The sequence below is a fragment of the Streptomyces sp. NPDC050997 genome (assembly GCF_040660135.1).
Lineage (GTDB): Bacteria > Actinomycetota > Actinomycetes > Streptomycetales > Streptomycetaceae > Streptomyces.
Genome location: NZ_JBFAGK010000018.1, coordinates 114,462 through 171,270, shown reverse-complemented (window position 1 = coordinate 171,270; position 56,809 = coordinate 114,462). Strand labels below are relative to the sequence as shown.

Below are 56,809 nucleotides of genomic sequence, written 5' to 3'. Positions count from 1 at the left end.
GCCGCCGGCATCGCGATCGAGAACGTCCGCTTGTTCGAACGGATTCGCCTCGGAGCCGAGCAGTTCCAGCGACTCCTGTTGCCGACACTGCCCGACCTGCGGCCTTTCACCGCCGCCGCCATCTACCGGCCCGCTGCCGAGCCCGCGCAACTCGGCGGGGACTGGTACGACGCCGTCCCGCTGCCGGACAACGTCGTGGCGGTCGTCATCGGTGATGTGGTCGGCCATGATCTGCATGCCGCGGCCTCCATGGCCGCCATCCGCAACATGCTGCGAGCCCTGCTGTTCGACCAGAGCAATCCGCCCGGAGCGGTCCTCGCCCAGCTCGACCGCGCCCTTACGGCCCTCACGGACAATCCCGTCACCACCACCACGCTCGCGCGCATCGAACCGGAGGGACCGGCTTGGCGACTCCACTGGAGCACCGCGGGCCACGTCCCGCCACTGCTGATCACCCCTGATCACCGAGCGGAATACCTGTTCGCCGAGCCCGGACTACCGCTGGGGGTCGACCCCGAACAGCCCCGTCCCGACCACACCCACTCCCTGCCCCCGGACAGCACCGTGGTCTTCTTCACGGACGGTCTTGTCGAACATCCTCACCACCCCATCGACGAGAGTCTCGACGAGCTCGCCGAGCTCGCCACCGAATACGCCGCCCTGCCGCTGCAGGAGTTTGTTCAGGCATTGGCCGATCACCACCCCAGCGACGGCCACGACGACATGGCCATCCTCGCCCTGCGCACCCCGCACGTCTGACCCCGGAGACTCCACGCTCGGTGATACGGAGCCGAGCATTCATTCAGACGGTGCCGTGGAGTATCCGAGCTACCCGACGGATGATGGGACCGGGGCCGATGTCGATGCGGAGGTCGCTCGATGACTGTCGCGCGGGACGAGCGGCTCCGTCGCGGTGGCTCGGCTGCCCTGGAGTTCTGCGTCGTTGCCGCGCTCTATTACGGCTCGGCCAGGCTCGGGCTGCTTCAGCAACTGGTGCGCGGCCAGGTCACCCCGCTGTGGCCACCGACCGGCATCGCCCTGGCGAGCCTGCTCCTGCGCGGCCCGCGGGTCTGGCCCGGGATCGCGCTGGGCGCTTTCCTGGTCAACGTCTCGCTCGGGCCATCGATCCCGGCCGTGCTCGCGATCGTGTTGGGAAACACCCTCGCGCCCGTCTGCTCGTACCTGCTGCTTCGCCGTACGGGGTTCCACAAGCAATTGGACCGCTTGCCGGACGCGCTCACACTGATCTTTCTCGGTGCGTTCACCGGGATGCTGGTCAGCGCGACGATAGGCAGCGGGACCCTCGCCCTCGCCGGTGTGCTGAGCGCGGACGAGTTCTGGCCGACGTGGTCGGTCTGGTGGACCGGCGACGCGATGGGCGTATTGCTGGTGACGCCGGTTCTGCTCGTTCTCCACTCCGCACGCTGGCCGAAGGGCGCTCCGCCATCCCGTTGGTTGGAGGCACTGCTGCTTGTGGTGGCAACGATCGGCGTCGGTATCCTCGAGACCGGCAGCACGCCGCTCATTTTCCTCGGCTTCCCACTGATCATCTGGGCAGCCTTCCGCTTCCAGTTGGCCGGCGCCGCCCCTTGCGCCCTGTCCGTGTCTACCTTCGCCATCATCGCCGCTGCCGAGCGCTCAGGCCCGTTCGCCGGTCACGACCTGCTCAGCACCATGATCACTTTGCAGGCGTTCAACGGTTCTTCCTCACTCACCGCGCTCCTGGTCGGGGCAGCCGTCAGCGAGCGCAACCAGGCCCAGAAGGAGATCGTGCGAGCCGTCGGGCTGCTCGCCGACATGGTGGCCAAGATCACCGCAGGTGAGCCCTATCCGCCGCTCACCACCGGTGTGGACGCGCAGGAGAGCAAAGACCACGGCAAGCGCACCGGGAGACCGGCGTGATCAGTCTTCGAGGGCGAGCCGGTGAAGCAGTGCCTGACCAACACCTGGCCCTGCCGGAGCGATGAGCGGGGCTGCGGTGATGTGCCGCACCGGGCAGCAACCCGACCCGTATGACCCCGGCGACAAGAAGACGTCATCCTCGACGGCACCCTGATCGCCACCGGCTGCGGCAGATCGACCGCGGCCACCTTGACCGCGGCCCCGTCGAGAGCCGGCGTACCCGGTGCGGCGTCAGTGCTCCTTGTCCGACAGCCGGTCTGTCCGCGCAGATGACCGCTGGTGGGCGAAGGTTGCCATGGCCCGGATTCGAACCGGGGTTTCCGCGTCGGGGCGAACCCGATACCGGTGTCCTGGGCCGCTGAACGACGCATGGCGAGGCACACGCTATCCGCTCGCTGATCGGCGCCGCCTGCCATTTTCGGCGGCAGCATCGTCGAGACCGGCACAGACTCCTGACGACTCGCCACCACCGTGGCCCGAGCTGCCGGCTCCCGGCGTGCATTCGCCCACCCACTCCGCGGGCACCCGGCCCTCACGGCTCAGCATCTGTGTCGCCAGCGCCCGCAGGGCCGCCGCGAAGAGCGGCGGATTGCGCAGGTACTCCATGTGGATACCGGGGAACTCCACCCACGGCACGCCGATCCGGCGGGCGATCTCGACGGAGGGCCGCGCATAGTACGCACCCCGGTCGGCGGCGCCCGCGCCGAGCACGATCGGGAAGGGCGCGCTCTTCAACGCGGCCCGGTCGGGACGGAAGCCGGCGAAACCGGACCACTCGGTGCCGAACAGGTGGTCCTGGTTCCCCAGGAACCGCTTCCAGAGGTCGTCGGGCCACCTGTACGTCCCCTCGCCGCGTGTCGTCTCCGCGAACCGGCGTCCCGCCGCCGGGGCGCCACCCTCGGCGTACAGCGCGGACATGGCGTCGAAGAAACCGCGGTCGGGGTCGCCGTCGGGCAGGACGTTCACGGCAGGCGGCTCGTGCGCCACCAGCCCGGTCAGCACCTGCGGGTGCAGCGCGGCCAGCGTGAGCCCGATGATCGCGCCTCCGCTGTTGCCGAACACGAGAGCAGGTCCGCCCGCCACCGACTCGATCAGTCGACGAGCGTCGGCCGCCTGCTGAGCGAGGTCCATCGGTTCGGCGGAGCGGCCGGTGCTGCGGGAGTTGCCCCGCCGGTCGTAGGTGATCACGGTGAAGGCGTCGGCCAGCTCCTCGGCGACACCCGAGTAGTACCCGGCGTCCCCTCCGGCCCCGCTGATCATCAGCAGGGCGGGCCCGATGCCGCGCACTTCGTGGTACAGGCGCGCTCCGTCGGCCTCGAACACGTCACTGCGCATGGCGGGGCTCCGTTCCATGGTGAAGCGTCGATCGCGTTCCCGGAGGCGGCCGGCTCGTCGCGCTCCCCGGACCTCACGCAGCATCACGGATTCGCCGGAGCCGTGTGACCGCCCCGCGGTGTCAGGACCGGGCCAGCCGGGGGATGAGGAGTTCGGCGTTGCCACGGTTGACGGCGTGGAGCTGCTCGGGTTCCCAGTGCGGGTACTCGTCCAGCCCGATATCGAAGTCGGTGGCCCACTCCTCGGGGAGCATGGGGAAGTCGCTGCCGTACAGGACGTGTCCGGGTGCGGCGAAGGCGAGCAATGAGGGCAGGGCGGCCGGGCCGGCGGAGATGGCGGTGTCGAAGTAGAAGCGCCGAAGGTCGCTCAGCAGGCCCTCGGGGGTGGAGTCGAGGTGGAGCCGGGCGGCGACCGCGAAGCGGTGGGCGGCATAGGGCAGGAAGCCGCCGGCGTGGGGAAGAATCATCTTGATCCGGGGGTACCGCCCCGGCACGCCGTTCAGAGCCAGGTGAAGGGCCGTGCGGGCCGTGTCGTACGGGAAGTCCACCAGAGGGCTGGGCAGGCCGGGGGCCGGCGCGACCGGGGGCGCGGTGGGGTGGACGAGGACGACGGCGGCACGGGCGTCCAGCTCGGCCCAGAGCGGCTCGAAATCCGGGTCGCCGAGGTAACGGCCGCCCACGTTGGACAGGACCATCAGTCCGTCGGCGTTCAGCTCGTCCAGTGCGTGGGCGGCCTCGGCGAGCGCGGCGTCCACGTCGGGCAGGGGGAGGACGGCGAAGTGGCCGAAGCGATCGGGCCGGTCCTTGACGACTTCGGCGGTGTAGTCGTTCACGCTCCGGGCGCCGGCGCGGGCTCCGGCGGGGTCGTCCGGGGCCGCGACCGGGGCGGGAAACGACAGGAGGCCAGTGGCGATCGACCTGCGGTCCATCATCGCGATCGCGCTCTGAACGTCCCAAGCGGGAGCGGGCCAGCCGAGGGCCACGGCTCGCTCGGCCATCGCACGGCCGCGGTCCGGTGGGACCAGGTGTTGGTGTACGTCGATGCGCGCGGGGTCCGTCATGCCTGCCAGAGCCTCCTCGGGTACGCGGGTACGCGGCGGGTACGGAGCACGGGGTGCGGGGAGCGAGGCCGCGGCGGGACAGCCCTGTCCATGCGATACCCCCTGGAAAAGGGTGGCGGGGGTGGACGGACTGGTCTGGCCCCGGACAGCGGGTGTGACCGAACGGGAAACCACCCGACCGGGCGAGCCCGGGTCCGCCGTAGAAGCTCGTTCGATCACGGAATCAACCGCCGACGGGGGCGGGAGACGGCGACCGGGCCGTCTGGGATAGCGTCCTCTCACGCCGGACAAGTGAGAGGGACGTCGTGCGGTTTCAGGTACGTGGGTGGGGCGCCCGCCGGTGGATCACGTTCGGGGCGATCGCGTTCGGGACGCTGTTCATGGCCGTCGGGTTGCTCCTGGCGGGCATATCGGTCTCGTTCCTGACCGATGCGGAGCGTGCCCAGGGCACCGTGGTGTCGCTGGAGTGGCGGAACGACCACAGCGGTGCGTCTCGCAAGACGCGGAAGAGCGACAAGCCCGTGGCATACCCGGTGGTCGAGTTCACGTCGGCGGACGGCACGCAGCGGACGTTCCGGAGCTCCACGGGTTCCAATCCACCGTCGTACGACGAGGGCGAGCTTGTCGAGGTGCTGTACCACGCCGATTCTCCCGAGGACGCGCGGATCAAGGGGTTCGCCTCGCTGTGGCTGCTGCCGCTGATCTTCGGTGGGATCGGGCTGCTGATCGCGGGGATCGGGACGGCCGTTGCGAGGATGGGGCGGTGGCGTTCCTAGTCCGCGCGTTCCTAGTCCGCCGGCGTGGAACGCGGCCGTCCGACCGCTTCCGCGATCCGCAGGGCGGCCTGGGCGGGCGTGAGGTGCGTGGTGTCGACGACCTCGGCCTCGCTGTGCAGCCAGGTGCGGGCCGCCTCGGCGTAAGGCTCGAGGTACTTGAGACGGAACGGTGAGGGGCCAAGAACGGTGTCCCCCTCGATGCGCCCGCGGAGGGTGTCCTGGTCGGCGTGGAGGACGAAGTGCCTTACCGGGATAGCGTGTTGGGCAAGGCCGATGCTGATCTCGCGCCAGTACTCCTCGACCGGGACGGTCATGGGCATCACCAGGGTGCCGCCGGTGTAGTCGAGTACGCGGCGGGCGGTCTCGACGACGAGCGGCCGCCACGGCGGCCAGTGCTGGAAGTTGTCCGTCCGAGGCAGCCCCGGCGTGATGTCCATGAGCGTCTCGCCGACCTTCTCGGCGTCGAACACCCGTGAATCCGGGATCAGTTGCTGCACTAACGCACTGGTCGTCGTCTTACCCGCGCCGTGGGTGCCGTTGAGCCATACGATCATGGGGCCCGACGCTAGCGGTGTCCGGGCCGCGGTCGGGCGCCCTTCGTGTCACACAACGGGCACACACGAATAGGTTCCTCCCGGCGGGCTGATCCGACCACGCGGCCGCTCCCCGGACACCGCGAGACGGCTCACTCAGGCTCATCTGAAAAAAGCCGAGAAAAATCTGACGGCGATGTCGAGAACCCGTGTCCGGCTCCGTCCCCGCAGTGAACGCGACCACAATGGGCTCGCACCAGCACCGAGGAGAACCACAATGGCCAAGTACCTGCTGCTGAAGCACTACCGCGGCGCCCCGGCTGCCGTCAACGACGTGCCCATGGACCAGTGGACGCAGGAGGAGATCTCCGCGCACGTGCAGTACATGCAGGACTTCGCGGACCGGCTCGAAAAGACAGGCGAGTTCGTCGACGGCCAGGCGCTCGCCCCCGAGGGAGCGTGGGTCCGCTACGACGGCGAGGGTCGCCCGCCGGTCACCGACGGACCGTTCGCCGAGACCAAGGACGTCATCGCCGGCTGGATGATCATCGACGTCGACAACTACGAGCGCGCCGTCGAGCTGGCCGGGGAACTGTCGGCCGCCCCCGGCGCGGGCGGAAAGCCGATCCACGAGTGGCTGGAGCTGCGCCCGTTCCTGACCGCGCCGCCCACCATCACCGAGTGACCTCATTGATGAACGAGGCCCTGCTCAGGAGCCTCACGCCGAGCGTGCTCGCCATCCTCGTCCGCCGCGGAGCCGACTTCGCGGCGGCCGAGGACGCGGTGCAGGAAGCGCTGGTCGAAGCGGTCCGCGTGTGGCCGGCCGACCCGCCGCGGGACGCCAAGGGCTGGCTGGTCACCACGGCCTGGCGCAAGTTCCTCGACGCGACCCGCGCGGACACAGCCCGCCGCCGCCGTGAGGACCTCGTCGACGAGGCGCCGGCGCCCGGGCCCGCGCCCGCGGTGGACGACACACTCCAGCTCTACTTCCTGTGCGCCCACCCTTCGCTGACGCCGTCGTCGGCGGTCGCGCTCACGCTGCGCGCCGTCGGCGGGCTCACCACCCGCCAGATCGCCCAGGCGTACCTGGTGCCCGAGGCGACCATGGCGCAGCGCATCAGCCGGGCCAAGCGCACCGTCTCCGGTGTGCGGTTCGACCAGCCCGGCGACGTCGCCACCGTGCTGCGCGTCCTCTACCTGGTCTTCAACGAGGGCTACTCCGGCGACATCGACCTCGCCGCCGAAGCCATCCGGCTCACCCGGCAGCTCGCGGCCGCGATCGACCACCCCGAGGTGGCGGGTCTGCTCGCCCTCATGCTGCTCCACCACGCCCGGCGCGCCGCCCGGACCGCGCCCGACGGCAGCCTGGTGCCGCTCGCCGAGCAGGACCGCGGACAGTGGGACACCGCCTCGATCGCCGAGGGCGTCGGGATCCTGCAGGCGGCCCTCGCCCGCGACCGGCTGGGCGAGTTCCAGGCCCAGGCCGCCATCGCGGCACTCCACGCCGACGCGCCCACCGCCGAGGAGACCGACTGGGTGCAGATCGTCGAGTGGTACGACGAACTCGCGCGCCTGACCGACAGCCCGGTCGTCCGGCTCAACCGCGCGGTGGCCGTCGGCGAGGCCGACGGACCGCGCGCCGGCCTGGCGGCGCTCGCGGCGCTGGACGACTCGCTGCCCCGCCACACCGCGGTGGCGGCGTACCTCCACGAGCGCGACGGCGACCTGGCGACGGCGGCACGGCTCTATTCCGAGGCGGCCCGAAAGGCACCCAACCTCGCCGAGCGCGACCACCTGACGCGCCAGGCCGCCCGGCTCAACGCCCGCGGGCGTGACTGACGGGCCACGCTCGGATTTCCGCAGCACTCGGTACGTCGGCAGGTCGGGAGTCGTCCTCATGGCCGGCGTGTGGAGTGCGGGGCGTGGTCAGGCGGTGAGAAGGGAGTCGTCTTCGGTGCGGGCTCCTGGCAGCCGGTGGCGGGCGGCGATGAGGGCGGCGTCGACGTCGCCGGTGCCGGTCGACACGCACAGGGTGTAGCCGATGTCATCCATGCGCCGGCGGACCTCCTCGCTGCCGTCCTCGGCGTGCAGAATGCGCAGCGTCTCGTACTGCTCGATCAGGTTTTTCAGCACGGCCGGGTGTGCCATGAGCATCAGAAGCCTCTTCCCTCGCTCTATTCCCATAGGTCATACGGCGACCCGTGTGCCCCGCTCCCCGGTCGTCATTCCGGCCCCTGACGCGCACGGCAGCCGCGAGGGCATCCGCGAGGGCATCCGCGGGCAGAAGGTTGGCCGTGCACCTCGCGGGTACTCCGACGATCTTCCGAAGTCAGCCGTGGAAAGCTTGAGGTGCAGGTGCCCCAGACGAACGTGCATGAGAAGAACATCTTTGTTATCGGCCTCGACGAGGCCAATCTGCCGACACTCAATGCGGTGCCGGGTGCGAAGTCACTGCGTTTTCACCCCTTGATGACGACCGACGAACTGCAGGGCGGCGAGGTGTCGGTGCCAGAGCTCCTCGACAAGGCCCAGCGGACGCTGGACGCCTTCGACGGAAGCATCGACGCGATCGTCGGCTACTGGGACTTCCCGGTCAGCACCCTCGTCCCCATCCTCAGCGAGCGCTACGGAACCCGCAGCACCAGCCTGGAGTCGGTGGTCAAGTGCGAGCACAAGTACTGGAGCCGGCTGGAGCAGCAGAAGGCCACTGACCGTATTCCGCGGTTCGGCAAGGTCGATCTTGAGTCCGACGACCCGCGTCCTCCCGAGGGCGTGCGGTTCCCCATGTGGCTCAAACCGGCGCTCTCGTACTCCTCCGAACTCGCCTTCGGCGTCAAGGACATGGACGAGTTCCGTGCCGCCGTCGACGAGATCCGCGAGGGCATAGCGCGGGTCGGCAGGCCCTTCGAATACATCCTCGACCGCATCGAGCTGCCGCCCGAGATGGACGGCGTAGGCGGCCAGGTCTGCCTCGCCGAAGAAGCGATGTCAGGTATCCAGGTCGCCGTCGAAGGCTACGTCCATCAGGGCGAAGTGACCGTCTACGGTGTGCTGGACTCCATCAGCTATCCCGATTCCTCGTGCTTCCTGCGCCACCAGTACCCCTCGACGCTGCCGCCGGAGGTGATCCAGCAGCTCCACGACGTCACCGAGCGGGTGATGCGCCAGATCGGTTTCGACTCGGCCACCTTCAGCGTGGAGTACTTCTACGACCCGCACACCTGCGAGATCAACCTGCTGGAGATCAATCCCCGGCACTCCCAGTCCCATGCCGAGCTGTTCCAGTACGTCGACGGCGTACCCAACCACCACTGCATGTTCAGCCTCGCCCTCGGCGACGACCCGCACATGCCGCACCGCGAGGGCCCGTACGCGATGTCCGCGAAGTGGTACTACCGCTGGTTCACCGACGGTGTGGTGCGCCATGTGCCCTCGCCGGACGACATCGCCCGCATCGAGCGTGAGATCGACGGGGTGCGCGTCGACGTCACGCCCGAGGCGGGGCAACGACTGTCGGAACTGTCCCAACAGGACAGCTACAGCTTCGAGTTGGCCCATGTCTTCACCGGAGGCAGCGACGAGGAGGACCTGCGGAAGAAGTACGACCACTGCGTGGCCGCACTGGGACTCACCTTCGACGAGAGCCCGCAGGTCGAGAGCCCGAAAGAATAAGGAGCACATCGGCCTCATGCGTTACGTGACCAACCTTCCGTACGCCACGAAGGAAGAGGAGCACCTCCGCATCCCCATGTCCGACGGCACCCAGCTGTCGGCACGTGTCTGGCGTCCCGCGTCCTCGGACAACGAGCCCGTGCCCGCGGTGCTGGAGTACATCCCCTACCGCAAACGGGACCTCACTTCCGTACGTGACTCCATCCACCACCCGTACATCGCCGGGCACGGTTACGCCTGCGTCCGCGTCGACGTGCGCGGCACCGGCGACTCCGAGGGGGTGCTGAAGGACGAGTACCTGGAACAGGAACAGGCCGACGCGGAAGACACCCTGGCCTGGCTGGCCGAGCAGCCCTGGTGCGACGGCAGCACCGGCATGATGGGGATCTCCTGGGGTGCCTTCGCCGCTCTCCAGGTGGCCGCCCGGCGGCCACCGAGCCTGCGCGCCATCGTCATCGCGTCCTTCACCGACGACCGGCACGCCGACGACATGCACTACATGGGCGGGGCCATGCTCTCGGACAACCTCGCCGAGGCGGGCACCATGTTCGCCTACGCCACCTGCCCACCCGACCCCGCCGTGGTCGGCGACCGCTGGCGCGACATGTGGCACGAGCGGCTGGAGAACACCGGCCCCTGGGTCCTTCCGTGGTTGCGCCACCAGCGCCGCGAAGACTACTGGCGCCACGCCTCGGTCTCGGAGAACTACCAGGACGTACGCTGTCCCGTCCTCGCCTCCAGCGGCTGGGCGGACGGCTACTCCAACGCCGTGACCCGACTGCTCGGCAACCTGGACGTGCCCCGTAAGGGACTGATCGGCCCCTGGTCGCACAAGTTCCCCCACCTCGGCGAACCGGGGCCCGCCATCGGCTACCTCCAGGAAGTGGTGCGGTGGTGGGACCACTGGCTCAAGGGTGTCGACAACGGCGTCATGGACGGCCCCATGCTGCGCACCTGGATGCAGGACAGTGTGCCCCCGTCCACGTCGTACGAGGAGCGGCCGGGCCGTTGGGTCGCGGAACCCACCTGGCCGTCTCCGTACGTCCACCAGGTCACGCACCCGCTGACCCGGCACCGGATCGGCTCCCCGGGCGAGAACCAGGCGGCCGGTGAAGGGGACGGCGTCGCGATGACGGTGCGCTCGCCGCTGTCCGTCGGCCAGTTCGCGGGCAAGTGGGCCTCGTACAACGCACCCCCGGACCTGCCCTACGACCAGCGCGAAGAGGACGGCGGCTCGCTCGTCTTCGAGACCGACCCCCTGACCGAGCGGCTGGAGATCCTGGGCTCGCCGACCGTGGAACTCGACGTCTCGGCCGACGAGCCGGTCGCGATGGTGGCCGCGCGCCTGTCCGATGTGAGCCCCGACGGCGCCGCCACCCGTGTCACGTACGGTCTGCTCAATCTCACCCGGCGGGACAGCACCGAGGACCCCGAGCCTCTGGAGCCGGGCCGACGCTACCGGGCGACCGTTCACCTCAACGGTGTGGCGCAGGCGTTCCCGCCCGGACACCGCGTCCGGCTCTCCCTGTCCACGTCGTACTGGCCGCTCGCCTGGCCGCCTCCCAAGCCGGCCTTGCTGAGCGTCCACGAGGGCTCCAGCACCCTGACACTGCCCGTCCGCCCGACGGACGACCCCGACGAGGTGCCCGCGAACCCGTTCGAGGAGCCCGAAGGTACACCGCCACTGGCCGTGACCCGGCTGACGCCCCCGGAGCAGCGGTGGGACGTGAAGCGGGACCTGATCGGCTACAACGCCGACCTGGAGATCGTGAAGGACCAGGGTCTGATCCGCTTCGACGAGATCGGTCTCGACGCCGGCCGTCGCGCCTACGAGCGCTACGCGACCGTCGCCGACGACTTCACGTCGGTCAGCGGCGAGTCCACCTGGACCATGCGGTTCCGACGTGACGACTGGGACGTTCACGTGGTGACACACACCCGGCTCAGCTGCGACGAGCAGGACTTCTTCGTGGACGCCACCCTGGACGGCTACGAGGGCGACCGTCGGGTGTTCTCCCGCACATGGAACGAGACGGTGCCACGCGACCTGCTCTAGGGGTATCGATCCGAGTGCCGGCCCTGCGGTCCCCGCCACCGCTTGCGCAGCGGGGCGAACAGTCCAAGGCTGGACTAAAGGGATGGACCGGACGGCCCTACGATGCCGTCCGGTCGGCCCCAGCCGCCGCTCGTTCCCGGGTGACACCTTCCTCTCAGGGACGACGAGGAGGTGGTCCCATGCGCAAGCCAAAGCTGACGCGCCGGCGGTGGTGGCGGTGGCGGAGAAATCCGTTGCGCCGGCACACGGACATCGTCGAAGCCTGGATCGTCCTGGTCGTCTGGACGGTCATCGCACTGGGCGGCACCCTCGTCGGCCTGGTGACGGCCCACGCTGCCGCCGAGTCCTTCGCTCAACTACGGCGCGACCGCCACTCGGTTCCGGCCGTCCTCGTGGAAAAAACGGCCCAAGCGGTACCGACGGAGGAAGCCGCGTCATCCCAGCGGGTCCGGGCGAAAGTCCGCTGGACGGCGTCGGACGGTTCCACCCGTACCGGCTGGACCCTGGTGAACTCCGGGCACAAGACCGGTTCCAAGGTCGTGATCTGGATGAACAACCAGGGTCAGCTCGCCGCGGAGCCGCCGACCGCCAGTGCGGCGGCCGCCGAAGAGGTCCTGCTCGGCACCGGCGCGGCGCTCGCCTTCGGGGGTCTGACGTTCGCCGCCGGACGCCTCGCGCAGTGGCGGCTCGACCAGGGGCGTTACGAACAATGGGGCCGTGAGTGGGCCCAGGTCGGACCGCAGTGGGGACGTAAGGCCACATGATGTGGGACCGGTCGGCAGCCGCGTAGAGCGACAGTCCCCGGCGGGTCCACGTTGCCCTCGCGGCGTGGCGCGGAAGCAGTCAGGCTGGTCATGAGCCCACCCGGCGATCAACCGTCGGGGCGAAGGAGCTGATGACCATGACGACTCTGGTCGGATTCCCGGGCCGTTCGGTCCGGGTCAACGCGCGTATCGACTCGCCACTGTCCCGATGGCTGTGGCTGGTGAAGTGGTTCCTCGCCATTCCGCACTACGTGGTGCTGTTCTTCCTCTGGATCGCCTTCACCGTGGTGACCGTGATCGCGTTTTTCGCCATCCTGTTCACCGAGCGTTATCCCCGCGCCCTGTTCGACTTCAACCTGGGTGTGATGCGCTGGAGTTGGCGGGTCGCCTTCTACTCGTACGACGCTCTGGGAACCGACCGGTATCCGCCGTTCAGCCTGCGCGAGGAACCGGACTACCCGGCACGGCTGGACATCGCCTACCCGGAGCGCCTCTCCCGCGGCCTGGTGCTGGTGAAGTGGTGGCTCCTGGCCATCCCGCACTACATGGTCATCGGCTTCTTCCTCGGCGGCGCCCATCTGGGCTGGTGGTCCGGCGGGCTGATCACCCTGCTGACGATCATCGCGGCCGTGATCCTGGCCTTCACCGAGAAGTATCCGAAGGACCTGTTCGACCTGATCATCGGCCTCAACAGGTGGGTCCTGCGAGTGTGGGCCTACGCCGCCCTGATGACGGACGAGTACCCACCGTTCCGCCTGGACCAGGGCGGCCCGGAGACGACCGCCCCGCCGGAGCGACCCTGACGGGGTCGCCCCACTTCCAGGCGGTCCCGCAGCGCGGGTGGCGAGCACAACGGCTTCCGATCACCCGATGCCGGTGGGGAGCCGTACGGCGAAGGTGGTCGATCCCGGGCGGCTTGTGAGGGTGACGCTTCCGCTGTGGGCCTCCGCCACCGCCGCCACGATCGACAGCCCGAGGCCGGTTCCGGTGCCGGTGCCCGCGTCCTCGGTGCGGCGGCGGTCCGCGCGTGTGAAGCGTTCGAAGACCTTGGGTTGCACGTCCGGGGCGACGCCCGGCCCGTCGTCGTGGACCTTCAGCACCGCCGTGCCGTCCTCGGTCTCCAGCGAGATGGTCACCGTGCTGCCGACGGGTGTGTGCAGACGGGCGTTGGCCAGCAGGTTGGCCAGCACCTGATGGAGCCGGTGGGCGTCGCCCGGCACCGTCACCGGTTCCTCGGACAGCTCCAGCGTCCAGCGGTGTCCGGGGCCCACGGCCTGCGCGTCCGTCACCGCGTCCAGGACCAGGCGGGTCAGGTCGACGGGAAGCCGCTCCAGAGGGCGGCCCGCGTCGAGGCGGGCGAGGAGCAGCAGATCGTCGACCATCTCGCCCATGCGGGCCGCTTCGGCCTCGATGCGTTCCAGAGCGCGCACCACCTTCCGCGGCACCGGCCCCGGGTGCAGCAGCGCCAGTTCCGCGTGCCCGCGCACCGATGCCACGGGCGTGCGCAGCTCGTGGCTGGCGTCGGCGGCGAAACTGCGCAGTCGTTCCTCGCTCGCGTGCCGTTTGGTCAGCGCGTCCTCGACGTGGCCGAGCATCGCGTTGAAGGCACCGGCGACGCGTCCCACCTCGCTGCACGGGTCGCTCTCCGGCGCGCGCGGTGGAAGCGCCACCTCGCCGCTGGAGAGCGGGAGTTCACTGACCCGGGTGGCGGTCGCGGCCACTCTGCTGAGCGGTCGCAGCGACCAGCGCACCCACAGTGCTCCCGCGACGCCGGCGACGGCGAGCGCCGCGCCGAAGACCACCGCGGCGACCAGTTCCAGCCGGTGGACGGTGGCCTCCACGGACTCCATGGGCAGCCCGGTGATCAGGACGTCGCCGTCCCTGCCCTCGGTCGCCATCATGCGGTACTCGCCCAGCGACGAGAGGTGGGTCGTGTGCCCCTCGCCGTCGGCCGGCAGGTCGGCGAGCCTTCCGCTGTCCCGCGCGCCGAGCGAGACGGTCACCGTGCCGGTACCGCTGCCGGACGCCACCACCGCGGCGTTGGTGACCGTGTCGCCGACCAGCCGGGCACCGAAGGTTCCGACGGTCTGACGGCGGGTGTCACCGTCGCCGTCCTCGTCGCCGTCGTGGTCCGAGGGCAGACTCCCGCCGTGCTCCAGACTCGCCGGGAACCGTACGCCCGTCTCGCGCAGCTGCTGGTCGAGGCGGCCGGTGAGAAAGCCGTTCAGCTCCACCACCGCCGCCACCCCGACGGCCGCGCAACTGACCGCGAGCAGCACGACGAGGCCGGCGGTGAGCCGCGCCCTCAGCGTGTGCGGCCACCGCAGCCGGGCCGGCCACCGCCCCGCCCCGCGCCGGAGCGGATCGCGCGCGAGACGCCGTGGCGCCCCCGCCCTCACCGGGCCACCGGCTTGAGCACGTAACCCGCGCCCCGCACCGTGTGGATCATGGGCGGGCGGCCCGCGTCCACCTTCTTGCGCAGGTAGGAGATGTACAGCTCGACGACATGGGCCTGCCCGCCGAAGTCGTAGGACCATACGCGGTCGAGGATCTGCGCCTTGCTGAGCACGCGTCGCGGGTTGCGCATGAGCAGGCGCAGCAGTTCGAACTCCGTCGGGGACAGCTCGATCAGGTCGCCACCGCGGATGACCTCGCGGGCCTCCTCGTCCATGACGAGGTCGCCGACGGTCAGCCGTGGCCCGTCCTCCGTCTGTCGTGCCATGCCGGCCCGGCGCAACAGTCCGCGCAGCCGGGCCACGACCTCCTCCAGGCTGAACGGTTTCGTCACGTAGTCGTCGCCGCCCGCCGTGATGCCCGCGATGCGGTCCTCGACGGCGTCCCGTGCGGTCAGGAAGAGCACGCACACGTCGGGGCGCACGGTATGCAGCGAGCGCAGCACGGCGAAGCCGTCGGTGTCCGGGAGCATGACGTCGAGAACGACGGCGTCGGGCAGCAGCTCGCGTGCCTCGGCGACGGCCGAGACGCCGTCGCCGGCCGTGCGTACCTCCCAGCCCTCGTAGCGCAGGGCGCCGGAGAGGACCTCCGCGAGGTCGGGGTCGTCGTCGACGACGAGGACCCTCAGTGGGGCGCCGTCGGTCCGGGTCAGCGTGGGGCGGCCGGGGCCGCGATGGCGGGGAGTGTTCATCTCACGTACCAGGATGCGGCCTCGCCGGGTGGCGGGGCCGCTCCCCCGACCTCTGAGTTCGCTATGAGTCCGCCGTGCCGATGTCCGCTCCGGTCGTCTCGGAGACCCTTCCCACCTGCGGCGGAGCCGCGCCGCCCACCGCGCGCTGAGAGCGGGCTCAGAGGTTGCGTCGGCACAGTGTCGTCCCGGACGGCCAAAGGGACGTACGGACAGTCGAAGGGACATACGGATGACGACGGCGTACGCGCAACGAAGGGTCGCCCCCGCGCCTCCCGCGCCACGGCGCTCCCCCGCCGGCCCCGTGCTCGCCGTCCTGTGGAGCGGGGCCGCCGCCGTGGTCGCCCTGTGGTGGCACGACACGGGGTCGGTCGTCGGCGCCGCGGGCTGGCTGACGGGCGCCGGGCGGATAGCAGGGCTGCTGTGCGGATACGCCTGCGCCGTCCTCGTCGGTCTGATGGCCCGCGTCCCGCTGCTGGAGCGGCGGATCGGGGCGGACCGGGTGACGCGCTGGCACGCGATGGCGGGCCGCTACACGATCTGTCTGCTGGTGGCACACGTCGGGCTGATCCTGCTCGGGTACGCCGCCCAGGACGGCTCCTCGCTCCTGGACGAGACGCTCACCGTGGTCCTGGACTACCCGGAGATGCTCAAGGCCACCGCCGGCACCGTCATCCTGCTCGCGGTCGGGGTCGTCTCGGCCCGCGCGGTGCGCCGTCGGGTCAGCCACGAGTTCTGGTTCTACGTGCATCTGCTCACCTACGCCGCGGTCTTCCTCGCCTTCGGCCACCAGCTCGCCCTGGGGTCCGACTTCACCGGCAGCGGGCCGGCCCAGGCCGCCTGGTACGCGCTGTACCTGGGCGTCGCGGCCCTGGTGGGGTGGTTCCGGATCCTCGCTCCGGTACGGCTCAACCTGCGTCACCGGCTGCGGGTCGAATCCGTGCACAGGGAGGCGCCGGGCGTGTACTCCGTCGTCGTACGGGGGCGACGGCTGGACGAGATGGGGGCGCGGCCGGGGCAGTTCCTGCGCTGGCGGTTCCTCACCGAGGGCATGCGCTGGACCTCCACGCCGTACTCCCTGTCGGCGCCGCCGCGCCCGGACCTGCTGCGCATCACGGTCAAGGCGCTCGGCGACCACAGTGCCGCCGTCGCCCTGCTGCGGCCGGGCACCCGTGTGTGGGCGGAGGGCCCCTATGGGGCGCTGACCACGGACCGGCAGACCGCGCACAAGTCCCTGCTGATCGCGGGCGGTGTCGGCATCACCCCGCTGCGGGCCCTGTTCGAGACGCTGCCCGGCGACGTCACCCTCCTCTACCGCGCCCGCACGGCCGAGGACCTCGCCCTGGGCGGCGAGCTGGAGGCGGTCGCACGGTGGCGAGGGGCGAAGGTGCTCTACGCGCTCAACGGTCCGCAGGGCCGGCGCCCGGACCTCACGGCCCACTCCCTGCGCGCGATGGTGCCCGACCTGGACGCCCACGACGTGTACCTGTGCGGCCCGCACGGTTTCGCGCGGGACCTGTACGAGGCGCTGCGCGGCGCCGGGGTCCCGGACCGCCGCATCCACCACGAGTCCTTCGAGCTGTGAGGCCGTCTTGCACACGTTGAAGAAGAACCGTCCGCTGCGCCGCATCGTGCTGGCGAGCGCCGCGACCGTCTCCGGGATGGTGCTGCTGCTGTCGCTGAAGCCGCACACGATGCCGTCCGTCGCCGGTTTGGCGTCCTCTTCCGCGCCGTCCGGCAGTTCGAGCACATCGAGTGGGGCAACCGGATCGAGCGGCTCGGCCACGGGCACCCGGACCCTCACCGGAGACTCGGTCCAGACCCGCTACGGACCCGTCCAGGTCCGCGTCACGCTGAAGAGCGGGAAACTCACCGACGTCACCGCGGTGACCTACCCGCAGGAGAACCCGAGGGATCAGGAGATCAACGCGTACGCCATCCCGCAGTTGACCAGAGAGGCGCTCACCGCCCAGAGCGCCGACATCGACATGGTCTCCGGAGCCACGTACACCAGCGAGGGCTACCGCGAGTCACTCCAGTCGGCACTGGACGCGGCGAACGGCTGACGCCTGCCGGGGCACGGCCCTACGGCCCTCGGCGCGCCGCCCGCCCTCTAGGGCTTCCGCGACGGCGCCCGCCACACGAGCGTGGTGCCGCCGCCCTCGGGTTCGCCGAGCTCCAGTCGGCCCCCCAGCTGCTCGGCGCGCTCCGCGATGTTGCGCAGCCCGCTGCGGCGGCCGCCGGCCGGGATGCCCACGCCGTTGTCGGTGACCGACAGCCGTACCTCCCGTCCGTCCGTGGCCAGGACCACCTCGGTCCGGCCGGCCCGGGCGTGCCGGGCGACATTGGTCAGTGCCTCGGAGAGCACCGCCACCACGTGGTCGGCGATCTCCTTCGGCACATCGGTCTCCAGCAGGCCCTCCATCCGCACGCTGGGGGCGAAGCCCAGGACCTGCGCCGCCTCCCCGACCACCCGTACGGCGCGGGTGCGCAGCCCGGCCTCCCCGGCGCGCTCGCGGGTGCGCAGACCGAAGATCGTCGACCTGATGATCTTGATGGTCTCGTCCAGGTCGTCCACGGCGCGTGTCACGCGTTCGGAGGCCTCCGCGTGCTCGATGAAGCGGCCCGCGCTCTGCAGGGTCATACCGGTGGCGAACAGCCGCTGGATCGCCAGGTCGTGCAGGTCGCGGGCGATCCGGTCGCGGTCCTTGAGCACCGCGACCCCCTCGGCGTCCTGGCGGCGTTCCGCCAGCTCCATCGCGATGGCGGCCTGCGCGGCGAAGGCCTGCAAGGTCTCGGTCTCCGTCGCGGAGAACGGCTGCCGGCCGGCTTCCCGCGCCAGCAGGACCACGCCTCGGACACCCGCCTCTCCGGTGCCGATGGGCACCGCCACCGCGGGGCCGAGTCCCCCGAAGCGCGGCGGATCCAGGCAGATCCGGTCGTCGTGGCCGACGTCCCCGCTGGTGACCGGTGCGGCGCCGGAGAAGGCCAGCCCCATGAGGCTCCTGTCCAGGGGCAGTACGAGCCCTCGGTGCGCCTCGGCGTCTGTCCCGACGGCGATCTCCACGGCGAGTGCCCCGGTGTCCTCCATGGGCAGCGCGACCGCCGCCAGGGCCGACCCGGTGATCTCACCGGCCCGTTCGGCGATCAGACCGAGCACCTCGGTGCGCGCACGGCCGGACATCAGGCTGTGGGTGATCTCCGCGTTGACCCGCAGCCAGCGCTCACGCAGCCGGGACTCCTCGTACAGGCCGGCGTTGTCGATCGCGACGCCGGCCGCTACGGCCAGGGTCGCCAGCACCGACTCGTCCTCCTCGTCGAACTGCAGCCCGCCCCGCTTCTCGGTCAGGTACAGGTTGCCGAAGACCTGGTCGCGCACGCGGATGGGGACGCCGAGGAACGTGTTCATCGGCGGATGGTGGGGCGGAAGGCCGTACGAGGAGGGGTGTTCGGAGATTTTCACCAGCCTCAAGGGCTCGGGGTGTCTGATCAGTTCTCCGAGGATGCCGTGCCCCTCCGGGAAGGGGCCGATCCGGTCGATCTGCTCCTGGCTGACTCCGATGGTGTGGAAGGCCGACAGCCGCTTGCCGTCCGGTCCGATCACCCCCAGGGCCGCGTACTCCGCGTCCACCAGGGTGGCCGCGGCCTCCACGATGCTGTACAGCGCCTGCTCGAGGTTCAGATCCCGGCCGACCGAGAGCACCGCCTCCAGGAGGCTGTGCACCCGGTCGCGGGTGCCACGGGCCGCGTCCAGCCGCGCCTGCAGCTCCTCCAGCAGTTCGTCCAGCCGCAGCTGAGGCAGCCGTACGCGGGCTTCCTCGGGGCTTTGCACCTGCCCTCCTCCAGGTCCCGTGAGCGCACGGACCCGCACCGGTCCGGTCAAAAGCCACGGTAATCGTCGGCGGCCGGGGGTGACAGCGGGGCGGGGCGGGCCGGGCCCCCGGGGTTTCCCGCCGGGGACGGAGCACGTCGGGGTTCACGAGGGGAGGCGCACGCCGTGCGGGGTGTGTCCGCCGAGGAGTTCGCGCCCGGTGACCAGCTCCGGGTCGATGCGCACGAAGACCTCCCGTGGCGCCGCTACCCAGGAACGCGGCCCGGTCCGCAGCAGCCGCGCGTGCTCGGCGGGGTCGGTCACCAAGTTGGCCGCTCCGGTGACCAGGACGCTCCAGCCGGAGTGGGTGGCGGCGTCGACCTCGTCGGCCTCGAAGGCGACCACAGCTCCGTCGATCGCGCTGACCAGTTCCGAGGAGGCCGAGGTACGCACCAGTACCGCGCCGTCGCTGTCCAGGCAGAAGGTGACCGGCAGTACGGCGGGCAAGGCCTGCCGGGTGTACACGATGCGCCCCATGGGCACCTGGACCAGTCGACGCCCGCACTCCTGCCGGTCGAGTTCCCGGAATCCGTCGTTGGCGTACATCTGCCTTCTCGTCTCTCACCTGGCAAAGCGGTCCTGACTGGTCCACGTCCTCTCGTCAGGCCGCCCGGACGACGACCTCCTCGTGCGACGGCTCGCCGAGCACCACCTTGAGGGCGCCGGTGTCGGCGGCCCGGGCGAAGACCTCGTACGCCTCTTCCATGTGCTCCAACGGGAAGGTGTGGGTGACCAGCTGCGCGGTGGGCAGCCGGCCGGCCGCGGCCATGCGCAGCAGGGTGGGCGTCGAGTGGGTGTCCACCAGACCGGTGGTGATGGTCACGTTCTTGATCCACAGGTCTTCCAGGTGCAGTGTGGCGGGCTTGCCGTGGACGCCGATGTTGGCCAGGTGGCCGCCGGGACGCACCATGCGTGTGCACAGCTCGAAGCTCTCCGGCAGGCCGACCGCCTCGATGACCACGTCCGCGCCGAGACCGTCGGTGAGATCGGCGATCAGCTGCTCGGGTGTCTCGCGGGCGTCGGCCACGGCGTCGGCGCCGAGCCGCTTGGCGGCCTCCAGTCGGGACGTGTCCAGATCGACGGCGACGATCCTCTCGGGCGCGAACAGACCCGCCGTGGCGATCGCCGCGAGGCCGATGGGCCCGGCTCCGACGATGGTGACGGTGTCTCCCGGCCGTACCCGCCCGTTGAGGACGCCCACCTCGTACGAGGTGGGGAAGATGTCGGCCAGCAGTACGGCGTCCTTGCTGTCGACCGCGCCGGGCAGCGCGTGCACGGACAGGTCGGCGTAGGGGACGCGGACGTACTCGGCCTGGGTGCCGTCGATCAGGTGGCCGAGGATCCAGCCTCCGCCGTCCCGGCACTGGCCGTAGCTGCCCTCGCGGCAGTAGCGGCAGCGGCCGCAGGCGCTGATGCAGGAGACCAGCACCCGGTCGCCCGGACGGACGGTCCGGACGTCGCTGCCGACCTCCACGATCTCGCCGACGGCCTCGTGGCCCAGGACGGTGCCCGGCCGTACCTCGGGCACATCGCCCTTGAGGATGTGCAGGTCCGTCCCGCAGATGGTGACGGTGTCGACCCGCACGATGGCGTCGGTGGGCTCCTTGACGGCGGGGTCCGGGACCTCCTCCCAGGCGGACTGCCCGGGGCCGTGGAAGACGAAGCCTTTCATGACGCTCCTCACCATCCCTTGCTCGAGTGCCGGAAACCCCCCAGATCCAGCTTGTCCGGTAACCGTCGGCTCGGCTTGGGCCGTCCGGCCCTTGCGCGGACCCTGTCGGCCCGAGGCCCCGCCCCGCTCGAACCAGGCGTCGGGGCCGGCCGGCAGGTACCGATCACCCCCTCTCCGCTCCCTTCTGCGCGTGGGTCAGGGCATCCGCGACGCTCTGAGCCCATGCCTCGATCACGCCGAAGTCCCGGAAGTCGCCGCCCCTTCCGGAGCGGAGAATCATCCCGGCCACGCGTCCCTTGGCACCTTCCTCAAGGCACCCTCCGAAAGTGACGTGCTCCCGGACGTCGAGGCGGGTCATCTCCCGCTGCACGCCGCGCACGGGCGGGATGTCCCGCTCGGAGGCCGAGGCGTCGAGCGGGCCGCTGCTGAAGAACCACACGGGGCGCTTCGCGAGTTCGCCGCGGTGACGGCGGACGAACCGCCGCGCGTGCTTGTGCCAGCGTCCCGCGTAGAGCCCGCCGCCGACCACGACGGCGTCGTACGCCGTCACGCTCGTCACGGACTGGGCCGGCAGCAACTCGGCGGTCAGCCCGTCCTTGCGCAGGACATCGGCGACGGCTTCGGCGATCCGCGCCGTGGATCCGTTGGTCGTTCCGTAGGTGACCAACACGGTGTCGGTCATGGTGGTCCGCCTCCTTATCTCTTCTCCGTGGCTCGCGACATTTCGATCGTCCGACGGGCCGGGACGCGGTTCCAGGGGCTGTACGGGGGGCGGACCGGGGGCCGCTCGGCCCTGTGCGCCGCTGATGGTCCCTCGCGGTGAGGGGGGGCGGGTGGTCAGGCGTTCCAGGTCCAGTCGACGACCTCGGGCAGGTCCATGCCGTGCTCGCGGATCCAGGCCTGGTGGCGGGTGCGGACGTCGGCCATCTGCTGGCGTACGGCGGCGGCGGGCACGGCGAGGCCGGGGACGCGGTCGATGACGTCCATGACCAGGCGGTAGCGGTCGAGGTCGTTGCGGACCACCATGTCGAACGGCGTGGTCGTGGTGCCGGACTCCTTGTAGCCGAGCACGTGCAGGTTCTTGTGGCCGGTGCGGCGGTAGGCCAGGCGGTGGATGAGCCACGGATAGCCGTGGTAGGCGAAGATCACCGGCTTGTCGGTGGTGAACAGGCCGTCGTACTCGAAGTCGCTCATCCCGTGCGGGTGTTCCTCGCGCGGCAGCAGCCGGGTCATGTCGACCACGTTGACCACGCGGACGGCGAGCTGGGGCAGGTGGCGGCGCAACAGCTGTGCGGCGGCCAGCACTTCCTGGGTGGGCACGTCTCCGGCGCAGGCCAGTACGATGTCCGGCTCGCCGCCGTTCTCCGTGCCGGCCCACTCCCAGATGCCGGCGCCGCGTGCGCAGTGGGCGCGGGCCTGGTCCATGGACAGCCAGTCGAAGCAGGGTTGCTTGCCCGCCACGATCACGTTGACGTAGTCCCGGCTGCGCAGCGCGTGGTCCGCCACCGACAGCAGCGTGTTGGCGTCCGGCGGCAGGTAGACCCGTACGACCTCGGGGCTCTTGTTGAGGACGTGGTCGACGAAGCCGGGGTCCTGGTGGGAGAACCCGTTGTGGTCCTGGCGCCACACATGGGAGGTCAGCAGGTAGTTGAGGGAGGCGATGGGCGCGCGCCACGGCAACTCCCGTGCGGTCTTGAGCCACTTGATGTGCTGGTTGACCATGGAGTCGACGATGTGCACGAACGCCTCGTAGCAGGAGAACAGTCCGTGACGGCCCGTCAGCAGATACCCCTCCAGCCAGCCCTGGCAGGTGTGTTCCGAGAGGATCTCCATCACCCGGCCGTAATGCTCGAGGTGTTCGTCGACCGGAAGGTACTGGGCCTGCCAGGCCTTTCCGCTGACGTCGAAGACGGCCTGGAGCCGGTTGGACGCGGTCTCGTCAGGACCGACGAGGCGGAAGTCCCGGCGCCCGCCGGTGTCCTTCATCACCTGGGCGAGGAGGTCACCGAGGACACGGGTGGGCTCGTGCAGGGTGGTTCCGGGCTTGTCGACGGGTACGGCGAAGTCGTCGAGGGACCGGACGGGAAGGTCGCGCACGAGCAGGCCCCCGTTGGCGTGCGGGGTGGCACCGAGCCGCCTGGCGCCGTCGGGGACGCAGGCGAGCACGTCGGCGACGGGGCGGCCGTCCGCGCCGAAGAGCTCCCGGGGCCGGTACGAGCGCAGCCAGGTCTCCAGCTGGTGCAGATGTCCTCGGTTCTCGCGGACCTCCGCGAGCGGGACCTGGTGGGCGCGCCAGGTGCCCTCGACGGGCACGCCGTCGACGTCGGCGGGGCCCGTCCAGCCCTTCGGGGTGCGCATCACGACCACGGGCCAGTGCACGCGCTCGGCGAGGCCGGCCTCGCGGGCGGTCTGTCGCATCGCGGCGATGCGGTCCAGCGCGTCGTCGAACGCCCGGGCCATGGCCTGGTGCACCTGGATCGGGTCGTCGCCGCTCACATGGATCGGCTCGTGTCCGTAGCCCCGCAGCAGGGCGTCGAGTTCGGCCTCCGGGAGCCGGGAGAGCACCGTCGGATTGGCGATCTTGTAGCCGTTGAGGTGCAGGATCGGCAGCACCGCGCCGTCGTGCACCGGGTCGAGGAACTTGTTGGAGTGCCAGGACGCGGCCAGCGGCCCGGTCTCCGCCTCTCCGTCACCGATCACACAGGCGACCAGCAGATCCGGGTTGTCGAAGGCGGCCCCATAGGCGTGCGCCAGCGAGTAGCCGAGTTCACCGCCCTCGTGGATCGAGCCCGGCGTCTGTGGGGCGACATGGCTCGGCACACCGCCGGGGAAGGAGAACTGCCGGAACAGGCGGGCCATGCCGTCCCCGTCCCTCGGCACGTCCGGGTAGGTCTCGCTGTACGTCCCCTCCAGCCACGCGTTGGCGAGCACGGACGGCCCTCCGTGCCCAGGCCCCCAGACACACAGCGCGTCGAGTCCGCGCGCCTTGATCACCCGGTTGAGGTGGGTGTACACAAGGTTGAGGCCGGGCGAGGTGCCCCAGTGGCCCAGCAGCCGGGGTTTGATGTGCTCGGCCCTGAGTGGCTCGGTGAGCAGCGGGTTGGCCATCAGGTAGATCTGTCCGGCGGCCAGGTAGTTCGCGGCTCGCCAGTGGGCGTCCAGGGTGCGCAGTTCCTCGTCGGAAAGTAGCGTGGCGTCCTGGTGTTCGACCGTGGGCATGAGTGACTCCGGATGTCATCGGCGTAGGTCATCGGGCATGTAGGTGATCGGGCATGGAGGCGGCATGGCCGGCAAGAAGGCGGCGAAACTGCCGCGCAAGGCGTACGAGCGGGAACTGCTCCGCCTGCAGACGGAGCTGGTGAAGCTGCAGGAGTGGGTGCGGGCGGAGGGTGCCCGGCTGGTCGTCGTCTTCGAGGGAAGGGACGCGGCGGGCAAGGGCGGCACCATCAAACGGGTCTCCGAACACCTCAACCCGCGTGTGGCACGGATCGCGGCGCTGCCGAAGCCGACCGAGCGCGAGCGCACCCAGTGGTACTTCCAGCGCTACATCGAGCACCTGCCGGCCGCCGGGGAGGTCGTGCTGTTCGACCGGTCCTGGTACAACCGGGCCGGGGTCGAGCACGTGATGGGCTTCTGCACCAGGGAGGAGTACCAGCTCTTCCTCCGCCAGTGCCCGATCTTCGAGCGCATGCTGGTCGAGGACGGGATCCAGCTGCGCAAGTACTGGTTCTCGGTGAGCGACACCGAGCAGCAGGAGCGTTTCCGGCGCCGTCTGGAGGACCCGCTGCGGCGCTGGAAGCTGTCCCCGATGGACCTGGAGTCGATCACCCGCTGGGAGGCCTACTCGCGGGCCAAGGACGAGATGCTGGTGCACACCGACATCAGCGAGGCGCCGTGGTACGTGGTCGAGAGCGACGACAAGCGCCGGGCCCGGCTGAACATGATCGCCCATCTGCTGGGCTCCCTGCCGTATCTCGATGCTCCCCCACCCGTGCTTCCGCTGCCGAAGCGTCCGGAGTCGACCGGCTATGTGCGCCCGTCCCGCGATCTGCAGACCTACGTCCCCGATCACGCGGCGAGCCTCTGAACAGCTGTCTTCATGGATCTCGTCTCCTCGGGGACGGGTGGCGCAGGCTGATGCCCTCGGCGGCCTCGCCGGGGATCCTCCCCCAGCCTTCGGCCGCGGGTACGCCCATCTCGCTTCGCCCGGTCCAGTGCTGATGGGTCTCGCCGCCCAGGAGCGGGGCCTGAGCCATGAGCTCCGGTACCGGCTCCCAGATGTGGACGACCTTCAGCGGCAGGTGGCGCAGCTTCGCTTCGCGGGCCGCCCATTCCGCGGCGGCCCGGCTCTCGGGCGATCCGTCGAGGCCTGCCGTGATGGCGCGGAGCATGATCCACCTCCCGCGGCGAGGAACCCGATTCCAGCGTCGTGTCCGGGGGGCGCCTTGTGCAGGGGCCACTGGTCCCGAATGAGGGCCGACCGACCCGCCGCACGGCTCGGCACGGCGGACCCTGTGGTGAGCGGACGCAGGGACGCGAAGGCATACCCGATGCCGAACGTCTACGGCTGTTGGGCTGAACGGCCGTGTCTTCAGAGGCCGTTGGGTTCGGTGCGGCACTGAGGACACGCGAGGCCCGCCGTCATGGGTCTCGCGCCCGGACGGGCACCGGTGGATCATGAGATCAGACGACGGAGGGCGGCAGATGTCCCAGGGCGCGGACAGACATGTCTCGGGATGGCGCCGACTGGTGCCCGGGCTCTTCGCGCTGCTGGGCTACCGGCGCTCATGGCTCACAGGTGACCTGCTCGCCGGTGTGACCGTGGCCGCCTACCTCGTACCGCAGGTCATGGCCTACGCGGGCGTGGCCGGACTGCCTCCGGTGGCCGGTCTGTGGGCGATCCTCCCGGCGCTCGGGCTGTACGCCCTCTTCGGTTCCTCGCGTCTGCTGTCGGTCGGCCCGGAGTCCACGACCGCCCTCATGACCGCCACCGTCGTCGCACCGCTCGCCGCCGGGAACTCCGGGCGCTACGCGTCACTGGCGGCGGCCCTCGCGGTCACGGTCGGACTGCTGTGCCTGGCGGCCCGGGCGGTGCGGCTGGGTTTTCTCGCGGACCTGCTCTCCCGCCCCGTCCTGATCGGATATCTCGCGGGCGTGGCGCTCATCATGATGGTGGACCAGCTGCCCAAACTCACCGGGGTGCGGACGACCGGCGCGGACTTCTTCCCCCAACTGTGGTCCTTCATCACTCATTTGACGGACGCTCACCTCGCCACCGTCCTCTTCTCCGCCGCCGCGCTCGTGTTCCTCTTCGTGATGGCCCGTTACGTCCGTGCCGTGCCCGGCCCGCTGGTGGCCGTCGTTCTCGGCACCGCCGCCGTCGTGGCCTTCGATCTCGACGGCCGGTACGGGCTGAAGGTGATCGGCGATGTCCCCTCCGGTCTGCCGAGCCTCGCCGTTCCGGACCTGGGGGAACTGCCGCGCCTGGTGCTGCCCGCGCTCGGTGTGCTCCTGGTCGCCTACACCGACTTCATCCTCACCGCGCGGGCCTTCCGCAGCCGCGACGACGACGGCCCCGGTCTCGACGCGAACCAGGAGTTCCTCGCCCTGGGTACGGCCAACCTCGGCGCCGGCGCGCTGCACGGCTTCCCGGTGAGCAGCAGCGCCAGCCGCACCGCCCTCGCCTCGTCGGCGGGCGCCCGCAGTCAGGCGTACTCCCTGGTGGCCGGAGCGGTGGTGCTCGCCGTGCTGCTCTTCCTCAGCCCGCTGCTGGCGCGCACGCCCTCCGCGGTACTCGGCGCGCTCGTCGTCTACGCCGCGGTCCGCATGATCGACCTCGCGGGCTTCGGGCGGTTGGCGTCCTTCCGCCGCCGGGAGCTGTTCCTGGCCCTCGGCTGCCTCGCCGGGGTGCTCGCGCTGGACATCCTGTACGGCGTGATCGTGGCCGTCGGCCTGTCGGTGGCCGAGCTGCTGACCCGGGTGGCTCGCCCGCACGACGCCGTCGAGGGCCTGGTGCCCGGAGTGGCCGGCATGCACGACGTCGACGACTACCCACAGGCCCGCACGATCCCCGGTCTGCTGGTCTACCGCTATGACTCTCCGCTGTTCTTCGCCAACGCGGAGGACTTCAGGCGCCGCGCCCTGGCATCCGTCGATGAACAAGGCGACCCGGTCCGCTGGTTCGTCCTCAACACCGAGTCCAATGTGGAGGTGGACATCACCGCCCTCGACGCCGTCGACGAACTGCGCCGCGAACTGACCCACCGCGGCATCGTGTTCGCCCTCGCCCGCGTGAAGCAGGACCTGCTGGACGACCTGGAGGCGTACGGCCTGACGGACTCGGTCGGCAAGGACCGGATCTTCCCGACGCTCCCGACGGCCGTGGCCGCCTACCGCACATGGCTCGGCCGTCAGTAGGCCGACACACCCTGCCCTCTGAAGCGTTCGCGGACGCCGTCGCGAGCGACCGGTTCGTAGCCGACCGCCCAAGCTCTTCGGTACCGAACGGCCCGGTCGATAGACCGGGTGGCCCATGGCCTGCCGAGAGAACCCGGCACACGCTGGCGTTGGAAGTTCGCACACCCCTCCGCGGAGGCAGGCCATGAACGACTCTCCCACCCCCAGCATGCTGCGCTCGTTGTCGGCAGCACACCGTCAGCAGCTCCTGAGCGTCGCCCGGGAGGTGTCCATCCCGCAGGGGACACGCCTGTTCGAAGAGGGGTCACGCGCCGACCGTTTCTGGATCATCCGCACCGGCAGGATCGAGCTCGACATGCGTGTGCCGGGCCGTCGGGCGGCCGTCATCGAGGATCTCGGGCACAACGAGCTGGTCGGCTGGTCCTGGCTCTTCGTACCGCACGTCTGGCATCTGGGCGCCCGGGGCGACCACACCGATACGGGCCTACGAGTTCGACGCCGCGGCCGTCCGGTCGATGTGCCGGAACGACCCGGCCCTGGCCGGCGAGGTCAGCCAGTGGGTGGGCCAGATACTCGCCCACCGTCTGCGCTCGGCCCGGACGCGCCTGCTGGACCTGTACGCCCCGTACGGCGCCGGCAGCACCATCTGATCCAAGCCTTCGAACACCGACGAAGGAGTGGCCATGCACGGCACCCCGCACCTCGTCAGCGACGTGATGACCCACACCGTCGCCGCGGTCGGCCGCGGAGCAACCTTCAAGGAGATCGTGCGGCTGATGCAGGACCGGAACGTCAGCGCCCTGCCGGTCATCGAGGGTGCGGGCCGTGTCGTCGGCGTCGTCTCCGAGGCGGACCTGCTGCCCAAGGAGGAGTTCCGCGACAGTGACCCCGCCCGCTCGGTGCAACTGCGCCGCCTGTCCGATCTGGCGAAGGCCGGCGCGATGACCGCTGAGGAACTCATGACCTCCCCCGTCCTCACGGTCCGCCCGGACGCCACCCTCGCCCGAGCCGCCCGCATCATGGCCCGGGCGAAGGTCAAACGACTCCCCGTCGTCGACGCCGCGGGCCTGCTCGAAGGCGTCGTCAGCCGTGGCGACCTGCTGAAGGTCTTCCTCCGCACCGACGACGAGATCGCCGAAGAGGTGCGGCGCGAGGTCGTTTCCTACCTGTTCCCCGCGCCGGACTCGAGCGTCCGCGTGGACGTGCTGGACGGCGTCGTCAAGCTCGTCAAGCTCGTCGGGCACATCCGGGACACCTCGCTGGTGCCGGTGGCGGCACGGCTGGCCCGAGCCGTCGAGGGCGTCGTGGACGTGGACTTCGACCTCACCCACCACGGCGAGCCGACCCAGCCGAACGACGCGCCCGCGGGCGGCACCAAGAGCGTCAGCCCTTCATGAACCTGCCGGGATCTGCCGGGCTTGCCCACGAGGTGCCGCCCGCCTGTGATCATCGACCTTGCGGGGGCCAGATCATCGGCCTCGCGAGGGCCGCTTCATCCGGGCTAGTGGGGCCGGTCGGCCCTGGTGCGTTCGGTCAGGGCGAGTGATGATCGGCACCAGGGACAGCCCGCGACCTGTCCTCCTCCGGGGAACGAGGGGTCCGCCATGCCCGAGCCACGTACTTTCTCCGAGCAGAACCCGATCCGTGTGTTTCTGCTGGACGACCACGAGGTCGTCCGCCGCGGCCTGGCCGACCTGCTCGACGGTGAGCCGGACATCTCGGTGGTCGGCGATGCCGGCACCGTCGACCACGCGCTCGCGCGAGGCCCGGCGCTGCGCCCCGACGTCGCCGTCCTGGACGTGCGGCTGCCGGACGGCGACGGCATCTCGGTCTGCCGGGAGCTGCGCGACCAGATGCCCGAGCTCGCCTGTCTGATGCTGACCTCGTTCGACGACGAGGAGGCCCTGCTCGACGCGATCATGGCCGGCGCCTCCGGCTACGTCCTCAAGCAGATCAAGGGGTCCGACCTGGTCTCGGCCATTCGCACGGTGGCCGCGGGCCAGTCGATGCTGGATCCCGCGACCACGGCCCGTCTGATGCGCTCACTGCGAGCCGACCCCGCGGACAGCCCGGCCGTGCCGGCCGAGCTGGCATGCCTGTCACCGCGCGAGAGGGACATCCTGGCTCTGATCGGCGACGGCCTGACCAACCGCGAGATCGGCAGGAAGCTCTACCTGTCGGAGAAGACCATCAAGAACCACATCTCCCGGCTGCTGGCCAAGCTGGGCGTGCAACGCCGGGTTCAGGCCGCGGTCCTGGCCTCGCATCTGGAGCAACCGGACACGGATGAACACCGCACACCGTGACGAGGACGGACCATCGGGCACGAGCCCCTGGGCGGGACGGCCGAGATCCCCCTTACTCAGCGCGCTTTCGTGGCAGTCCGCTTCGCGCTTCTGCTCCTTTTGGTGCCCGTGCCGCTCGGCCGGGGCTCGGCGGGCACACTCTTCCCCTTCGCGGCCTTCTCTGTGCCCGCGTCCGCCGGCGACGGCGCTGCCTCGGTCGGTGCGGTCGGCCACTTGAACTCGATCTCCAGCTCGATCTGCCCGTCACCGACCTCGACCTCTATCTCGCCGCGAAGGTCGTCGGGGACCCGCAGGCTCAGCGTCCCGGGGCCGAGTTCCAGGTCGGCATCCCCGCCTTCCCTCAGCACGGCCGCGAGTGCCGTGAGCTGGTCAGCCGCCTCAAAGCGTGACAGCGAGCGCTTCTGCTCGAACTTGAGGTCCTTCATGCGCGTCTCCGATCCCGAATAAACAGCACATAACGCCAATTCTGAGGCCATGCACGGGATCGGACATCCTCATGGCCGGACGAAGAGCGGCGATCAGGACCCGGCGCGGGGAAGCCGCAGCTTCGACAGGACCCGCGCCGGGCCACCGGCGGCCCCCTCTACGGAGAGCGCTGATACCCCTTGCGCGAAAGCCGGCTCAGGGACGCTGCGCCGGTACGCTCTGGTGCACGAGATGCGGATCCGTCGCCGCCACCGGCAGCACGATCTCATCGATGCGCGCCATCAGATCCGCGTCCAGCGTGACACCGGCCGCCTTCGCGTTCTCCGCCACCTGCTCCGGCCGGGAGGCACCGACGATCGCGGCCGACACGTTGCTGTTCTGCAGCACCCAGGCGACCGCCAGCTGAGCCAGGGTCAAGCCGGTCTCGTCGGCCAACGGCTTCAGCCGCTGCACCGCCTCGAGCACCTCGTCGCGCAGGAAGCGGCTGATCATCGCCGAGCCCTTGTCGTCCGTCGCCCGCGACCCGGTCGGCGGCTGCTGCCCGGGGAGGTACTTGCCGGTCAGCACGCCCTGGGCGATCGGCGACCACACGATCTGCCCGATTCCCAGCTCATCACTGGTCGGCACGACCTCGCCCTCGATCACCCGCCACAGCATCGAGTACTGGGGCTGGCTCGACACCAGCGGGATCCGCAGCTCCCGCGCCAGCGCGTGCGCCCGCCGTATCTGATCGGCCGTCCACTCGGAGACACCGATGTACAGGGCCTTACCGGAGTGGACCACGTCGGCGAACGCCTCCATGGTCTCCTCCAGCGGCGTGAACCGGTCGAAGCGGTGCGCCTGGTAGAGGTCCACGTACGAGGTCTCAAGCCTGCGCAGGGAGTTGTCGATCGACTCCATGATGTGCTTGCGCGACAGCCCGCGGTCGTTCTTCCCCGGGCCGGTGGGCCAGTACACCTTGGTGAAGATCTCGAGCCCTTCGCGACGCTCGCCCTTCAGCGCCCGCCCGAGCACCGACTCGGCGCGTGTCTCCGCGTAGACGTCAGCGGTGTCGAACGTCGTGATGCCCGCGTCGAGAGCGGCTCGCACACACGCGGCGGCGGCCTCCTCCTCGACCTGCGAGCCGTGGGTCAGCCAGTTTCCGTAGGCGATCTCACTGATGATCATGCCGCTGTTGCCGAGGTGCCGGTACTCCATCGTTGAACCCCTCATCGCGTAGGTGTGCCCATGTTCCCCCTTGGGCCGATCGCTGATGCGACCGGGTCGTGCGGACCTGGCGCACAGGGCGTTTCGCGCGGCAGATCCGCTCAACCGCACCGCCGCGCGGGAGCGCATCTCCTCGTACGTAATACTCTCCTCATGAATTCGAGCATTACGCTGAGGGGTGGGGCAACCACGATACGGAGGGCCGTCGCGCGCGACGCCAAACGGCTCACTCGGCTCGTGCGTGGCTCGCGCGCCTACGAGGGGCAGTACGCGGCCATGGTCGCGGGCTACCGGGTCGGTCCCGACTACATCGAGACCCACCGTGTCTTCGTCGCGGTCGCCGCCGACGAGCACGAAGGCCGTGTCCTCGGGTTCTACTCGCTCGTCCTCGCCCCACCGGAGCTCGACCTGCTGTTCGTCGCCGACGGAGCACAGGGACGTGGCATCGGACGGTTGCTCGTGGCGCACATGACGTCCGAGGCCCGCGCCGCCGGACTCGACCGCGTCCCTGTGGTGTCGCACCCTCCCGCCGAGGGCTTCTACCGCAGCGTGGGTGCCGTGCACCTGGGGACCGCGTCCGCGAGCCCGCCCGCTGTGATGTGGGACCGCCCCGAGTTCGAGTTCCTCATTCCGCCCGGCTAGGCGAGGCCGCCCGGCACGGTTCGTCGTGTGGCGATCAACGGCCGAGCGTATGACCCTGAGAAGTTCAGGAAGGTGGTAGCTGATGTGCCGGTGGCTCGCCTATTCGGGAACGCCCATCCTGCTCGACACCATCCTCTACAGACCGGCTCACTCACTGATCGACCAGAGCCTGCACTCCCGGCTGGGCGTCGAGACCACCAATGGCGACGGGTTCGGCGTCGGCTGGTACTCATCGGAGGTGGACACCCCCGCGATCGTCCGCGACACCGGGCCGGCTTGGAGCAACCGCAATCTGCGGGAGATCGCCGACCACGTCCGTTCCCCGCTGTTCTTCGCTCACATCCGAGCCTCGACCGGTACCGCGGTGCAGCAGACCAACAGTCACCCGTTTCGCCACGGCCGCTGGTTGTGGATGCACAACGGTGCGATCACCGACTTCCACCGGGTCCGCCGGGACCTCTCGCTGGCCGTCGCCCCCTCTCTCTTCGCCGGCATCGAGGGTTCGACGGACTCCGAGTTGATGTTCTTGCTGGCGCTCACCTTCGGCCTGGAGCGCGACCCCCTGGGCGCGGTCGCGCGGATGGCCGGCCTGGTGGAACGGACCGGTCACGAGCACGGGGTGGAGTTCCCGTTGCAGATGACGGTCGCCGTGACAGACGGGCAGGGAATGTGGACCTTCCGCTATTCCAGCCAGGGAACGTCCCGCTCGCTGTACTCCAGCACCGAGGTGCACACGTTGCGGGCGCTCCACCCAGACCTGGCGTTCCTGCGGGGGATCTCGGACGAGACCCGCCTCATCGTGTCCGAGCCTCTGGGCGGTCTGCCCGGCGCCTGGAACGAGGTCCCCGAGAGCACGTGCACTCTCGTGCAGCCCGGAGCGGACGACCTGCTCCCCTTCACCCCGCAATCCGTCTAGCACCCACCCTTACTGCTGCTTGCCCCAGATCTTCCGGTACGCCTCCTGGTAGCCCGGCGGGTCCCACATCGTGGCGTCGTCGCTGTTGTCGGCCGTGGTGATGTGGACGGGGGCCACGTATCCGCTGGCGGGGCGGCCGGAGAAGGCGCGGTTGAACTCGTCGACGATCTGCCAGCCCTGCTCGGTCAGCGGCTCGGGCACGGTGGCGGCCTGGTACTGCCTTCCGCTGATGCGCTGGAAGGCGGAGGGGTCGCCGTCGCCGGCGCCGATGTTGAAGGGCGGGCCGGAGCCATTCTCGCCTGCCGCGCGGAAGGCGGGGGCGGCGTCGGCGAAGTACAGGTCATTGATGGCGACGGAGTGGGTCCATCCGCTCCCGAACCGGGAGAGGAGCGAGGAGATCGCCCGTGGGGTGCGGCTGCTCGCATCGGGGATCGGGATGTTCTCGTACGAGAGCAGCTTCACGCTCGTACAGGTGGCGAGCTCCTTCCTGATCAGCTCGGACTTGCCCCTGGCGAAGGGGATCGAGGCGTCGGTGATGAGCACGACCCCGGCGCGGCCGTTGGAGTCCGAGATGATCCACTGCGCGCTGATCTCGGCCACGTCCTCGACCTGGGTGGTGACGTTGGTGAAGAGCTCGGGTCGCCGACTGGGGCCGGGAGCGGCGACCGCGTGCCAGCCGATGAGCGGGATGTCCGCCGCGTTGGCCTGCGAGACCTGTCGCGACGTCGAGTCGGGGTCGAACCCGCCGATGACGATGCCCGAGGGCTTGAGGGCGACGGCCTCGCTCATGGCCGCCTGGATGCCGGTGGGAGTGCCTCCGCCGTCGATCACCCGGACGTTCCATCCGATGACCCGCGCGGCTTCCCTCACCCCGTTCGCGGCGCCCGCGACTCCGGGATTGGTCATGGTCTGGGCGACGTAGACGAGGGTCTTGCCTGACACCGCCGCGGGACCGCTGGTCGGCCCGCTCCAGGAGATGTCGTTGTTCTCCGCCCGGGCGACCGCGGCCTGGGCCCTGTTGTGGACGGCGGGGCAGCCGCTCGGGCCCGTGGGGGACTCCTGCGCGCTGCCCGACGAGCCGCGTTCGCAGCCGACGAGGACCGTTGCCGTGGCCAGCAGGGCGCAGGCAGCGGGGCGAACCTTGAAGGCGCCGGGGTTGGACTTGCGGTTGCCGTGCACGGGAACTCCTCGCGGAGGAACGAGCGGGAGGATGCGGCCGGGGGCACGGATGCGGTGCCCGTGGCGTGGGTCAAAAAGGGGTGTCTGTCGGGCCGCCCTCCTGCGTCGGGGAGGAGGGCGGCGGCGCGGTGGGCGCGTCGCGAGCCGCGAAGGCACCGCTGCGCAGACGTCGGCGGGCGGCGTATCCGGCCAGGCCGACGGCGATGAGCAGGGTGCCCCCGTAGAACAGCGGGACCGTCCAGAAGTCGGCGCCCAACTGGCCGATGCCGGTGAGGCCGACCGCGAGGACGGCGACGGCCACGACGGTGCCGAGGGCGTTGGGCCGACCGGGTCTGATCGCCGTGGAGCCGAGAAGGGCACCGGCGAAGGCCGGCAGCAGGTAGTCGAGGCCGACGCTAGGGTTGCCGATCTGCTGCTGGGCCGCGAGCAGCACACCGGCGAAGCCGACGATCAGCCCGGATGCGGTGAACGCGTAGATCGTGTACGTGCGGGTCGGGATACCGACGAGATCGGCCGCACGTGGGTTGGAGCCGAGGACGTACAGGTACCGGCCGAGCGGCAGCCGCTCCAACATGAGCCAGAGGACGACCGCGAGGGCGAGCACGTAGAAGGCGGGGACCGGAAGGCCGAGGAACGTGGAGTCGTAGAGGTCGGTGAAGGCGTCCGGGAGGCCTTGCGGGCCGGGGACGATCCGTCCGCCGTCGGTGACCCAGCCGGTCACGGCGTACAGCATGCTGCCGGTCCCCAGGGTGGCGATGAAGGAGTCGATCCGGCCGAACACGACGATGACACCGTTGAGGACGCCCACGACCGCCCCTCCCACGATCACCGCGAGGCAGGCGAGCGGCCAGGGCCACCCGCTGTCGACGACGAGTCGCATCACCATGACGTGTGCCAGGCCGAGGCCGTAGCCGATGGAGAGGTCGAACGCGCCGGTCACGATGGGCACCATGGCGGCGAGCGCGAGGACGGCCGGGATCGACTGGTTGGACAGGATCGAGTCGACGGTGTCCAGCGTGGGGAAGGTGCGCGGCAGGGCGAGGGAGAAGACCAGGACGAGCAGAGCGGTGAGGGCCAGGAGGCCATAGGCGCCGATGAGGTGCCCCCCGGGACCGCGCAGTCGCCCCGCTCGGCCCGGCCGGGGCGAGACCGGGGCCGGGGGCGGCTGGGCGGTCATGTGGTCGTCCCGGTCGCGGAGGGGGGCATGGCCGAAGCCGCCCTGGTCAGCTCGGCGACAGTGAGGGCCGCGCCGCTCAGCTCGGCCGTCACGGATCCGCGGACGAAGACCAGGGTGCGCCGGCACACGCCCGCGATCTCCTCGAAGTCGGTGGAGACGAGCAGGACCGCGAGACCCGCGGCCAGCGCCTCGTCGAGCAGGCGGTGGATCGCGGCCTTGGCTCCGATGTCCACGCTCGCGGTCGGCTCCTCGAGGATCAGCAGACGCAGGCCCACCCTGAGCCACCTGCCGATCATGACCTTCTGCTGGTTTCCGCCGGACAGGACGGCGATGGGCGCCTCGGTGTCGCGGGGGCGCACCGCGAGCCGTTCGATCAGGGTGGCGGCGTCGGTGCGTTCGCGGCGAGGGCTGATCCAGCGCGGCGCCGGCCGGCCTCCCGCGCGGCGGTTGGGCAGCAGGTTCTCCCGGACGGTCAGCTCGGCGAGGCAGCCCTCCCGAATGCGGTCGCCGGGCACAAGGCCGACCCCGAGACCCACGGCGTCGGCGACCGTGCGGGGTCGGTACGGCCGGCCGCCGAGCAGGGCACGCCCGTCGAGAAGGTGTCCCATGCCGGCGACGGCCCGGCCCAGTTCCCGGTGCCCGGCGCCCGACAGGCCGACCAGGCCCAGGGCCTCACCGGCCCTCAGTTCCAGGGTGACCGGTCCCGTGCCGGGGGCCCTTACGTCGGCGAGGGTCAGAACGGCCGCGCCTGCGACCGGGGCCGTGGAGGGGCGGTGGCCTGTGAGTACCTCGCCGACGATGTCGTGCACCAGACGGGCCGGGCTGTGGCCGGCCAGCGAGCCGTGGCTGACGAGCAGGCCGTCCCGCAGTACCGCGAAGGTGTCGGCGACCTCGTACACCTCGTCCAGGCGGTGGCTCACGTAGAGGATGGCGTGGCCCTCGTCGCGCAGGGCGTGCAGGACGCGGAACAGTCGGGCGCAGTCGGCGGCCGGGAGGCGGGCGGTCGGCTCGTCGAGGACGATGAGCTTCGCGCGGGCCGCCAGGGCCCTGGCGATCGCGACCAGCGAACGCTCGGCCGGGGCGAGTCGGGCGATCGGGGCGTCGGGGTCGAGATGTCCGGCGACCAGCCGCAGGGCGTCCCCGCAGCGCTCGCGGGTCCGCCGCCAGGAGATCAGTCCGGCGCGCCGTGGATACCCCGCGCTCAGGGCGATGTTCTCGGCGACCGTCATCCACTCCACGAGACCGAGGTCCTGATGGATGAAGGACATGTCGCGGGAGGCGGCAGGACTGCCGAGCGGGTGTCCGTCCACCGTGATCCGGCCCGCGTCGGCGTGGTGGACGCCGGCGAGCACCTTGATGAGCGTGGACTTTCCGGCGCCGTTGGGCCCGAGGAGGGCGAGGACGCTGCCGGCGTGGATGTCGAGGTCGACCCCGTCCAGCGCGAGGGTCCCGCCGAACCGCTTGGCGAGCCCACGGATGCGGACCAGGGGTTCCGCCTCGAAGGGCGCCGCCGCCTTCGCGGACGTGTCGGGAGCGTCGTGCACGGACATCTCCGGGGGTCGGCCTGGCGATTTCTGCCCGACGTTCGGGGGGATACCTGCCGAGCAAATTACAGCATTTCAGACAATTCAGTTCGCTGTGACTCCAACAGGTCAGCGGGCCGCTCCCGGAGTTCCCGGGGTCGTCATCACCCGCCGTCGAGCCCGCATTCGGCCCAGATGAGCTTGCCCTCGGGGAGATAGCGCGTCCCCCAGGTCTGCGACAGCTGTGCGACGAGGAACAGGCCGCGTCCGCCCTCGTCGGTGGCGGCCGCCCGACGCAGGTGCGGGGCGGTGTTGCTGGTGTCGGAGACCTCGCAGATCAGGGTGCGGTCGTACAGCAGCCGTACCCCGATGGGCCCGGTGCCGTGGCGGACGGCGTTGGTGACCAGCTCACTCAGGATCAGTTCCGCGGCGAAGGCGGCCTCGTCGAGTCCCCAGTCGGCCAGTTGCCGGAGGGCGGACGCACGGACTTCGCCGACGTGGGCCGGGTCGGCGGGCAGTTCCCAGGTGGCGATCCGACGGGGGTCCAGGGCGTGGGTACGGGCGACGAGCAGGGCGATGTCGTCGCACGGGTGGGCGGGTGCCACGGCGTCCAGGATCGCCTGACAGGTGTCCTCGGGCGCGCGCTCGGGGTGATGGGCCAGGACCTCGCGCAGCTGGTCGAGAACCTTGTCGACGTCGCGCTGCCGGTCCTCGATGAGTCCGTCGGTGTAGAGGACCAGCTGGCTGTGCTCGGGGAGGTCGATCTCGACGGCGTCGAAGGGCAGCCCCCCGAGGCCGAGAGGCGGCCCGGCCGGCAGGTCGGGATAGGAGACGGTCCCGTCGGGACAGACCAGCGCGGGCGGAGGATGACCGGCGCGGGCCATGAGGCACCGTTGCGAGGTCGGGTCGTAGATGGCGTACAGGCAGGTGGCTCCGATGATGCCCGCACCCTCGCCTTCGGGGTCCTCCCGGTCCAGGCGTCCCACGAGGTTGTCCAGGTGGACGAGGACTTCGTCCGGAGGAAAGTCGAGTTCGGCGAAGCTGCGTGCGGCGGTACGCAGCCGGCCCATGGTCGCGGCGGACAGCATGCCGTGACCGACGACGTCACCGACGAGGAGGCCGATGCGGGTACCGGAGAGGGGGATGACGTCGTACCAGTCTCCGCCCACGTCCGCTTCGGCGGGCAGATAGCGATGGGCGACCTCGACGGCGTCCTGGTCGGGCAGCCCGTGCGGGAGCAGTCTGCGCTGCAGGGCCAGGACCATGATGCGCTCATGCGTGTAGCGCCGGGCGTTGTCGATGGACAGGGCGGCGCGAGCGGCGAATTCCCGGGCCAGCGAGCGGTCGTCGTCCCCGAGGGGGGCGGGATCCTGGGCGCGGTAGAAGCTGGCGATCCCCAGGACCACACCACGGGCGACAAGGGGTACGGCGATGAGCGAGTGGACGTGCGCCAGCAGCTGTTCGGTGTGCTCGGGATCCTGGGCGAGCCAGCCCGCGGCGACCTTGAGGTCGGGTTCCAGTACTGCCTGTCCGCTGGTCAGAGACCGCCCCTGGGGCGTGGTCGGGGCGAAGTCGGTCCGCTTGCCGACCGGGGTGAAGGGGAGGTCGTCGCGGATGCCGTGGACCACCGTGCGGCGCAGGTCGCCGAGGGGGTCGGCGGCCTCCTCTCCGCGTAGCACGGCCTCGGGCAGGTCGATGGTGACGAAGTCGGCCAGTCGTGGGACGGCCGTCTCGGCGAGTTCTTTGGCGGTGCGGCGCACGTCCAGGGTGGTGCCTATGCGGACGCTGGCCTCGGACAGCAACTCCAGGCGGAGTCGCGCGGCCAGGGCGTACGCCCCCACGTGCGGCTCCCCCACCAGCACGAGCCCTCTGGCCGCGGGCGGCGGTTCGGAGTACGCGTCCGGCGCGCCGTCGGCCGTGCTGCCCTTGCCGTCCGTGACTGTCTGACCGGGCGCGACTTCGGGAACGTGAGTGGACAGCGAGGTGACGGAGAGTCGCGCGAGCCGTGAAAGGGCGGGGACGCCGGCCGGCGCGGCGGGAATGCCCGGCAGCTCGTCGGCATGGCGCGGGAGAGCCAGGGGCTCGCTGGACGCGGCGCCGGGGAGGACGGCCTCGATCGCGACGCCCTGCACCCCGGAGGCACTCGTCATCGGACGACTGATGAGGGTGACCCGTCGGCCGTCGGGAAGGGGCACCTCGACGGCGGCCAGCTGCGCGCGGGAGATCAGCTCGGCGGCCTTCTCCATGAGGATCGCCCGGTCACGGGGACGCAGGTCGAGTGCCGGTTCGTCCGCGATGCCGCCGTGCGGGCCGCCGGCGGCTTCGGCTCCGCCGGCCAGGTACGCCAGCAGCAGAGCGCGCTCACGCGCGGAACTCTGCCCCAACAGCCGCCGCTCCACGGCCTCCGCCGCCCTGCGTATCAGGGCGCCCAGCGCGGGGGTCTCGACGCTGCGCGGATAACCGAAGCACAGGACTCCTTCGATGCGCCCGCTGAGCGGGTCGCGGACGGGAAGGGCGACGCAGGCGTTCGCCTGGGAACGCTCCGCGAAGTGCTCGGCACCGTAGACCCTGATCAGTTGCCGCTCCGCCAGGGCCAGACCGATGCCGTTGGTGCCGGCGAACCGCTCGGCGAACACGAAGCCCGGGACTCGCTGGATCGCCGGGAGGCTGCTGGCCAGCGACACCTGTCCGAAGCGGCGCAGGAGAACCGTCCCGTTCGCATCGGCGACGGAGATGTTGATCTCGCTGCCGGAGAGCATGGACTGCAGCCGGTCGAGCACCGGCTCGGCCGCGCGGACGATCCGGCCGTCCGGATCGAAGTCCTCCCGGAAGGGAAGGTCGGACTGGTCCGGCGAGAGGCCCAGGGACCGGCAGCGCTGCCACGAGCCCAGAATCGACGCTCGTACGCCCCTCTCGACCGGCTCACCCTGCAGAAACCGCTCACGGAATCGGGCGGGCCCCATGCCCTCTGCGGCACGACCCGGCGCCATCGGATCCCCGTCGGACCGAATCACGCTCCGCCTCTCTCACACCCGGGACAACCTCTTTCGTAAAAACTCCGGCATTGACGAGGATACGGTCATTAGGTACATGAGTCACGATTCGTACAATTCTCACGCATCGTGACCGGACGGGCCGGTCACCGACGGGACGCCCGGCCCCGCACCGGGCGCGATGATCCCTCCGGTGCGCTTGCCGCGGTGGTCAGTCCGCTGACGCGGGTGTCCTGGCTCGGCGTGCGGCGACGGCCATGACGACCACGGAGATCAGGACGATGCCGGCGCCGACGTAGAGCGGGGAGGTGTAGCCGAGGCCCGCGGTGATGGCCAGGCCCCCGAGCCAGGCGCCCAGGGCGTTGCCGACGTTGGACGCGGACACATTGGCGCTGGCGGCCAGTGCCGCCCCGTGGGCGAAGTCGGTGACGCGAGTGATCATGCCGGGCACGCTGGCGAACCCGAACACCCCCATCAGGAACACCAGGATCACCGACGCCGTGGCGCTGTCGGCCAGCAGACCGAACAGGGTCAGGGTGATGGTGAGTCCGAGCAGCGCGACGATCAGGGCGCGGTCACGGTCCTGGTCGGCGGCTCGGCCGCCGACCAGGTTCCCGACGACCAGGCCGACGCCGTACACCATCAGCAGCCAGGCGACATCCGACGCGGCGAAGCCGCCGACCTCGGTGAACGTGTAGGCGATGTAGCTGAACGCACCGAACATCCCGCCGTAGCTGAGTGCGGTGGCTGCCAGGGTCAGCCAGACCTGCCAGGACCGGAACGCGCGGAGCTGGGCCCGCAGGCTGGTGGGCGGTATCGGCTCCGAGCGGCCCGTCTCCGCCGATGACCGTGCCTCTCCCGCGCCGCTCGGGACGAGGGCGGCGATACCCGCCAGCGCGAGCACGCCGATCGCGGTGACCGCCCAGAAGGCCGCCCTCCAGCCCCAGCGCTCACCGACCAGCGCGCCGAACGGCACGCCCAGCACGTTCGCGACGGTCAGCCCGGCGAACATGAGCGCCACCGCGCGGGACTTCTTCTCCGGCGCGACCAGACCGCGGGCGACCAGCGAGCCGATACCGAAGAACGAACCGTGGCACAAGGCCGCGACGATCCGTCCGAGCATCATCACCTGATAGTTCGGCGCGACAGCGGACAACAGGTTGCCGATGACGAACAACGCCACCAGGCCGACCAGTACTCCCTTGCGGGGCAGCCGTGCCGTCGCCGCGGTCAGCGCGATCGCGCCGATCGCGACACTCAACGCGTAGCCGGAGATCAGCCACCCCGCCGCCGCCTCGGACACCGCGAAACTCGATGCCACCTGCGGCAGCAGCCCGGCGATCAGGAACTCGGTCAGACCGATGCCGAACCCGCCAAGTGCCAGCGCGACAAGTCCACTTGGCATCCGCCGTTGTTCGAACTCGGGCTTACGCAACACCGTGTCCCCGACCCTGAATTCGCTCATGGCCTCACCCTCACTTCTGGCGGCGGATCCGTCCATGGACAAAGATCAACGGCGCTTGGACGAAAGTGCGGACAGCGCCGAGACGCGATGAACACCCCTCGCGCTCCGAAAGTGGCTGGAATCGCTTCAGCCGTGCCCCTTGCTCGTGCGAGATGATCAGTATCCGGGAGACGCCGCCGTGGCCGGCGGCGCCCCCAGATGCAGACCGCGCCGACGAACAGGACGGACGATTGCGCATCATCGAGTGTCACTTCGAGTTCAGTGGGTTCGACGACCACCTCGTGAAGGCCGGTACCTCTGTCTACCTGTGGAACCTCGTACGGCAGTTCAAGGCGGCCGGACACGAGACCGGGGCGGTGACCGCCGCGCACGGCCTGCTGGACGTCATCGCCGAGAAGCACACCGTCACCGAACTGGACTGGAGCTTCGACGACCGGATACCGGTACGGCTGGATCCCGTCGAGTGGGCCGGGTTCCCCGAGACGGTCACCCTGGACGTCACCGCACGCGCCTACCGGATCACCGTGGAAGGCATCGACATCGTGCTGCTGAGCGGCGACATGCTCGACACCTTTCCCGACAGTTTCTACCCGCCCCGTGAACTCAAGGGACGCGGCCTGGACTTCCTCAAGCCGCTGGTGTTCCAGGTGGTGGCGGCCCGCTACCTGAAGGAGCGGGTTCCCGAAGGCACGATCATCCACCTGCACGAGCCCTTCTACCACTACCTTCTCCCCGGTCTGATCGCCGGGCACGGCTTCCACGTCGTGTCCACCGTGCAGACGAACATGGCGGTCAACACCAAGGTGTACGGGCCGGAGGTGCGCGGGGTACTGGAGAGCGCGGGAGCGGACGCGTCGGTCGCCGACGGGCTCGCCGACCCGGCACTCGACTCGCACCTCGAACGGGCGATGCGCGCCTTTCTGCCGCAGACCCTGCTCTACCGCGACTATCCGGAGCGGCCGGGGCACGACTACCTCACCATGCTGGGGCTGGTGGTGCGGTCCGTGGCCGCCATGGACTTCCTCTCGGAGGGCCAGCTCGACCACGCCCTGACCCAGGCGGAGACCCCGTTCGAGCAGCTCTTCCAACGGCTCGCCGTACGGCGGGAGTTGAGGGCGCACGAGCATCTGCTGGTGGTCGGGGGCTGCGCCATCGGTGACGAGTGGCTGGACGTCCGGCGTGACGACGGGGTCCGCAAACGCACCCTCACCGGGCTCGGGCTGGATCCCGGGCTGCCGACGATCTACCACAACGCGCGGTACTCGGTGCAGCACAAGGGTCAGAAGGAGATGTTCCGAGGTGTCCGGAGGCTGCTCGACGAAGGTCGTCGCTGCAATGTGCTGTTCCACTGCCTGGCGCCGCAGCCCCCGGACGACGAGGACCTGACGGCGCTGGCCCGTGACTACCCGGGGCTCGTGCGGATCGAGACCGGCCCGATGAGCTCGGCCGAGCTGAAGGACTGGGCTGTGGCGAGCGACTTCTGTGTCTTCCCGTCCAAGTTCGAGATGGACACGTTCCTGATGGCGATGGGCGAGGCGATGGCGAGCGGTTCCGTCCCCGTCGCCACGGCCCAGCGCGGTATGCGCCACTTCCAGCAGTCCTTCGACCTCGACGCGCCGGGGGCGACCGGGCTGGCCCTGCCGCGTTCGTTCCGGGTGGACGACCCGCTGCTGACGGAGTCGGTGTACCTGGGGCTGGCCCGCATGCTGGACCTGTGGCACGACGACCCGGAGCGTGTCGACGCGCTGCGGGCCCGGGCGGTGGAGGTCGGCCGGAGCTTCACCTGGAAGGCCGCCGCGGAGCGCTTCCTGGCGGTGTTCGCCGCGTGCGTGGCCGGAACCACACCCGCGGACGCCGTTCCGGCGGCCCGTGCGCTGCTGCGTGCGGCCGAGGAGGGCGTCACGGCGTTCGACGCCGGGCGAGGCAGCGCACATCGCAGCGGTGACGCCGTGGTCGTGCGGTGGCAGGCGCAGAACGCGAGCCGGGTCGAGATCGTGCCGACCGAACCGGACGGCGACGTCACGGCGTTGGAGCGGGACGGCGACGGCGGTGGCAGTTTCACCGGCACGGTGCCGCGGCCCGCTGACGGCGCCTTCGCCGTCCTGGTGACCGGCCGGGACGGCCGGTCCGCCTGGTCCCAGATCGCCCTGCCGAACGCCGGCTGACGTGGGGAGGTGGGTGTCCGCGGCCCGTCCGGCCGCGGACACCCACGTCAGGCAGCGCACAAGGCGCACCCGGGCACTCACCCGAGCGTCAGACTGGCACCGACCTTCTCCAGAATGGATTCGCCGGCGACTACCGGGCTCATCCCCTCGCCGCCCCCCGCCGGCGCCGCCAGCGGGACGACCTCCGTGTCGGGATCCGTCTCGAAGAAGTGGACCAGGGACACCAGTTCCTCGTCCGGGGCCGCGTCGCTGGGCGCCAGCACCCGGTGCCGCAGTGAACGCCAACGGCCGTCCGTCCACAGGTTCATCAGGTCGCCCAGGTTGACAACCAGGGTGCCCGGCTCGAAGGGCGGCTTGAACCAGCCGTCCTCCTCGTTCCACACCTCTAGGCCGCCGACCCCCTGCTGACGGTCGAGCAGACTCAGCGTGCCGAAGTCGGTGTGCGGACCGACCCGCATCTGTCCCTCGACGACGCCGCCGACGGTCTGGAGCGAGGGGTACCAGTTGACGTTCTGGGTCCAGGTCGCCCGCTGCGACTTGGAGGTGAAGTACTCCTCCGGCAGGCCGAGGACGGACGCGAGGACGGTGAGCACCTCGTGGGCGACCCGCGTCATGTGGCCGGTGTACTCCAGCGCGGTGTCCTTCAGCCCGGGGTGTTCCTCGGGCCACTTGTTGCGTGGGTAGTACCTGGTGTCGTGCGTCGGGTCGCCGGTGTTGTGGGAGGGCCCGACGTGGTACGCCTCGTGCAGGTCGGGCGTACCCGCCATTCCGTCGACGGCGCCGACGTCGAGCGCGCCCAGGCCCCGCCAGCCGTTGTCGTAGGGACGGCTGACGGCGTACCGCCGCTTCACCTCGCCGGGCAGCGCGAAGAACGCGCGTCCCTGCGTGCGCATGCGGTCGGTGAGCTCCGGCGGAACGTCGTGTCCGCGCAGGAGGAAGAGGCCGGTTTCGCGCAGGGCGGCGTCCAGCGCCGCCCCGTTCTCGGAGCGGCGCGCCGCGTCCGCTGTCCTCCACTCGGTCAGGTCCAGAACGGGGATGTCACGAGACATGACTGTCTGCCCTTCGTTCGTGCTGGTGGCCGGTTCCGGTCGTCCGCGCGAACCGGTGGACGTCGCCGATGGGCCCCGAGGAAGGGCCCCAACTCAGCGCGGGAATATGGGCGTTGACCAGTTCGCCGTCCTCACGCAGCACCGCGGAGGACGGGTGATACATGTGCAGCAGGGGATCGTGGTAGTGGTCGAAGGCGGAGTTGATGTCCATGCGGTAGGCGAAGTCGTTGTCCTCGCCTCCCCAGCCCTCGAAGCGTTCGTCCATCCCACCGATCCGGTGGAAGGCGCTCGTGCGTACCCAGACGCAGCACCCGGGCGGTCGCCGCAGCACGAAGGCCCGCAGATGATCCGCGTCCACCTCGGCGGCACGCCGCCACAGCCGCTCCTCGATCGCCCAGGAGGTGGCGGACTCGTCGAGGCACCACATGTCCCGGTAGCTGAGGTGGCCCATGGCGCCGGGATGGTGGAAGCGGGCGACGTTGCGCGCGATGAAGTCGCGGTCGACCAGAGCGTCCGCGTCCAGGATGCAGATGATCTCCGCCCGGCCCGGTGTGTTGACCACTCCGACGTTCACCGCCCAGGACTTGTTGAAGCTGCCGGGCTTGTGCGCGAAGAGGTAGTGGTCCGTGCAGGGCTGAACGGAGTCGCCCCACCGCGGTGCGTCGTCCGTCTCCACCACCGCGACCTGGTAGAACGCACGCGGTACGGACTGGTCCCGAAGGGCCAGCAGACAGGCCAGCAGGTTGCGCAGCCGCAGCCCCGGACCTCGGTCGCGGAACGGCACCACGACGAGTACCCGGGGGGCGTCGCCGGGCCCGAGCCTGTCGCCGGGCGCCAGCGTGCCGAGCCGCTGCGCCCCGACCGTGGCCTGGCCGGTGCCGCCGTAGTGCCGGCCCAGGTGGTAGCCCAGGCGTGAGTTGGACTCCGCTGTCCAGGCCCGCTCGAAGAGCGTGTCGAGGGCCGACCGGCTGCTTTCGCCGGCGAGTTGGACCAGCCGCGTGCGCAGGGCGAGGTGCAGGGCCGGGTCGGCCGGGCGTGTCCGCAGTTCGCCGACCAGGCGTGCGACCTCCTCGTCCCCGGTCCGCTCGGCCGCTTCCACCACCGCCTGGCGGTGGGACAGTCCCCGTTCCCAGTAGAAGATGCTGGCCTCACGGGCCTGGGGGTCGAAGTCGACGGCCAGCGTGGTGACGACGGCCGTGGCCAGGAGTTCCGGATCCATGGGTGTCAGCGTTGCCACTGGGCGTCCTTCCGTTCGTCGACCGGATGCGGTGTCGGGGCCCCACGCGGGGCGCTCAGCGGTCCCACCACCGCTCACCGCGGGCCGCGCGGCGCCTGGCGGCGGTGGAGCGCTCGTAGGGCAGGCTTCCGTCGGGCATGCGCACCACCTCGACGTACAGTCCGATTCCGGTACGGACGTACACCCAGCGGTCGCCGGCGAGGGGGCCTTCCGGGATGGTCTCGGGGGCGCCGAGCACCGTGCAGCCGGGCTGTGCGGCCAGATAGGCGGTCGCCGCGTCGACGTCGTCCACGTACAGCGCCAGGTGGTTGCCGCCCACGTCACTGTTGCGGGGCCAGTGTCGGCGCGCGCCGGGCGAGTCGCGGTAGCGATTGAGCTCGATGTTGTCGGTGGGGCCCATACGCAGGGCCACCTGATCCAGGGTGCCGCCCCGTGGCACACCCAGGGCCCGGGCCAGGTCCGGGTCGTTCAGGTCGGCCGACGTGCGGTAGAGCCGTTCGGCGCCCAGGACCTGTGTGAAGAAGCGCTCCGCCTCGTCCAGGTCCGCCACCGTCAAGGCCAGGTGGTCGATGTTGCGCGCACCGGGCAGCGCGTCGGCCGTTCCGGATCCGTCGTCGCGGTTGCGCCACTGAGCGCACGGACCGAAACGGCGCGCCGGGTTGTGCTGTTCGTAGGGCAGTACGGCGGGCACCGAGCGCAGTTCGAGGGGCATACCCCAGGGCGTGGTCACCCTGACCCACCGGATCCCGGCCCCGGGCTGCCCCTGGGGCACGGTCCGTACGGGCCCGTAGGGGCGCCATGGTCCGCGGTCCCGCAGGGCCGAGACGGCGGCGTCCACGTCGGTCACGTACAGGCCCAGGTGCACGCTGCCCAGGTCGTGCGGTCGCGGCGGAACGTCACGGTGGTCGGGTGACCGGTAGGCGAAGAGTTCCAGGTTCGTGGTCGGTCCCAGGCGTACCAGGGCGATCTCCGTGCCGGCCCGGGGATGGACGTCGAGGTGCTCGCGCATCCAGTCGTCGTCGTGGGCCAACAGGGGCAGACGGTAGACGACTTCGCCGCCCAGCACGCGCACGGTGAAGTCGATCGCGGTGTCGAGGTCCGGCACCGTGAAGGCCATGTGATCGACCCGACGGGCACCCGGTACACCCCGCGGCGCGTCGGTCGGGGCCGATGGCCCGAGAGTCGGCGCGCCGTCGGGCGCGCCGGTGTTCGTCGTCACACGGTGCTCCTGGGGGTCGGGGAGGTGTGCCGGTCGATCAGGAGGCGGCTGCCCTCACGGACCGGCCGTGGAGCCAGGCCGGCCGTCGCCCGGTGCGTCGCGAGCAGCGCACTGGACAGACAGGTGGAGGCGGGGCGGCCGGCGTAGCGGCCGCCTGCCCGCGGCTCCGCCACCACCAGGCCGGGCGGGGCGCCCACCTGCTCGGCGATGACGGCCGCCCAGTCGGCCCGGGAGATCCGGTCCGGGCCGCCGAGATGGAGCAGCCGCGGTGCCGCTTGCGCCTTCGTGAGCGCGGTGGTCACCTCGACCACGTCGTCGATGAGCACGGGGGTGGTCCACTGGTCGACGGGTGCGGTCACCGGTTCGCCGGCCTGGAGGCGGTGCACGCAGGCGGCGAAGAAGTTGAGCCACTTCGGGGTGTCTGCGGGCTCCCACCCGTAGATCAGGCTGACCCGCAGGAAGGTGACGTCCGGTAGTTCGGCCAGGATCTGTTCGGCGGCGAGCTTCGCCCGGCCGTAGGCGTTGGCGGGCCGGGGCGGGACGGACTCGTCGGGCGCTACGGCGTTGCCGTCGAAGACGTTGTCGGTGGAGATGAAGACGACGCGCCGGTCCCCGGCTGCCCGCACCACCTGTCTGGCGGCCTCGGCGTGGCCGTGCATCGCCTCTTCGGGGTGCTGTTCGCACCAGGTCACGTCCGAGGGGCCGTGCACGAGAACGACGGTGTCCGCGCGCGATTGCTCCAACACGCGACCGAAGGCCCCGTCTTCGGTGATGTCGAGACGGATCCAGTCCGGCACGGCGCCGTCATCGTGTGGTGCCGGAGGTGTCCGCGAAGCCAGGACCGCCTCGTCGCCCGACCCGGTCAGGTGACGGGCCAGCGCGCGGCCCACGAATCCGCTGCCGACGACGAGGGTTTTCACGCGCCACCTCCGGTGCCCGCGGTGGCGGGAAGTGTCCGCGCCAGCATCCTGGCCATCCCGATGAGGCAGTGGTCGTCGTCCGTGGCGCCCAGCGAGAGCATGTCGCGTATCTCCTCATCGGTGAGTCCGAAGCAGCCCAGCTTCGTCAGTTCGTCGCCGAGCAGGGTGACGAACCGGGGCCCGACCGCCACGGCGAAGCCGCCGATGAACAGATAGCGCCGTACGCCGATCGCCGTGAAGATGCAGTTGACCGCGAGGGCCAGGGGGACGAGGCAGGTACGCAGCACCCGCGTCGCGAACGCGTCGTCCGCGCGGATGGCCATGGCCAGGTCCTCGTTCGTGATGCCGGCCGGGTCGCCGCCCGCGGGCCCGGCGAGTGCGGATCGGCCGAAGCTCTCCGGGTCGGCCACCGCGGCCCGGCGGGCGGCCAGCAGCACGCCGCGGCCGGACGCCATCCCGCCGAGGTGACCACGTCCACCGCATTCGCAGGGCACGGCGTCCTCACCGGGGTCGACACGCCAGTGGCCGATCTCGCCGCCGTGCCCGGAATCCGAGATCAGCACCTCGCCGTTGCGGAAGACCTTGTGCCCGATTCCGGAGCTGATGGTGATCAGACAGAAGGGGTCCGGTTCGGCGCTCGCGTAGCGCCAGGCGGCGGCGGTGATGTCATTGGCCACCATGACCGGCACGCCGAGCCGCCGGGTCAGGATGTCCACGATGGGCAGGGGCGCCGCGGTCCCTCCCCACAGCGTGGGCCCGGCCAGCACCGTGCCGTCCTTCGTCATCGGCCCGGCGAAGGAGACACCCACCGCGTTCGCCCCTGCCCCTTCGGGGGAGCCGAGGTAGGTCGCCAACTCCCGGGTGAGCTGTTCCACCACCCTGTCCTGCAACGTCTGGGCGGGTAACCCCCGGTAGCGGCCCAGGCCTTCGGTCGCCACTCGGCGGACCGATCGCGCTGAGCCCGCCCCTTCGGACATCCGGCCGATCCGCAGCGTCGTACCGCCCAGGTCGGCGACGACGTACGCGCGTGGAGCGCCCGTGGCCAGAGACGACACGGTCATGAGGCGACACCTCCGAGTACCGGGGCCGGGTCGCACTGCTGCACGGTCCCGTCCTCCAGGAGGACGGCCGACTCCAGCCGGGCGCCCTCAGGGACCACCGTCCCGGGCAGCAGCACACAGTCCCGCACGCTCGCACCGGCACCGACGGTGACGCCGGGATACACGACGCTCCGCTCCACCCGGCCGGCGTTGACCAGGTCGGCGGGGACGATGCTGGAGCGCACGGCTCCCTCTCTCGCGACGTACCGCCGTGTCACCGCGGGGTGGACGGTGAGCGGCAGCTCCGCCAGGTTCATGGTCGGGCTCTGGCTCAACAGGCCGCGGTGGGCCCGGTGGTAGCGGTCGACGGTTCCGATGTCCTCCCAGTAACCGGTGACCTCGTACCCGCGGATCCGCTCGCCCGCGGCCAGCATGGCCGGGATGACATCGCGGCTGATGTCGTGCTGCCAGTCCGTCCCGTCCAGTTGCTCCAGGTAACGGCGCAGCGTACGCGCGTCGAAGACGCAGAAGGCGGCGAACACCATGTCGCTGGTCGGCTCCGCCGGCTTCTCGACGAATCCGGTGAGGTTTCCGGCGGTGTCGAAGTCCACCATGCCGAACAGGTGCACGTAGCGGCGCTCGATGCGCTGGTACGACACGGTCAGGGCAGCCCTGTCGGCTCGGTGCTGACGGATCATGTCGCCGTAGTCGAACAGGTAGACGTGGTCGGCGTGCAGCACCAGTACCTCGGAGGGGTCTTCGCCGAAGACGTACTCAGCCTTCCTGATGAGCGCGTCGGCCGTGCCGCGCTCGTTCGGCCGGACGCGGTCGGGCAACGCGTCGGGAACCCCCGAGGTGGCCTGCCGGTAGGCCTCGTCGTATGGGCCGAAGTGCACCCGGAAGTCCCGCGGGCTGCCGTTCCACACCGTGCGCAGATCGTCCATGAGACGCCGTTCCTCGTACTGCGACAGCAGCAGGGCCTCCCGGAAGCCCGAGCGGCGGGCGTTGGCGAGGCTGAAGTCGATCAGGCGACTGGTACCGCCGAAGGGGACCAGCGGCTTCAGTCGGCCGCGGCCGAGAGGGCCCATGCGGCGGCCTTCGCCGCCGGCCAGAAGAACCGCGCGTACGCCGTCCATGTCACACTCCTCGGTTTCGGGAGGTCATGGCCAGCGCGTCGGCGCCCCCGCTGAGGTCCAGCAACATGGCCAGAGCGGCGTCCAGTTCGGTACTTCTGACGTCGTTGACGAAGCGGGCGTGTCCGATCCCGTCGGGCAACGGGAGGAGCTGCTCGCCGTCCCGGTGTTTGACGGTGTCGGCGAGCCCTCGTGCCATGAGTTCAGGTGTGCAGACCGGATGCCAGGTCGGCAGTTTCAGACTGTCCATGACGTGCACGATCCGCGCCAGGCCGCCGCGGTCGAGCAGCCCCCTCCGGTGGGCGATGACGGCGCAGAACGCCATGTCGATGCAGACGGCCTCGCCGTGCAACAACTCAGGCAGCGCCGCCATCTCGATCACTGGTGAGAAGGAGTGCCCGAAGTCGACCAGCCTCTGTAACTCGTGCTCCCACAAGTTGGGTTGGAGCTCTTCGAGCATGCTGTGGATGGCAAGCCCCACCACGTCCTCCGCCGCCTCTCCGCCGTCGGCGGAGCCCGCGGACTGCATCCGCTCGTCGACCAGACGCGGCCCCGTGGCCTCGAGGCGCTCGAACAACGCCACGTCCTTGACCATGGCCATCTTCAGGATCTCGGCGAGCCCGTTCCGCAGGTGCCGGGGGCTGAGCGTCCCCAGGAACTCCCGGTCTATCAGGGTGACGGCGGAGGGGTGGTACGTACCCAGGCGGTTCTTGTGCTGGCGGAAGTTGACCCCGGTCTTGGCGCCGATACCCGCGTCCACCATGCCGATGAGGGTGGTCGGTATACGCATATAGGGAGTCGACCGCCGGTACAGGCTCGCGGCCAGGCCGACCAGGTCGGTGAGGACGCCGCCGCCGATGGCGATGACCGGCTCACGTCGGCGGGATATCCCGAAGGCGTCCATCGAGGCGACGATCTCGAAGACCGTGTCCATGCTCTTCACGGACTCGTGCGCATCGACGACGTACACCTCGTGCTCGACTGCCTGTTGAGTGAAGTACGCGCTGATCCGTGCCCCGTACAGGGCGTGCACGGTGGCGTCGATCACCACGAGACGGCGTCCGGGTCGCGCTTCCTCTGGGACACCCGCGGTGGCCAGTGTCGGGTTCGACGGGTTGAGCAGGCCCGGGCTCAGGACGACTTCGTAGGTGACCGCCTTGCTGGTGCTGACCTGCCAGGTGTGTTGCGGCCGCCACGCCTGGTGCGGCGGCTCACCGACGGTGTGCAGGCGGGGGCGTATCGCCTCTGACGTCGAATCGGGCTGGACTGTCATGTCGTCAAGCCTTTCCCCGCACCGGGACATGGCGGTGCCAGCCCTCGATGCCGGTGGGTTGGCCCGGCCCGCACCGCTCCAGGGCGAACGGCGCCCGGCAGGGCGTAGCGATCTCGGTGACGCGACCGGCGGAGCCGGAGAGGAGCTACACGCTGTCCGTGGCCACGGGGGACGACGACGCCACACGGCTCCCGATGGGGCGCCACCAGGACAGGGTGACGCTGTCGGCGTCGAGGCACGCGGGCGGCGCCATCGACTCCTGCGCGTGCCGGAATGCCGCCATGGTGGCCCCGATGTCGTACGACGTGATGGTGAACACCGCGAGATGACTTCCGTCGCCGAGGAATTGCGATCCATCACTCTGGACGAGGACATATCGCTCGGCCGTGACGAAGTCCGGAACCTGTAGCACCTCATCGAGGTGAAATTCGTTGTACCAGCGGTGATACTCGGCTTCCATACCTGGCGTGGGCCGTGTATGGACGGCGAGAAAATATCGTTCCATTCTGCCTTCCCCCGGGGGTTTCGCAGACCCTGGTGTTTTTCCGCAGTAACGATTCGTCGACCGGAGGCCTTCCATGTCCCGAGTGGCAGGCAAAAGCGACCACATACGGTGGATCTTGGGTCTGCTTGATTCAAGACGGAACAATAGTGAACGGTCAAGGGTCGAGGTGCTGCGTTTCAGCCAGGCGGACTTGCCACACCCGCATCACAGGTCACACGCCTTCAGCGTGTTCACCGACTTTGCGGGACGAAAGAGAGGTGATGGCCTCCGGTAAGTTGGCTGACTTGTTCCCTCGTCGGCGTCCAGAAACCGTGGAATGGCGCAGGCCCCCTTCTGCGAAGCCGCGCGTTGGTCCGGAGCCTCGTGAGTAGGGTGGCCCCGATTCCGGTTGACGACGAAAGGCGCACGATGGGACGAGTCGACGCAGGTCAGGAGGCCGGGGCCCCCGCCCTGACGGGTTCGCGGCTGGTCTACCGGAATTCCTGGATGACGGTCCGTGAGGATGCCCTGCGCCGCCCCGACGGCTCCGACGGGATCTACGGAGTGGTGGACAAGCCGGACTTCGTGCTCATCATCCCCGTCGAGGGCGACGGCTTCCACATCGTGGAGCAGTACCGGTACCCGGTGGGCGGCAGGTTCTGGGAGTTTCCCCAGGGATCCTGGCCCGAGCAGTCCGGCCAGGGATCCTGGCCCGAGCAGTCCGCCGCCGCACACGATTCCCCGGGCGCCGGCGGAGACCGGGCGGCGGACGAAGGTGCCGCGGCCCACGGTCTCCCTGCCGACGCGGCGGCCCTGGCCCGGGCCGAACTCCGTGAGGAGACCGGGCTGCTGGCTCGGCAACTCACCTGGCTGGGGCGGCTGCACGTCGCACACGGCTATGCGTCGCAGGGCTGCCACGTGGTCCTCGCCGAGGGCCTGACGCAGAGGCCCCCCGAACGGGAAGCCACCGAGGCCGACATGATCCACCGCTGGGTGAGCGGCGAGTCCCTGGACGAGATGGTCGCCGCCGGCGAGTTCGTCGACGGAACGTCACTGGCCGCTCTGACGCTCCTGCGGCGATATAGAAAGCTCAGCAGCGCCTGACGCACGGTCGGCAAGTTCGCGCCCGCCCGTACCGGCGGGCGCCGAGCGGCTGGATCCTTCCACGAGCGCTGGAGACCAACGTCTTCATCCGCGCAAACAGCCCTGACCGAAGATCCCTTGCCCTGACCCTCTCTCGGTAAATCCGAACAGGCCCACCGATCACGGCAATTGACAACTACACGTATCGCCCCGCATGATGTTGACTGCTGTTGGAACTCGCTCGTGTCTGTGTAGACGCGATTGACACGTGTTCACCTTCGAGCCCCTGAACGTTGCTCTTCCATACGCGCATCAGAAACTGCTCATCAATGATCAGTAGCCCTTCAGGTGAATTGCCGTCAAGACACTCGGATCCGTACGGTCACCTCGGCCTTTAGGCCGGTGAACGGCGGGTCGGGACCGGCAGACAACACGCTGGAAATACTCGCGGTAACCCGAAGGTCGTCGACACCGCGTCAACTCACCCAGAACGCCGTGGCGCGACGATTCCTGTTGGTTCCGGGCGCCTGGCCGCAAGGCCACGCCCCTACCACCGTGTCGGGGACGTAGCCATGCGTTCTTGCCGAGGCCGCAGCGCGCACTGAGCGGCCGTACGGACGTCGGACCATGTCCACGGTGGCTGGGACCAGACCGAAGTCCCGTGGTTCGAGGCCGTGTTCGCCGACTCCCCCACCGAAGACAAGATTCGAGGATGGAGATGCTTATGACCGAGCACGCATCAGACCCGGCCAAGCTGCGCTTGGCGGTCATCGGGTCCGGCAACATGGCCCGCCGTTTTCTGCGGCAGCTGCCGGACAGCCGGCGATGGGAGTTACGCGCCATCGGCGATCGCGATCCGGATCAGGCTCGCGTACTCGCGGACGAGTTCGGCGACCTCCGCGAGGACGACCTGCTCTGTGGCACCGAAGACGACGCGATGAACTCCGAGCACGTCGACGCGGTCTACATCGCGACCGTCCACACCACCCACGCCGAGCTCGCCATGCGTGCGATCGCCGCCGGCAAGCATGTCCTGTGCGAGAAGCCGCTGACCGTCAACCACCCGCAGGCGATGGCCGCCGTGGACGCCGCACAGCACACCGGGGTCCGCCTGGTCGAAGCCATGATGTTCCGGTTCCACCCACAGATGACCGCGGTCCGTGAACTCGTGCGCAACGGCGAGATCGGGGACGTGCGGCACATCGACGCGGGATTCGCGTTTCTGGTCTCCACCGACCCGGCAGCGCCCACCGAAGTCAGCGCCGACCTGGTCATCGAGGATGCCGGCGGGACCAGGGGGCGCCTGTTCAATCCGAACCTCGCCGGCGGTGGCATCCTCGATGTCGGCTGCTATCCACTGTCGATGGCGCGAGCGATCGCGGGAGCCGCGGCGGGAGTCGACTTCCTGGACCCGGTGACCCTCACCGGCAACGGGAGCCTCACCGACGACGGTGTCGATGAGTGGGCGACCGCCGAGCTGACCTTCGCCAACGGGGTGACGGCGTCCCTTCGGACGGGTGTGCGGATGGTCGACAACAACACCGTACTGATCGTCGGGTCGAAGGGCACGATCGAGATGATCGACCCGTGGGCCCTCTCGATGAGCCCTCGGGTCATCATCCGCCGTGTCGGACACGTGGCAGACCACCGGACGTTCCCCGCGTCGGGGGCGTACGCCCTGCAGGTCGACGCCTTCGCCGAGAGCATCCACGGCCCGGAGCCGGAGCAGATCACCAACGCGGACTCGCTGGGCAACATCGCGGCACTCGACCGATGGCGCGCGGAGATCGGAGTCCGCTACCCGTTCGAGCGGGACGACGCGAACATAGGAACCGTGTCCTCGTTACCGCTGCGCTTCCCCACGCCGACCGAGGGCGACGTCCGCGCGCACCATCCCGGTCGTGTCGAAGGACTGGGCAAAGCGCTCTCACGGATCGTCATGGGATGTGACCACCAACCCGATCTCCCCACGGCGTCCGCGCTGTTCGACCAGTACGTCGAGCTCGGCGGCAACGTGTTCGACACCGCCCACTTCTACCTCGACGGACAGGCCGAACGCCGGCTGGGCAAGTGGATCGCCAACCGTGGCATCCGCGACGACGTGGTGGTGATCGGGAAGGGCGCGCACACACCGGACTGCAACCCGGACGCGCTGAGCAGGCAGCTCGTCGAGTCGCTGGACAGGCAGGGAACGGGTCACCTCGACATCTACATGCTGCACCGCGACAACGAGGACATACCGGCCGGCGAGTTCGTCGACGTCCTCAACCAGCACGCGGACGCCGGCCTCGTGCGGATCTTCGGCGGCTCGAACTGGTCGATCCGGCGGGTGGACGAGGCCAACGCCTGGGCTCGGGCCCATGGCAAACGCGGCTTCTCGGTACTCAGCAACTACTTCGGCCTCGCCGAACCGAACGAGTTGCCGTGGCCCGGCTGTGTGGCCTCGTGCGACGCGGAATCGATCCGCTGGCTGACCGAACGGCAGATGCCGCTGCTCGCATGGTCGTCCCGGTCCCGCAACTTCTTCAGCCGAGCCGATCCTTCGAACCGGACTGACGAACTGCTGGTGCGGTGCTTCTACGGACCCGAGAACTTCGAGCGGAAGCGGCGAGCCGAGAAGCTGGCCCGCGACCACGGTGTCTCGCCATCGGCGATCGCCATGGCCTACGTCCTGCACCAGCCCTTCCCGACGTTCGCGATGTACGGACCGAAGACGCTCGAGGAGTCGCGGGCAAGCTTCAGGGCCGCCGAGATCCATCTGTCCACCGAGCAGGTCGCATGGCTGCGTGGCGACACACCGTGACCAGCCGTCGTGCCGGAGAGCCTCGACGTCGACCACCCGGTGGGGCCGGGGCCTTGCCCGCCATGCCGACATCGCGGAGTCGGCGGTGCACGACATGATGACGCCGGCGCTGTCCGTCACCGCCGCGGGCGGACCGTTCGTCCCCACCACACTCACCCGGCGCGATCTGCGCGGTGACGACGTGCACATCGAGATCGCCTTCACCGGAATCTGCCACAGCGACCTGCACCAGGTTCACGGGGAGTGGGGAGACGGCATCTTTCCGATGGTTCCCGGACATGAGATCTCCGGTGTCGTCAGCGCGGTGGGTGAGTCTGTCTCCGCCTACCGGGTGGGCGACCGAGTCGGCGTCGGCGTGATGGTCAACTCCTGCGGGAGCTGTGAGCACTGCCTCGCCGGCAGGCAGCAGTTCTGCGTCGAGGGAGTCGTCGAGACCTACAACTCCCGGGACTACGACGGCACTGTCACCTACGGCGGCTACAGCAGGAGCATCGTCGTCCGGGAGTCGTTCGTCCACGGCCTCCCGGACGAGATCGACCTCGAGGGAGCCGCCCCTCTTCTGTGCGCGGGGATCACGGTGTACTCGCCATTGCGCCGGTGGGGGCCCGTCGTCGGCAAGAACGTCGCGGTCGTCGGAATCGGCGGTCTGGGGCACCTGGCGGTGAGGATGGCGGCCGCGATGGGTGCCGAGGTCACCGCGGTCAGCCGTGGCGTCGGGAAACGTGCGGATTCCCAGCGGTTGGGAGCGACGGACTTCCTTTCCGCGGAAAGCCCGTCCGACCTCGGCGGTTCTCGCAACAGATTCGACCTGGTTCTGAACACCGTCTCGGCATCGCTCGCGATGGACGACTACCTCGCCCTGCTCCGGCCCGGAGGCGTCCTGGTGAATGTCGGAGCCCCGGGGGCTCCGATCAGCTGTCAACCGTTCTCGCTCATCGCGGGCAACAGAGCGATCGCCGGGTCGATGATCGGAGGGACGGCCGAGACCAGGGAAATGCTTCGGTTCTGCGCGGAGAACGACATCTCCGCAGAGGTGGAAATCGTGGGCGCGAAGGAGATCGAATCCTCGTACCGTCGCCTGCGCGACGGCGAGGTGCGGTACCGCTTCGTCATGGACGCCACGACCATCGGAGGATAGGCGGGATCTCAGGAAGCCCGTACGGCCAGAATCAGAATCCGACTTTCGGATCTTCGGTCGCGCGTCGGTTCGGCGTGCCACTTCGAGAGAGGCCTGCAGTTGTCTTCAGACTACGAGTTCCGGAAGTTTCCAGAGAATTTCAAGTGGGGAGTGTCGACGGCGGCGTACCAGATCGAGGGCGCCGTTCACGAGGACGGCCGCGGTCAGTCCATCTGGGACACCTTCTCCCATG

Annotated in this window: 48 protein-coding genes, 1 tRNA gene and 2 pseudogenes (2 of these 51 only partly in view); 23 read left to right on the top strand and 28 right to left on the bottom strand. The window is 70.0% G+C overall.

Translation table 11 applies throughout. The features are described 5' to 3' along the window. Nucleotides 1-759: the 3' portion of a GAF domain-containing SpoIIE family protein phosphatase gene (locus tag AB0H86_RS32810; protein ID WP_362447059.1), read on the top strand. Its footprint begins 576 nt before the window's first position; only the last 759 of its 1,335 coding nucleotides appear in the window; its start codon lies beyond the left edge, outside the window; its stop codon occupies nt 757-759. 120 nt (nt 760-879) lie between these two features. Then, a complete protein-coding gene (locus AB0H86_RS32805) occupies nt 880-1,902 on the top strand; it encodes an MASE1 domain-containing protein (RefSeq protein WP_362447056.1) in 1,023 nt (340 codons plus the stop codon). 291 nt (nt 1,903-2,193) lie between these two features. On the opposite strand, the gene AB0H86_RS32800 is transcribed toward AB0H86_RS32805, so the two are convergent. From AB0H86_RS32800 to AB0H86_RS32790, 3 genes are all read right to left on the bottom strand, one after another. Then, a tRNA-OTHER gene (locus AB0H86_RS32800) sits at nt 2,194-2,276 on the bottom strand. A 10-nt stretch (nt 2,277-2,286) separates the two neighbouring features. Then, entirely contained in the window at nt 2,287-3,237 is a 951-nt protein-coding gene (locus tag AB0H86_RS32795; protein ID WP_362447053.1) for an alpha/beta fold hydrolase, read from the bottom strand. Nucleotides 3,238-3,358: 121 nt separating this feature from the next. Next, a complete protein-coding gene (locus AB0H86_RS32790) occupies nt 3,359-4,297 on the bottom strand; it encodes an amidohydrolase family protein (protein ID WP_362447050.1) in 939 nt (312 codons plus the stop codon). A 305-nt stretch (nt 4,298-4,602) separates the two neighbouring features. Between AB0H86_RS32790 and AB0H86_RS32785 the strand changes: the two genes are divergently transcribed. Further along, nucleotides 4,603-5,073: a DUF3592 domain-containing protein gene (locus AB0H86_RS32785; RefSeq protein ID WP_362447047.1), complete on the top strand. Its 471-nt coding sequence runs from the start codon at nt 4,603-4,605 to the stop codon at nt 5,071-5,073. A gap of 11 nt (nt 5,074-5,084) precedes the next feature. Here the strand turns inward: AB0H86_RS32785 and AB0H86_RS32780 are convergent, their stop codons facing one another. Beyond that, entirely contained in the window at nt 5,085-5,627 is a 543-nt protein-coding gene (locus AB0H86_RS32780; RefSeq protein WP_362447044.1) for an ATP-binding protein, read from the bottom strand. A 256-nt stretch (nt 5,628-5,883) separates the two neighbouring features. Here AB0H86_RS32780 and AB0H86_RS32775 point away from each other — a divergent pair, with 256 nt between their 5' ends. After that, entirely contained in the window at nt 5,884-6,291 is a 408-nt protein-coding gene (locus AB0H86_RS32775; RefSeq protein ID WP_362447041.1) for a YciI family protein, read from the top strand. 8 nt (nt 6,292-6,299) lie between these two features. Beyond that, entirely contained in the window at nt 6,300-7,445 is a 1,146-nt protein-coding gene (locus tag AB0H86_RS32770; RefSeq protein ID WP_362447139.1) for a DUF6596 domain-containing protein, read from the top strand. 87 nt (nt 7,446-7,532) lie between these two features. Here the strand turns inward: AB0H86_RS32770 and AB0H86_RS32765 are convergent, their stop codons facing one another. Continuing rightward, entirely contained in the window at nt 7,533-7,760 is a 228-nt protein-coding gene (locus tag AB0H86_RS32765) for a DUF5133 domain-containing protein (protein WP_362447039.1), read from the bottom strand. A 201-nt stretch (nt 7,761-7,961) separates the two neighbouring features. Here AB0H86_RS32765 and AB0H86_RS32760 point away from each other — a divergent pair, with 201 nt between their 5' ends. From AB0H86_RS32760 to AB0H86_RS32745, 4 genes are all read left to right on the top strand, one after another. Continuing rightward, nucleotides 7,962-9,278, top strand: a complete 1,317-nt coding sequence (locus tag AB0H86_RS32760) for an ATP-grasp domain-containing protein (RefSeq protein ID WP_362447036.1) — start codon at nt 7,962-7,964, stop codon at nt 9,276-9,278. A 16-nt stretch (nt 9,279-9,294) separates the two neighbouring features. After that, nucleotides 9,295-11,334, top strand: a complete 2,040-nt coding sequence (locus tag AB0H86_RS32755) for a CocE/NonD family hydrolase (RefSeq protein WP_362447033.1) — start codon at nt 9,295-9,297, stop codon at nt 11,332-11,334. A gap of 179 nt (nt 11,335-11,513) precedes the next feature. Next, nucleotides 11,514-12,098 (top strand): hypothetical protein, encoded by a 585-nt coding sequence (locus tag AB0H86_RS32750; RefSeq protein WP_362447030.1) that lies wholly within the window; start codon nt 11,514-11,516, stop codon nt 12,096-12,098. Nucleotides 12,099-12,235: 137 nt separating this feature from the next. After that, the gene (locus AB0H86_RS32745) at nt 12,236-12,901 is read left to right on the top strand and encodes a DUF4389 domain-containing protein (protein ID WP_362447027.1); all 666 of its coding nucleotides are present in this window, start codon (nt 12,236-12,238) and stop codon (nt 12,899-12,901) included. A 60-nt stretch (nt 12,902-12,961) separates the two neighbouring features. Here AB0H86_RS32745 and AB0H86_RS32740 read toward each other — a convergent pair whose 3' ends face one another. Both AB0H86_RS32740 and AB0H86_RS32735 read right to left on the bottom strand, forming a co-directional pair. After that, nucleotides 12,962-14,425, bottom strand: a complete 1,464-nt coding sequence (locus tag AB0H86_RS32740; protein WP_362447136.1) for a HAMP domain-containing sensor histidine kinase — start codon at nt 14,423-14,425, stop codon at nt 12,962-12,964. Nucleotides 14,426-14,493: 68 nt separating this feature from the next. Continuing rightward, nucleotides 14,494-15,243 (bottom strand): response regulator transcription factor, encoded by a 750-nt coding sequence (locus AB0H86_RS32735; RefSeq protein ID WP_362447024.1) that lies wholly within the window; start codon nt 15,241-15,243, stop codon nt 14,494-14,496. A gap of 229 nt (nt 15,244-15,472) precedes the next feature. Here AB0H86_RS32735 and AB0H86_RS32730 point away from each other — a divergent pair, with 229 nt between their 5' ends. Next, on the top strand, nt 15,473-16,825 hold the full coding sequence (locus AB0H86_RS32730) for a ferredoxin reductase family protein (RefSeq protein WP_362447021.1): 1,353 nt from the start codon (nt 15,473-15,475) through the stop codon (nt 16,823-16,825). Between the two features lie 7 nt (nt 16,826-16,832). Further along, entirely contained in the window at nt 16,833-17,306 is a 474-nt protein-coding gene (locus AB0H86_RS32725; RefSeq protein ID WP_362447018.1) for an FMN-binding protein, read from the top strand. Between the two features lie 47 nt (nt 17,307-17,353). Here the strand turns inward: AB0H86_RS32725 and AB0H86_RS32720 are convergent, their stop codons facing one another. The 5 genes from AB0H86_RS32720 to AB0H86_RS32700 form a co-directional block, all read right to left on the bottom strand. Then, nucleotides 17,354-19,072, bottom strand: a complete 1,719-nt coding sequence (locus AB0H86_RS32720; RefSeq protein WP_362447015.1) for a GAF domain-containing protein — start codon at nt 19,070-19,072, stop codon at nt 17,354-17,356. 144 nt (nt 19,073-19,216) lie between these two features. Further along, nucleotides 19,217-19,657, bottom strand: a complete 441-nt coding sequence (locus AB0H86_RS32715) for a pyridoxamine 5'-phosphate oxidase family protein (protein WP_362447012.1) — start codon at nt 19,655-19,657, stop codon at nt 19,217-19,219. Nucleotides 19,658-19,712: 55 nt separating this feature from the next. Further along, on the bottom strand, nt 19,713-20,783 hold the full coding sequence (locus AB0H86_RS32710; RefSeq protein ID WP_362447009.1) for a zinc-dependent alcohol dehydrogenase family protein: 1,071 nt from the start codon (nt 20,781-20,783) through the stop codon (nt 19,713-19,715). Between the two features lie 163 nt (nt 20,784-20,946). Beyond that, on the bottom strand, nt 20,947-21,465 hold the full coding sequence (locus tag AB0H86_RS32705; RefSeq protein WP_362447006.1) for a flavodoxin domain-containing protein: 519 nt from the start codon (nt 21,463-21,465) through the stop codon (nt 20,947-20,949). A 155-nt stretch (nt 21,466-21,620) separates the two neighbouring features. Further along, nucleotides 21,621-24,002, bottom strand: a complete 2,382-nt coding sequence (locus AB0H86_RS32700) for a phosphoketolase family protein (RefSeq protein WP_362447004.1) — start codon at nt 24,000-24,002, stop codon at nt 21,621-21,623. 64 nt (nt 24,003-24,066) lie between these two features. Between AB0H86_RS32700 and ppk2 the strand changes: the two genes are divergently transcribed. Further along, nucleotides 24,067-24,870, top strand: coding sequence for a polyphosphate kinase 2 (ppk2, locus tag AB0H86_RS32695; RefSeq protein ID WP_362447001.1), 804 nt, complete (start codon nt 24,067-24,069; stop codon nt 24,868-24,870). A gap of 34 nt (nt 24,871-24,904) precedes the next feature. Here the strand turns inward: ppk2 and AB0H86_RS32690 are convergent. Further along, nucleotides 24,905-25,174: pseudogene (locus AB0H86_RS32690) on the bottom strand (universal stress protein); the annotation flags it as partial. Nucleotides 25,175-25,487: 313 nt separating this feature from the next. On the opposite strand from AB0H86_RS32690, the gene sulP reads away from it, so the two are divergent. The 4 genes and pseudogenes from sulP to AB0H86_RS32670 all read left to right on the top strand — a co-directional run bounded on the left by sulP (nt 25,488) and on the right by AB0H86_RS32670 (nt 29,506). After that, nucleotides 25,488-27,200 (top strand): sulfate permease, encoded by a 1,713-nt coding sequence (gene sulP, locus AB0H86_RS32685; RefSeq protein WP_362447133.1) that lies wholly within the window; start codon nt 25,488-25,490, stop codon nt 27,198-27,200. 184 nt (nt 27,201-27,384) lie between these two features. Next, nucleotides 27,385-27,850: pseudogene (locus AB0H86_RS32680) on the top strand (cyclic nucleotide-binding domain-containing protein). Nucleotides 27,851-27,883: 33 nt separating this feature from the next. Further along, the gene (locus tag AB0H86_RS32675; protein WP_362446998.1) at nt 27,884-28,597 is read left to right on the top strand and encodes a CBS domain-containing protein; all 714 of its coding nucleotides are present in this window, start codon (nt 27,884-27,886) and stop codon (nt 28,595-28,597) included. 207 nt (nt 28,598-28,804) lie between these two features. Continuing rightward, nucleotides 28,805-29,506, top strand: a complete 702-nt coding sequence (locus tag AB0H86_RS32670) for a response regulator transcription factor (protein WP_362446996.1) — start codon at nt 28,805-28,807, stop codon at nt 29,504-29,506. Nucleotides 29,507-29,562: 56 nt separating this feature from the next. On the opposite strand, the gene AB0H86_RS32665 is transcribed toward AB0H86_RS32670, so the two are convergent. Together AB0H86_RS32665 and AB0H86_RS32660 are read right to left on the bottom strand one after the other, a co-directional pair. Continuing rightward, nucleotides 29,563-29,931, bottom strand: coding sequence for an amphi-Trp domain-containing protein (locus AB0H86_RS32665; RefSeq protein WP_362446993.1), 369 nt, complete (start codon nt 29,929-29,931; stop codon nt 29,563-29,565). A gap of 196 nt (nt 29,932-30,127) precedes the next feature. Continuing rightward, nucleotides 30,128-31,129, bottom strand: a complete 1,002-nt coding sequence (locus tag AB0H86_RS32660; RefSeq protein ID WP_362446991.1) for an aldo/keto reductase family protein — start codon at nt 31,127-31,129, stop codon at nt 30,128-30,130. A 162-nt stretch (nt 31,130-31,291) separates the two neighbouring features. Between AB0H86_RS32660 and AB0H86_RS32655 the strand changes: the two genes are divergently transcribed. Together AB0H86_RS32655 and AB0H86_RS32650 are read left to right on the top strand one after the other, a co-directional pair. Further along, entirely contained in the window at nt 31,292-31,780 is a 489-nt protein-coding gene (locus AB0H86_RS32655; protein ID WP_362446988.1) for a GNAT family N-acetyltransferase, read from the top strand. Between the two features lie 82 nt (nt 31,781-31,862). Next, a complete protein-coding gene (locus AB0H86_RS32650) occupies nt 31,863-32,696 on the top strand; it encodes a class II glutamine amidotransferase (protein WP_362446985.1) in 834 nt (277 codons plus the stop codon). Nucleotides 32,697-32,705: 9 nt separating this feature from the next. Here AB0H86_RS32650 and AB0H86_RS32645 read toward each other — a convergent pair whose 3' ends face one another. From AB0H86_RS32645 to AB0H86_RS32625, 5 genes are all read right to left on the bottom strand, one after another. Next, on the bottom strand, nt 32,706-33,875 hold the full coding sequence (locus AB0H86_RS32645) for a substrate-binding domain-containing protein (protein ID WP_362446982.1): 1,170 nt from the start codon (nt 33,873-33,875) through the stop codon (nt 32,706-32,708). A 70-nt stretch (nt 33,876-33,945) separates the two neighbouring features. Beyond that, nucleotides 33,946-35,052 (bottom strand): ABC transporter permease, encoded by a 1,107-nt coding sequence (locus AB0H86_RS32640; protein WP_362446979.1) that lies wholly within the window; start codon nt 35,050-35,052, stop codon nt 33,946-33,948. Continuing rightward, the gene (locus tag AB0H86_RS32635) at nt 35,049-36,596 is read right to left on the bottom strand and encodes a sugar ABC transporter ATP-binding protein (RefSeq protein WP_362446975.1); all 1,548 of its coding nucleotides are present in this window, start codon (nt 36,594-36,596) and stop codon (nt 35,049-35,051) included. Before AB0H86_RS32635 ends, AB0H86_RS32640 begins: the two co-directional genes overlap by 4 nt. Nucleotides 36,597-36,739: 143 nt before the next feature. Further along, nucleotides 36,740-39,589 (bottom strand): SpoIIE family protein phosphatase, encoded by a 2,850-nt coding sequence (locus AB0H86_RS32630; protein ID WP_362446972.1) that lies wholly within the window; start codon nt 39,587-39,589, stop codon nt 36,740-36,742. 190 nt (nt 39,590-39,779) lie between these two features. Further along, a complete protein-coding gene (locus AB0H86_RS32625) occupies nt 39,780-40,973 on the bottom strand; it encodes an MFS transporter (RefSeq protein WP_362447130.1) in 1,194 nt (397 codons plus the stop codon). 290 nt (nt 40,974-41,263) lie between these two features. Between AB0H86_RS32625 and AB0H86_RS32620 the strand changes: the two genes are divergently transcribed. Further along, nucleotides 41,264-43,198 (top strand): glycosyltransferase, encoded by a 1,935-nt coding sequence (locus AB0H86_RS32620; RefSeq protein ID WP_362446969.1) that lies wholly within the window; start codon nt 41,264-41,266, stop codon nt 43,196-43,198. 77 nt (nt 43,199-43,275) lie between these two features. Here AB0H86_RS32620 and AB0H86_RS32615 read toward each other — a convergent pair whose 3' ends face one another. The 8 genes from AB0H86_RS32615 to AB0H86_RS32580 all read right to left on the bottom strand — a co-directional run bounded on the left by AB0H86_RS32615 (nt 43,276) and on the right by AB0H86_RS32580 (nt 51,481). After that, entirely contained in the window at nt 43,276-44,247 is a 972-nt protein-coding gene (locus AB0H86_RS32615) for a 2-oxoglutarate and iron-dependent oxygenase domain-containing protein (RefSeq protein ID WP_362446966.1), read from the bottom strand. Then, a complete protein-coding gene (locus AB0H86_RS32610) occupies nt 44,237-45,484 on the bottom strand; it encodes a galactosyltransferase-related protein (RefSeq protein WP_362446963.1) in 1,248 nt (415 codons plus the stop codon). Before AB0H86_RS32610 ends, AB0H86_RS32615 begins: the two co-directional genes overlap by 11 nt. Nucleotides 45,485-45,539: 55 nt before the next feature. Continuing rightward, entirely contained in the window at nt 45,540-46,703 is a 1,164-nt protein-coding gene (locus tag AB0H86_RS32605) for a VOC family protein (RefSeq protein ID WP_362446960.1), read from the bottom strand. Continuing rightward, the gene (locus AB0H86_RS32600; protein ID WP_362446957.1) at nt 46,700-47,623 is read right to left on the bottom strand and encodes a sugar nucleotide-binding protein; all 924 of its coding nucleotides are present in this window, start codon (nt 47,621-47,623) and stop codon (nt 46,700-46,702) included. The genes AB0H86_RS32605 and AB0H86_RS32600 overlap by 4 nt, the downstream gene beginning before the upstream one ends. Then, nucleotides 47,620-48,684, bottom strand: coding sequence for an ROK family protein (locus AB0H86_RS32595; protein ID WP_362446954.1), 1,065 nt, complete (start codon nt 48,682-48,684; stop codon nt 47,620-47,622). The genes AB0H86_RS32600 and AB0H86_RS32595 overlap by 4 nt, the downstream gene beginning before the upstream one ends. Continuing rightward, nucleotides 48,681-49,799, bottom strand: a complete 1,119-nt coding sequence (locus tag AB0H86_RS32590) for a sugar phosphate nucleotidyltransferase (RefSeq protein ID WP_362446951.1) — start codon at nt 49,797-49,799, stop codon at nt 48,681-48,683. Before AB0H86_RS32590 ends, AB0H86_RS32595 begins: the two co-directional genes overlap by 4 nt. 1 nt (nt 49,800) lies before the next feature. Then, the gene (locus tag AB0H86_RS32585; RefSeq protein ID WP_362446948.1) at nt 49,801-51,069 is read right to left on the bottom strand and encodes a sedoheptulose 7-phosphate cyclase; all 1,269 of its coding nucleotides are present in this window, start codon (nt 51,067-51,069) and stop codon (nt 49,801-49,803) included. Between the two features lie 145 nt (nt 51,070-51,214). After that, nucleotides 51,215-51,481: a hypothetical protein gene (locus tag AB0H86_RS32580; RefSeq protein WP_362446945.1), complete on the bottom strand. Its 267-nt coding sequence runs from the start codon at nt 51,479-51,481 to the stop codon at nt 51,215-51,217. Nucleotides 51,482-51,982: 501 nt separating this feature from the next. Between AB0H86_RS32580 and AB0H86_RS32575 the strand changes: the two genes are divergently transcribed. The 4 genes from AB0H86_RS32575 to AB0H86_RS32560 form a co-directional block, all read left to right on the top strand. Beyond that, nucleotides 51,983-52,657, top strand: coding sequence for an NUDIX hydrolase (locus AB0H86_RS32575; RefSeq protein WP_362446942.1), 675 nt, complete (start codon nt 51,983-51,985; stop codon nt 52,655-52,657). Between the two features lie 703 nt (nt 52,658-53,360). After that, nucleotides 53,361-55,439, top strand: coding sequence for an aldo/keto reductase (locus AB0H86_RS32570; RefSeq protein ID WP_362446939.1), 2,079 nt, complete (start codon nt 53,361-53,363; stop codon nt 55,437-55,439). A gap of 94 nt (nt 55,440-55,533) precedes the next feature. Further along, nucleotides 55,534-56,577, top strand: coding sequence for an NAD(P)-dependent alcohol dehydrogenase (locus tag AB0H86_RS32565; protein WP_362447128.1), 1,044 nt, complete (start codon nt 55,534-55,536; stop codon nt 56,575-56,577). Nucleotides 56,578-56,676: 99 nt separating this feature from the next. Further along, nucleotides 56,677-56,809, top strand: the 5' end (the start) of a protein-coding gene (locus AB0H86_RS32560; RefSeq protein WP_362446936.1) for a GH1 family beta-glucosidase. It continues 1,265 nt past the right edge of the window; only the first 133 of its 1,398 coding nucleotides appear in the window; its start codon is at nt 56,677-56,679; its stop codon lies off the right edge, out of view.

What these genes read in the sequence shown, in the direction of transcription:
- AB0H86_RS32805 (WP_362447056.1), top strand. Translation starts at nt 880, where the DNA reads ATGACTGTCGCGCGGGACGAGCGGCTCCGTCGCGGTGGCTCGGCTGCC.
- AB0H86_RS32795 (WP_362447053.1), bottom strand. Translation starts at nt 3,237, where the DNA reads ATGCGCAGTGACGTGTTCGAGGCCGACGGAGCGCGCCTGTACCACGAA.
- AB0H86_RS32790 (WP_362447050.1), bottom strand. Translation starts at nt 4,297, where the DNA reads ATGACGGACCCCGCGCGCATCGACGTACACCAACACCTGGTCCCACCG.
- AB0H86_RS32780 (WP_362447044.1), bottom strand. Translation starts at nt 5,627, where the DNA reads ATGATCGTATGGCTCAACGGCACCCACGGCGCGGGTAAGACGACGACC.
- AB0H86_RS32775 (WP_362447041.1), top strand. Translation starts at nt 5,884, where the DNA reads ATGGCCAAGTACCTGCTGCTGAAGCACTACCGCGGCGCCCCGGCTGCC.
- AB0H86_RS32770 (WP_362447139.1), top strand. Translation starts at nt 6,300, where the DNA reads ATGAACGAGGCCCTGCTCAGGAGCCTCACGCCGAGCGTGCTCGCCATC.
- AB0H86_RS32765 (WP_362447039.1), bottom strand. Translation starts at nt 7,760, where the DNA reads ATGCTCATGGCACACCCGGCCGTGCTGAAAAACCTGATCGAGCAGTAC.
- AB0H86_RS32755 (WP_362447033.1), top strand. Translation starts at nt 9,295, where the DNA reads ATGCGTTACGTGACCAACCTTCCGTACGCCACGAAGGAAGAGGAGCAC.
- AB0H86_RS32750 (WP_362447030.1), top strand. Translation starts at nt 11,514, where the DNA reads ATGCGCAAGCCAAAGCTGACGCGCCGGCGGTGGTGGCGGTGGCGGAGA.
- AB0H86_RS32745 (WP_362447027.1), top strand. Translation starts at nt 12,236, where the DNA reads ATGACGACTCTGGTCGGATTCCCGGGCCGTTCGGTCCGGGTCAACGCG.
- AB0H86_RS32735 (WP_362447024.1), bottom strand. Translation starts at nt 15,243, where the DNA reads ATGAACACTCCCCGCCATCGCGGCCCCGGCCGCCCCACGCTGACCCGG.
- AB0H86_RS32730 (WP_362447021.1), top strand. Translation starts at nt 15,473, where the DNA reads ATGACGACGGCGTACGCGCAACGAAGGGTCGCCCCCGCGCCTCCCGCG.
- AB0H86_RS32715 (WP_362447012.1), bottom strand. Translation starts at nt 19,657, where the DNA reads ATGTACGCCAACGACGGATTCCGGGAACTCGACCGGCAGGAGTGCGGG.
- AB0H86_RS32710 (WP_362447009.1), bottom strand. Translation starts at nt 20,783, where the DNA reads ATGAAAGGCTTCGTCTTCCACGGCCCCGGGCAGTCCGCCTGGGAGGAG.
- AB0H86_RS32705 (WP_362447006.1), bottom strand. Translation starts at nt 21,465, where the DNA reads ATGACCGACACCGTGTTGGTCACCTACGGAACGACCAACGGATCCACG.
- AB0H86_RS32700 (WP_362447004.1), bottom strand. Translation starts at nt 24,002, where the DNA reads ATGCCCACGGTCGAACACCAGGACGCCACGCTACTTTCCGACGAGGAA.
- ppk2 (WP_362447001.1), top strand. Translation starts at nt 24,067, where the DNA reads ATGGCCGGCAAGAAGGCGGCGAAACTGCCGCGCAAGGCGTACGAGCGG.
- sulP (WP_362447133.1), top strand. Translation starts at nt 25,488, where the DNA reads ATGTCCCAGGGCGCGGACAGACATGTCTCGGGATGGCGCCGACTGGTG.
- AB0H86_RS32675 (WP_362446998.1), top strand. Translation starts at nt 27,884, where the DNA reads ATGCACGGCACCCCGCACCTCGTCAGCGACGTGATGACCCACACCGTC.
- AB0H86_RS32670 (WP_362446996.1), top strand. Translation starts at nt 28,805, where the DNA reads ATGCCCGAGCCACGTACTTTCTCCGAGCAGAACCCGATCCGTGTGTTT.
- AB0H86_RS32665 (WP_362446993.1), bottom strand. Translation starts at nt 29,931, where the DNA reads ATGAAGGACCTCAAGTTCGAGCAGAAGCGCTCGCTGTCACGCTTTGAG.
- AB0H86_RS32660 (WP_362446991.1), bottom strand. Translation starts at nt 31,129, where the DNA reads ATGGAGTACCGGCACCTCGGCAACAGCGGCATGATCATCAGTGAGATC.
- AB0H86_RS32655 (WP_362446988.1), top strand. Translation starts at nt 31,292, where the DNA reads ATGAATTCGAGCATTACGCTGAGGGGTGGGGCAACCACGATACGGAGG.
- AB0H86_RS32650 (WP_362446985.1), top strand. Translation starts at nt 31,863, where the DNA reads ATGTGCCGGTGGCTCGCCTATTCGGGAACGCCCATCCTGCTCGACACC.
- AB0H86_RS32640 (WP_362446979.1), bottom strand. Translation starts at nt 35,052, where the DNA reads ATGACCGCCCAGCCGCCCCCGGCCCCGGTCTCGCCCCGGCCGGGCCGA.
- AB0H86_RS32625 (WP_362447130.1), bottom strand. Translation starts at nt 40,973, where the DNA reads ATGCCAAGTGGACTTGTCGCGCTGGCACTTGGCGGGTTCGGCATCGGT.
- AB0H86_RS32615 (WP_362446966.1), bottom strand. Translation starts at nt 44,247, where the DNA reads ATGTCTCGTGACATCCCCGTTCTGGACCTGACCGAGTGGAGGACAGCG.
- AB0H86_RS32595 (WP_362446954.1), bottom strand. Translation starts at nt 48,684, where the DNA reads ATGACCGTGTCGTCTCTGGCCACGGGCGCTCCACGCGCGTACGTCGTC.
- AB0H86_RS32590 (WP_362446951.1), bottom strand. Translation starts at nt 49,799, where the DNA reads ATGGACGGCGTACGCGCGGTTCTTCTGGCCGGCGGCGAAGGCCGCCGC.
- AB0H86_RS32585 (WP_362446948.1), bottom strand. Translation starts at nt 51,069, where the DNA reads ATGACAGTCCAGCCCGATTCGACGTCAGAGGCGATACGCCCCCGCCTG.
- AB0H86_RS32575 (WP_362446942.1), top strand. Translation starts at nt 51,983, where the DNA reads ATGGGACGAGTCGACGCAGGTCAGGAGGCCGGGGCCCCCGCCCTGACG.
- AB0H86_RS32570 (WP_362446939.1), top strand. Translation starts at nt 53,361, where the DNA reads ATGACCGAGCACGCATCAGACCCGGCCAAGCTGCGCTTGGCGGTCATC.
- AB0H86_RS32565 (WP_362447128.1), top strand. Translation starts at nt 55,534, where the DNA reads ATGATGACGCCGGCGCTGTCCGTCACCGCCGCGGGCGGACCGTTCGTC.